The organism is Ruegeria sp. AI2 (genome assembly GCF_056541275.1).
This window is the reverse complement of sequence record NZ_JBQFYB010000020.1, coordinates 1-44,957: the sequence shown is the minus strand read 5'-3', so window position 1 is coordinate 44,957 and position 44,957 is coordinate 1. Positions and strand designations below refer to the sequence as shown.

36 protein-coding genes are annotated in these 44,957 nt (G+C 60.1%); 18 read left to right on the top strand and 18 right to left on the bottom strand.

Annotated features, from left to right (window positions below; translation table 11 throughout):
* Positions 1–124: 124 nt before the first annotated feature.
* The 6 genes from ACR0LL_RS19830 to ACR0LL_RS19805 all read right to left on the bottom strand — a co-directional run bounded on the left by ACR0LL_RS19830 (position 125) and on the right by ACR0LL_RS19805 (position 5,469).
* The gene (locus tag ACR0LL_RS19830; protein ID WP_480588922.1) at positions 125–1,528 is read right to left on the bottom strand and encodes an NAD(P)/FAD-dependent oxidoreductase; all 1,404 of its coding nucleotides are present in this window, start codon (positions 1,526–1,528) and stop codon (positions 125–127) included.
* 37 nt (positions 1,529–1,565) lie between these two features.
* A complete protein-coding gene (locus tag ACR0LL_RS19825; protein WP_480488946.1) occupies positions 1,566–1,952 on the bottom strand; it encodes a nuclear transport factor 2 family protein in 387 nt (128 codons plus the stop codon).
* Between the two features lie 26 nt (positions 1,953–1,978).
* Positions 1,979–2,473 (bottom strand): universal stress protein, encoded by a 495-nt coding sequence (locus ACR0LL_RS19820; protein ID WP_209507926.1) that lies wholly within the window; start codon positions 2,471–2,473, stop codon positions 1,979–1,981.
* 17 nt (positions 2,474–2,490) lie between these two features.
* Positions 2,491–3,831, bottom strand: coding sequence for a TRAP transporter large permease (locus ACR0LL_RS19815; RefSeq protein ID WP_267366013.1), 1,341 nt, complete (start codon positions 3,829–3,831; stop codon positions 2,491–2,493).
* Positions 3,832–3,848: 17 nt separating this feature from the next.
* The gene (locus ACR0LL_RS19810; RefSeq protein ID WP_480477503.1) at positions 3,849–4,385 is read right to left on the bottom strand and encodes a TRAP transporter small permease; all 537 of its coding nucleotides are present in this window, start codon (positions 4,383–4,385) and stop codon (positions 3,849–3,851) included.
* Between the two features lie 67 nt (positions 4,386–4,452).
* The gene (locus ACR0LL_RS19805; RefSeq protein ID WP_267366014.1) at positions 4,453–5,469 is read right to left on the bottom strand and encodes a TRAP transporter substrate-binding protein; all 1,017 of its coding nucleotides are present in this window, start codon (positions 5,467–5,469) and stop codon (positions 4,453–4,455) included.
* A 157-nt stretch (positions 5,470–5,626) separates the two neighbouring features.
* On the opposite strand from ACR0LL_RS19805, the gene ACR0LL_RS19800 reads away from it, so the two are divergent.
* The 4 genes from ACR0LL_RS19800 (at position 5,627) to ACR0LL_RS19785 (ending at position 12,269) form a co-directional block, all read left to right on the top strand.
* Complete coding sequence (locus ACR0LL_RS19800) at positions 5,627–6,553, top strand: LysR family transcriptional regulator (protein ID WP_480588920.1); 927 nt, start codon at positions 5,627–5,629, stop codon at positions 6,551–6,553.
* 286 nt (positions 6,554–6,839) lie between these two features.
* Positions 6,840–8,879, top strand: coding sequence for an oxidoreductase (locus ACR0LL_RS19795; protein ID WP_480588918.1), 2,040 nt, complete (start codon positions 6,840–6,842; stop codon positions 8,877–8,879).
* A gap of 58 nt (positions 8,880–8,937) precedes the next feature.
* The gene (locus tag ACR0LL_RS19790; protein WP_480588916.1) at positions 8,938–10,956 is read left to right on the top strand and encodes a CocE/NonD family hydrolase; all 2,019 of its coding nucleotides are present in this window, start codon (positions 8,938–8,940) and stop codon (positions 10,954–10,956) included.
* Positions 10,957–11,126: 170 nt separating this feature from the next.
* Positions 11,127–12,269: an amidohydrolase gene (locus ACR0LL_RS19785; protein ID WP_480588914.1), complete on the top strand. Its 1,143-nt coding sequence runs from the start codon at positions 11,127–11,129 to the stop codon at positions 12,267–12,269.
* A gap of 88 nt (positions 12,270–12,357) precedes the next feature.
* On the opposite strand, the gene ubiV is transcribed toward ACR0LL_RS19785, so the two are convergent.
* Genes ubiV through ubiT form a run of 3 tightly spaced genes read right to left on the bottom strand, consistent with a single transcriptional unit; the run spans position 12,358 to position 14,802 of the window.
* Entirely contained in the window at positions 12,358–13,278 is a 921-nt protein-coding gene (ubiV, locus tag ACR0LL_RS19780; RefSeq protein WP_480588912.1) for a ubiquinone anaerobic biosynthesis protein UbiV, read from the bottom strand.
* A 4-nt stretch (positions 13,279–13,282) separates the two neighbouring features.
* Positions 13,283–14,260, bottom strand: coding sequence for a ubiquinone anaerobic biosynthesis protein UbiU (gene ubiU / locus ACR0LL_RS19775; RefSeq protein WP_480588926.1), 978 nt, complete (start codon positions 14,258–14,260; stop codon positions 13,283–13,285).
* Positions 14,260–14,802 (bottom strand): ubiquinone anaerobic biosynthesis accessory factor UbiT, encoded by a 543-nt coding sequence (ubiT, locus tag ACR0LL_RS19770; RefSeq protein ID WP_480588910.1) that lies wholly within the window; start codon positions 14,800–14,802, stop codon positions 14,260–14,262. The genes ubiU and ubiT overlap by 1 nt, the downstream gene beginning before the upstream one ends.
* Before the next feature lie 136 nt (positions 14,803–14,938).
* Here ubiT and ACR0LL_RS19765 point away from each other — a divergent pair, with 136 nt between their 5' ends.
* Positions 14,939–16,447, top strand: a complete 1,509-nt coding sequence (locus tag ACR0LL_RS19765) for a UbiD family decarboxylase (RefSeq protein WP_480588924.1) — start codon at positions 14,939–14,941, stop codon at positions 16,445–16,447.
* Complete coding sequence (locus ACR0LL_RS19760; protein WP_480588908.1) at positions 16,444–17,025, top strand: UbiX family flavin prenyltransferase; 582 nt, start codon at positions 16,444–16,446, stop codon at positions 17,023–17,025. The genes ACR0LL_RS19765 and ACR0LL_RS19760 overlap by 4 nt, the downstream gene beginning before the upstream one ends.
* Before the next feature lie 117 nt (positions 17,026–17,142).
* On the opposite strand, the gene ACR0LL_RS19755 is transcribed toward ACR0LL_RS19760, so the two are convergent.
* From ACR0LL_RS19755 to ACR0LL_RS19720, 8 genes are all read right to left on the bottom strand, one after another.
* Positions 17,143–19,560, bottom strand: coding sequence for a GcvT family protein (locus tag ACR0LL_RS19755; RefSeq protein ID WP_480588905.1), 2,418 nt, complete (start codon positions 19,558–19,560; stop codon positions 17,143–17,145).
* Between the two features lie 28 nt (positions 19,561–19,588).
* Complete coding sequence (locus tag ACR0LL_RS19750) at positions 19,589–20,839, bottom strand: aminotransferase class V-fold PLP-dependent enzyme (protein ID WP_480588901.1); 1,251 nt, start codon at positions 20,837–20,839, stop codon at positions 19,589–19,591.
* Between the two features lie 310 nt (positions 20,840–21,149).
* Positions 21,150–21,890, bottom strand: coding sequence for a maleate cis-trans isomerase family protein (locus ACR0LL_RS19745; RefSeq protein ID WP_480588898.1), 741 nt, complete (start codon positions 21,888–21,890; stop codon positions 21,150–21,152).
* On the bottom strand, positions 21,887–22,954 hold the full coding sequence (locus tag ACR0LL_RS19740) for a pyridoxal phosphate-dependent aminotransferase (protein WP_480588895.1): 1,068 nt from the start codon (positions 22,952–22,954) through the stop codon (positions 21,887–21,889). The genes ACR0LL_RS19745 and ACR0LL_RS19740 overlap by 4 nt, the downstream gene beginning before the upstream one ends.
* Positions 22,951–24,603, bottom strand: coding sequence for a hydantoinase B/oxoprolinase family protein (locus ACR0LL_RS19735; protein WP_480588893.1), 1,653 nt, complete (start codon positions 24,601–24,603; stop codon positions 22,951–22,953). The genes ACR0LL_RS19740 and ACR0LL_RS19735 overlap by 4 nt, the downstream gene beginning before the upstream one ends.
* Entirely contained in the window at positions 24,603–26,696 is a 2,094-nt protein-coding gene (locus ACR0LL_RS19730; protein WP_480588890.1) for a hydantoinase/oxoprolinase family protein, read from the bottom strand. The genes ACR0LL_RS19735 and ACR0LL_RS19730 overlap by 1 nt, the downstream gene beginning before the upstream one ends.
* Before the next feature lie 243 nt (positions 26,697–26,939).
* Complete coding sequence (locus ACR0LL_RS19725; RefSeq protein WP_480588887.1) at positions 26,940–28,040, bottom strand: Gfo/Idh/MocA family protein; 1,101 nt, start codon at positions 28,038–28,040, stop codon at positions 26,940–26,942.
* A 12-nt stretch (positions 28,041–28,052) separates the two neighbouring features.
* Positions 28,053–28,763: a GntR family transcriptional regulator gene (locus ACR0LL_RS19720; protein WP_480588884.1), complete on the bottom strand. Its 711-nt coding sequence runs from the start codon at positions 28,761–28,763 to the stop codon at positions 28,053–28,055.
* A gap of 105 nt (positions 28,764–28,868) precedes the next feature.
* Here ACR0LL_RS19720 and ACR0LL_RS19715 point away from each other — a divergent pair, with 105 nt between their 5' ends.
* From ACR0LL_RS19715 to ACR0LL_RS19690, 6 genes are read left to right on the top strand one after another with little or no spacing between them, the layout of a single operon-like run.
* Positions 28,869–30,023 carry an LLM class flavin-dependent oxidoreductase gene (locus tag ACR0LL_RS19715; protein WP_480588882.1) on the top strand — a complete coding sequence of 385 codons (1,155 nt, stop codon included), beginning with the start codon at positions 28,869–28,871 and terminating at the stop codon, positions 30,021–30,023.
* Positions 30,023–30,913 carry an aldo/keto reductase gene (locus ACR0LL_RS19710; protein ID WP_480588879.1) on the top strand — a complete coding sequence of 297 codons (891 nt, stop codon included), beginning with the start codon at positions 30,023–30,025 and terminating at the stop codon, positions 30,911–30,913. The genes ACR0LL_RS19715 and ACR0LL_RS19710 overlap by 1 nt, the downstream gene beginning before the upstream one ends.
* Positions 30,913–31,428: a flavin reductase family protein gene (locus tag ACR0LL_RS19705; RefSeq protein ID WP_480588876.1), complete on the top strand. Its 516-nt coding sequence runs from the start codon at positions 30,913–30,915 to the stop codon at positions 31,426–31,428. The genes ACR0LL_RS19710 and ACR0LL_RS19705 overlap by 1 nt, the downstream gene beginning before the upstream one ends.
* 53 nt (positions 31,429–31,481) lie before the next feature.
* The gene (locus tag ACR0LL_RS19700; protein ID WP_480588873.1) at positions 31,482–32,069 is read left to right on the top strand and encodes a TRAP transporter small permease; all 588 of its coding nucleotides are present in this window, start codon (positions 31,482–31,484) and stop codon (positions 32,067–32,069) included.
* Positions 32,070–33,359: a TRAP transporter large permease gene (locus ACR0LL_RS19695; RefSeq protein WP_209599366.1), complete on the top strand. Its 1,290-nt coding sequence runs from the start codon at positions 32,070–32,072 to the stop codon at positions 33,357–33,359.
* A gap of 24 nt (positions 33,360–33,383) precedes the next feature.
* Complete coding sequence (locus tag ACR0LL_RS19690; protein WP_267365607.1) at positions 33,384–34,445, top strand: TRAP transporter substrate-binding protein; 1,062 nt, start codon at positions 33,384–33,386, stop codon at positions 34,443–34,445.
* Between the two features lie 30 nt (positions 34,446–34,475).
* On the opposite strand, the gene ACR0LL_RS19685 is transcribed toward ACR0LL_RS19690, so the two are convergent.
* Entirely contained in the window at positions 34,476–34,946 is a 471-nt protein-coding gene (locus tag ACR0LL_RS19685; protein ID WP_267365609.1) for a tetratricopeptide repeat protein, read from the bottom strand.
* A 33-nt stretch (positions 34,947–34,979) separates the two neighbouring features.
* Here ACR0LL_RS19685 and ACR0LL_RS19680 point away from each other — a divergent pair, with 33 nt between their 5' ends.
* From ACR0LL_RS19680 to ACR0LL_RS19655, 6 genes are all read left to right on the top strand, one after another.
* Complete coding sequence (locus ACR0LL_RS19680) at positions 34,980–36,233, top strand: cytochrome-c peroxidase (protein ID WP_480588869.1); 1,254 nt, start codon at positions 34,980–34,982, stop codon at positions 36,231–36,233.
* Positions 36,234–36,367: 134 nt separating this feature from the next.
* On the top strand, positions 36,368–37,474 hold the full coding sequence (locus ACR0LL_RS19675) for a saccharopine dehydrogenase family protein (protein ID WP_480588867.1): 1,107 nt from the start codon (positions 36,368–36,370) through the stop codon (positions 37,472–37,474).
* Between the two features lie 3 nt (positions 37,475–37,477).
* The gene (gene amaB / locus ACR0LL_RS19670) at positions 37,478–38,989 is read left to right on the top strand and encodes an L-piperidine-6-carboxylate dehydrogenase (RefSeq protein ID WP_480588864.1); all 1,512 of its coding nucleotides are present in this window, start codon (positions 37,478–37,480) and stop codon (positions 38,987–38,989) included.
* A 273-nt stretch (positions 38,990–39,262) separates the two neighbouring features.
* Positions 39,263–40,159: a cyanophycinase gene (locus tag ACR0LL_RS19665; RefSeq protein ID WP_480588861.1), complete on the top strand. Its 897-nt coding sequence runs from the start codon at positions 39,263–39,265 to the stop codon at positions 40,157–40,159.
* A gap of 15 nt (positions 40,160–40,174) precedes the next feature.
* Positions 40,175–42,976: a cyanophycin synthetase gene (gene cphA, locus ACR0LL_RS19660; RefSeq protein ID WP_480588858.1), complete on the top strand. Its 2,802-nt coding sequence runs from the start codon at positions 40,175–40,177 to the stop codon at positions 42,974–42,976.
* 14 nt (positions 42,977–42,990) lie between these two features.
* Positions 42,991–44,736 (top strand): Mur ligase family protein, encoded by a 1,746-nt coding sequence (locus tag ACR0LL_RS19655; protein ID WP_480588855.1) that lies wholly within the window; start codon positions 42,991–42,993, stop codon positions 44,734–44,736.
* Positions 44,737–44,957: the final 221 nt, after the last annotated feature.

The window sequence follows — 44,957 nt, the reverse complement described above, 5'->3', positions numbered from 1 at the left end:
CAGAGCCAATGATCCCAAACGCATGTTCAATACCATGCATCTGCAAAACCTTAACAAAGGCCTCTTCCGTCGTCATCTTCATAGGGGTGTTTCCTTATCTTCAGAACGCTAAAGCGTTGGTAAATTACAGTATTTCGTCTCGGAGGTAATAGCCGACATAGGCTATGCGCTGGCCGAGGCGGCGGAAGGGTGTCAGGATGCCATGGCTAGGCAGCGGGGACGTGAAGATCGGCAGGGCAAAGGCCTTGTCTTTCTTGCCCGCGATCAGCTGTGCCATACGACGCCCGGCCTGAGCCGAGTACATCACGCCGTTGCCACCATATCCCATCGCGTAGAACACGCGCTGTTCCGGGTCCGGCTGGAAGATACGCGGCATCATATCGTGGCTGACATCGACCCAGCCCCACCACGAGTAGTCGAGGTTGATATCCGTCAGCGCCGGGAACTTTCGGGCGAGGCCCTTTTTCAGAAGCTCCAGGTGTTTTTCGTTCTCGGCGTCTCGTCCTGTTACCGCGCTGCGGCTGCCGATCTGCATCCGGTTGTCGGGCAATAAACGATAGTAGTGGCGCAAGGTGCGGGTGTCCGTCAGGGGTGATTTGGTCTGAATGCCACACTCATCCAGTTCGGCCTGGGTCAGCGGCCGTGTCACCATCGAGTTTGACAGGATAGGCATCAGGCGGTGCTTTGTGCGCGTGTTCAGACCCGGTGGGGTATAGCCCGCGGTTGCCAGGGCCACCGTTTTGGCGCGGACGATGCCGCCCGGTGTGCGCAGGTGATGCACACCGTTCTTCGTCTGCCATCCCATGACCGGGCTGCCGGTGTGAATTTTCACCCCCAGACGGCGCGCCATGTTGACGTAGCCGAACGCCAGTTTACCCGCATGGATGCAGGTCCCGTCAGGTTCCCACATGGCACCTGCGGCCTCCATATCGCGCACGTGCTTTTCGTGCAGTTCTTCCCGGGAAAGGATGCGCGAACCATAGCCGAACACGTCGTTGAGCAGCTTGCTCTCTTTCTTGAGGGACGGCATGACCTTGTCGCGATGCGCGATGTAGTAGTGGCCACCCGGTTGGGGGTCGCAATCGATATCGTCGGACGCAATCAGATCGTTGAACAGCTGAAACGCTTCTGTGACCTCGGCATGCATGCGCTTGGCCACGTCCGTTCCCCACCGTTCGATCCATTGCGACCGCTTGAGCCGCCCGGATGAAATCTGGGCCTGCCCGCCGTTGCGGGTGGAGCAGCCCCAGGAGATGGTATTTGCTTCTAAAACAACGGCTTGAATGCCATATTCCTTGGCAAGATGGATGGCGGTGGACAGGCCGGTATACCCCGATCCGATCACCACCACATCTGCATCCATATCGCTGGACACAGGTCCATCATCGGCCGGAGGTGTTCCGGCCGTTCCAATCCAATATGTGGGCGCGTGGTCGCGATTGTGACCCGGACCCGCATCAATGATCGGGTCATATTTGGGGTCATAGCTGGCCTTGGGCCAGTGACGCGGGATGCTGTTATCCACCATTCTTGTTTTTCTCCGAGGCTGCGCGCAGGGCGGCGGATCAGGCTTTGAACATTGGGCGCGTTTTTCGAAGCGCCTGTTTTACAACGATTTTACCGTCACGAACGGTGAACAGATCCGCACCTTCCGCTTCGATCCGCATACCGTTTGCGTCGGTTCCCGAGAAGGTCCACTCGGACACCGCACGATCACCGTGGACAAAATGGCTGTGATGATCCCAATGGGCGTCTTTCATGCCTGCCCAGACGCCCGAAAACGCAGCGGCGATGGCAGCGGCACCTTCAACCTTGTTGCCGTATTTTTCGTCACCGGCCACGGTGTAGAACACGCAGTCGTCGGCGAAGTGGGTCATCACGCCGTCGATGTCGTGGCGGTTAAACGCGTCAAACGTATCCGCCAGGTCCTGCGCGGTCAGGGTTTTGTTCATTTTGTACTTCCTTGTCAGTGGGGTTGTTACATTTCGTCCGGGTTCGGAACGATCAGTGTCGGGATCCTCGAGCGCCGCAAAACGCGTTTTGCGACCGTGCCCAGAAAGGTGTGCGAAAAGCCGTGATCATGCGCGCCCAGCACGATCAGATCACAGCCCAGTTCGACCGAGCGGCGCAGGATCACTTCGGCCGGATGGCCATCAGTCACCTCGACCGAGGTAACCTGATCGCGAATTTTCCCGTCGTCGCCGTCGAACTGCGCCCAGAACTTGGCTTGCCGTTCGGCCAGAACCTTGCGCACCATCTCGTGACGACGCTCAATCGCGGTCTTGCGGGTCTCTTCGTTCATGATGAATATTTCCATCGTGATCTTGGCATCCTCCGACAGGGGTTCATTCACATGCAGCACGTGAATCTCCGCCCCGGTGGCCTGCGCGATGCTGGCGGCATGGCGCATGGCGTGACCCGAGTTTTCGGACAGGTCGGTGGCAAACAGGATGTTGGTGACCATCTGTTTCATGTCGTCATCCTTTCAGATCAGTAGCCAAACAGCCGTGGGAGCCACAGCGACAGTTCAGGGAAGAAGGCGATAACGAAGATCGCCACCGTGTTTGCAGCCGCAAATGGCAGCGCGCGCAGCGAGATCTGTTCGATCGAGATGTTCGAGATACCGGATGCGATGAACAGGTTCTCGCCCAGCGGCGGGGTCTGGAACCCGATGCCCAGCGTACAGACCATCACCACGCCAAAATGGATCGGGTCAATACCCACCGAATAGGCCACCGGCAGCATCACCGGAACAAGGATCAGGATGGTGGCCAGTGTTTCCATGAACATGCCGACGAACAGCAGGAAGAAGATGATCAGCGCCCAGATCACATAGAGGTTGTCGGTAAAGCTGAGCATCCCTTCTGCGATGATTGCCGGGATCTGGTTTTCCACCAGTAGACGACCAAACACCGTTGCTGTGAACAGGATCAACAGAACGCGGCCGGTCAGCCATGTGGTGGCTTCAAGCGACTGGAACAGCGACTGCCAGGTCAGTTCGCGATAGATGACAACACCCACGAACAGGGTGTAGAAGATCGCGACGATTGCAGCCTCGGTCGGGGTGAAAAAGCCGGTATAGATACCGCCCAGGATCACCAGCGGAGCCATCAGCGACCAGAACCCGCGATACATCTCGCACCCGACATTGCGGATCGACCAGCCCTCGGCGACGCCTTTGTAGCCGCGCTTTTTCGACATGAAATAGTTAAGGATTAGCAGGCTTGTGGCGATCAGGAAGGCGGGTACGAACCCGGCAATGAACAGTTTCGAAATCGAAACCGACTGGAAGGTGCCGAATTTCTCGACCGCTTCGGGCGGCGGGGCCATACCGAGCGCGGCAATGCCGAAGATCACCATCGGGATGGAGGGAGGAATGATAATCCCGAGGCCGCCAGAGGACGCAGTGATCGCCGAGGCATAGCCGCGCTCATAGCCGCGGTCGATCATCGCCGGGATCATCAGCATCCCAACAGCCGCGGTTGTTGCCGGGCCCGAGCCCGAGATGGCACCAAAGAACAGACAGGCCATGACCGTTGCGGCAGAAATACCACCGGTGAAGGGACCGGCCAGACTTTCGGCAACGTTGATCAGGCGTTTTGAGATACCGGCAGCCTCCATCAGGGCCCCGGCAAGGATAAAGGCTGGCAGCGCCATCAGCGGGAACGAGCCCACGGATGTAAAGGCGATCTGCACGAATTTGATCGGGTTGTCGCCCAGATAGAGAAACGAGATCAGCGACGCGACACCCAGCGCCACCGTGATCGGCGCGCCAATGAGCAGCAAGAACAGAAATGATCCAAACAGGACCGTGACGATTTCGGATTCCATGGTTACCCCTCCCGGTCTCAGTGGTCTTTGGCCGCTTCGGCAGCGGCCTTGATCTCGTCCAGATCGATCTGGTCGGGATCGTGAATGTCCTCGCCTTTGACAAGGCGGCGGTAATTCACCTGAATGATGCGGAAGGTCATCAGCGCAAATGCGATGGGCAGCACCATGTAGATATACTTCATCTCGATGCCCAGTGTCTGGGATTTCCAGAACTTGTTCATCTTGTTGAAAACAAAGTCTGTCGCCAGATAGAGGAAGTAGACATTGAAGAAGAGCCAGAAGAGGTCGGCAAAGGCTTCGACATATTTGATCGACCCGTCAGGCAGGAATTTGAACTGGAACGTCACGCGGTTATGCGCCCCTTTCAGGGCGGCGTAACTTGCACCGAAATAGACGAACCATACGAACATGTAGACCGAGAGTTCTTCGATCCAGCTGACCGAAAAGCCGAAGACTTCGCGCGCGATGATCTGCACGAACAAAAGGCAGACAAAGCCGGATAAGAGTATCCGGCAGATGACACTTTCTATGTTGTCCAGAAATTTCCAGAACATGTGGTTTCACTCCTCCCTGAGATGAGAAGAGCGCCGTGGCGCTCTTCCCGGTATCGCTCTGCGGCGATTATTGCTGCACCGGCTCGCGGCCGATGGCTTCAAGCACGGTGTTCAGTTTTTCGACGCCACCGATGGAGTCGTAGAACTGGGGCCATACGGCACCTGTTGCCAGTTCGATGAACTCGGCTTCGTCGTTTTCGGGATCGATGATCTCCATGCCTTTGGCGGTCAGTTCTTCCTTGATGGCGGCCTCGGAATCCCGCAGGAATTGTGCGGATGCCAGGGTGGCTTCCTGTCCTGCTTCAAGGAGGATTGCCTGATCTTCTGCGGACAGGTCCTGGAAGACCGCTTCTGAAACGATCAGCGGTTCAATCGAGAAGATGTAGCGCAGGTTGGTGACGTGGTCCTGAACCTCGTAGAACTTCATCGCGTTGATGGTCAGGTAAGGGTTGTCCTGCCCGTCGACCACCTTGGTTTGCAGACCGGTGAAGGTTTCCGACCAGGCCATCGGCGTCGGGTTGATGCCCCATGCCTTGTAGGTTTCGATCATGATCTCGTTCTTAGGAACGCGGATGACCAGATCCTGAAGGTCAGCAACCGATTTGACCGGTTTTTTCGAGTTGGTCAGGCGGCGGAAACCGGTATAGGTCCAGCCGATGATGCGCACGCCGGCATCACGGATGGTGTTTTCGACCAGTTCCTGACCGATTGGGCCCTGGGTCAGCTTTTCGGCATCTTCCAGGCTGAGGATCACGTAAGGCAGCGTGAAAACACCGACCGAAGGCGAGAACGGCGTGATGTTGTTGATCGCCAGCAGAGACATATCCAGCGTTCCGATCGCCGCCTCGTTCACGGTGTCCTGTTCGGACCCCAGCTGACCGTTCAGAAACAGCGTTGCGGTGTGGGCACCGCCCGATTTCTCTTCCAGCGCCTTGACGAAGGCGATGCCCAGAGCTTCCTGTGCGCTTCCTGCGCTATCGCCCACCGCGATCTTGAAGTTCTTCGCATCAGCCGTGCCCGCAACCATCAGTGCAGCAACGGAAACGGCGGCGCTGATGGTGCCAAGCTTTTTGATAAATGACATGGATGTCCTCCCATTTGTCGTGTTTCGAGGTGCGCGATGGCCTGGGGAGAAGGTGGCCAGTCCGATTCTGCCTCGGCCACAAGAGGCTATCTTGCCAACATGGTTTCGTCGTTGTTAATATTTGCGTGAAAGGTTTCACAAATGTCGAACTTTTAATATGAGACAGAACCCACTGGCCACCCGCATCGGGGACACGGACATCCGCCTTCTTCGGGTTTTCAAAACCGTTGCGGAAAGCGGAGGGTTTTCAGCGGCGGAAAATGAGCTCAACATCGGGAAATCAACAATCTCGAAACACATATCGGATCTGGAGCTGCGGCTGGACTTAAAGCTGTGCAACCGTGGCCCGGCGGGTTTTTCCCTGACTGAAGACGGCGAAAAAGTGCTGGCCGCGACAGAAGACCTGCTGATTTCGGTTTCTCAGTTCAGAACCGAAGTCAACGAGATCAAGCAGCAACTGGCAGGAAGTATCCGCGTGGCGCTGTTCGATCAGTGTACCACGAACCCAGAAGCGCGCCTTGCCCGCGCCATTCACAGGTTCAACGAAGCCGCCCCTGCCATCCAGATCGAGTTGTCGATCGAACCGCCCAACGTCATTGAGACCATGGTTATCAGCGGGCAGCTGGATGTCGGGATCATCGCCCTGCACCGCCCCTCGGCAAGCCTGCATTATGCGCCACTTTATGGGGAAAACATGTTTCTGTATTGCGGGCAGGACAATCCGTTGTTCAGCCAGTCCGCTGACACGCTGAGTTTGCGGGACATTCAGATGTTCAACTATGCGGGTCTGAACGTGAATTCGCCCAACCTGATCTATGGCCAGCAACTGGGGTTTCGGCGCGCTGCCAAAGTGCAAAACGAACAGGCCCTTGCAATTCTTATTCTGTCAGGCAGCTATCTGGGCTTTCTTCCGGACCATCTGGCGCAGGAATTTGTTGATAAGGGGCTAATGAGGCAGGTGATGCCGCAGGAAATCAAATACAGAACGCGCTTTGCGGCGGTGACACGAAAACAGCCGGATCCGACACGCGCGGCCAAGCTGTTTCTGGAAACCCTGCTGAGCGTTCATTCCGAGACGCCTTGAACCCGGCCTCGCCGCCTGTTTGCGCGTGGCACCCCGCAAGAGGATTTGTTCACCGAAGGCATGCGCCAACCGGGTGCGCGCGGCCACGCTTGTCCTGTCCACTTGGGCGTAAGGCATGAGGAAAATGGGTCCAAAACGTCTGATTGAAAACAAGTTTGACTTGGCAATTCCAGTTTGATTTCAATCAGCAAAGACCATCACCTCTTGCCCCCAGATAACCGGAGAGCCGCATGTCATCCGACCCTGTAGCCGCCTTGCGCACTCAAACCGATCACGAGGCGCTATCATGAGCCGCGATGCCTTGCTGCAACCTTATCAGCTAAAGCACCTGACGCTGAAGAACCGGATCATGACGACCAGTCACGAACCCGCCTATCCCGAAGATGGGATGCCGACGGAACGCTATCGTGCTTATCACGAGGTGCGGGCCAAAGCGGGGGTTGCGATGACCATGACGGCGGGGTCGGCCGTTGTCAGCCGCGACAGCCCGCCTGCGTTCAACAATATCCTGGCCTACAAGGACGAGGTTGTCCGCTGGATGGCGGAGCTGACGGAAGCCTGCCATGCCCATGGCTGTGCGGTGATGATCCAGCTGACCCATCTTGGGCGGCGCACGGGCTGGAACAAGGGTGACTGGCTGCCATCCCTTTCGCCGTCGCACGACCGGGAACCGGCGCACCGGGCCTTTGCCAAGAAGATGGAAGATTTCGACATCGCGCGGATTGTGACCGATTACGCCGATGCTGCCGAACGGATGCAGGCAGCCGGGCTGGATGGAATTGAATTGCAGGCCTATGGCCATCTGATCGATCAGTTCTGGTCGCCGATGACCAATCGGATGGACGCGCCTTTTGGGGGCAATCTGGACAACCGGTTGCGCTTTGGCTTCATGGTTCTGGATGCAATCCGCGACCGCGTCGGGCGCGATTTCATCATAGGGGTCCGTTACACCGCCGACGAGGTGGAAAAGGGCGGCATCACCGAAGCGGAAGGGCTGGAGATTGCCCGAAGGCTGCGTGACAGTGGTCAGGTCGATTTCCTGAACATTATTCGCGGGCGTATTCACACTGACCCGGCCATGACGGACGTGATCCCGGTTCAGGGCATGAAAAGCGCGCCCCATCTGGATTTCGCCGGGCGCGTGAGGGTCGAGGTTGGGATGCCGACCTTTCACGCCGCGCGCATTCCCGATGTGGCAACGGCGCGGCATGCGGTGGCCTCGGGCCTGCTGGACATGGTCGGCATGACCCGCGCACATATGGCCGATCCGATGATCGTTGCCAAAATCCGGACCGGACGGGAAGATGACATCCGGCCTTGCGTTGGCGCCACCTATTGTCTTGACCGCATTTATCAGGCGGGTGAGGCGCTGTGCATCCACAACCCGGCCACCGGGCGCGAGCTGTCTATGCCGCATGTGATCCCCGCCGCTGAATCGCGCCGCCGCGCGGTGATTGTGGGCGCAGGCCCCGGCGGACTTGAGGCGGCGCGGGTTGCGGCCGAGCGCGGGCATGACGTCACGGTTCTTGACGCCGCCCCCGAACCCGGCGGTCAGGTGCGGCTGACCGCGCAATCCCGACGTCGGGCCGAGATGATCGGGATCATCGACTGGCGCATGGCCCAATGCGCGGCGCGCGACGTTACGTTTCGGTTCAACACCTTTGCGGACGCCGATGCTGTAACCGCGCTTGCGCCGGACATGGTGGTGATCGCAACCGGCGGGTTGCCCGAGGTGACGGTGCTGGAGGCGGGTAACGATCTGGCAGTTACTGCCTGGGATATCCTGACCGGTGATGTGCGCCCCGGCGACAATGTTCTTATCTATGACGATGCGGGGGATCACCCGGCCCTGATGGCGGCTGAGGCTATCGCACAAGCGGGCGGGCGGGTAGAAATCATGACCCGCGACCGCAGTTTTGCCCCCGAAATCATGGGAATGAACCTGGTACCCTACATGCGGGCCCTGCAAAAGACCGGAGCCGTGTTCACAGTCGCCCGGACGCTGAAATCACTGGTGCGATCAGGCAATCAGCTGGAGGCAGCCATTGGAACGGATTACTCGGACCTGACAGAAAAGCGCCTGTATGATCAGGTGGTTGTCAATCAGGGTATTTTACCACTGGATGATTTGTACTTCGATCTGAAACCGCTGTCGCGCAACCTGGGCGCCGTGGACTATGAAGCGCTGGTCGGCGGGTCCGGCCCCGTGTTTCCGCAATCCGTCCCAGAGGCGGGGTTTGATCTGTACCGGATCGGCGATGCCGTTTCATCACGCAACACGCATGCCGCCATTTATGATGCGCTGCGCTTGGGGCTTCGGTGGTGAGATCAATGAAGCACACCACAAGCAGCCTTTCACCTGACAGTCAGTCAAAGGACCGGACATGAGCAACACAGAGGTCATCGAAACCGTTTGGATTCCCATGTCGGACGGCGCAAAACTTGCGGCCCGGCTTTGGCTGCCCGGATCGGCGCGAACAACGCCCGTTCCCTGTGTTCTGGAATACATCCCCTATCGCCGCCGGGATCGCACCCGGATGCGGGATGAAAGCATGCATCCGCATTTCGCCGCGGCAGGCTATGCGTCGATCCGGGTGGATATCCGCGGTTATGGCGACAGCGACGGGATTCCCGAAGATGAGTATTCGCATCAGGAGATTCAGGATGGGCACGACATCATCCAGTGGATTGCAGATCAGGACTGGTGCGACGGAAATGTCGGAATGTTCGGCAAAAGCTGGGGGGCGTATAACGCCTTTCAGGTGGCCGCGATCCGCCCACCAGCGCTGAAGGCGATTGCGCCGGTGATGGGAACGGATGACCGCTGGCGCGAGGATATTCACTTTTACGGCGGCTGTCTGGCCAATGACAATTTCTGGTGGGGCTCGATCATGCAGCTGTACAATGCCATGCCGCCCGACCCCGAGATTGTGGGCGCGGATCGCTGGATCGACTTGTGGCGCGCACGGTTGGAGGGGGTCGAATTCTGGCCCGCCAAGTGGCTGGAACATCAGACCCATGACGACATGTGGCGGCGCGGCTCGATCTGCGAAAACTATGCGGATGTCGATGTGCCGGTGTATTTCTTTGGCGGATGGATGGACCTGTATCGCGACACGCCGTTCCGCATCGCGGAACACCTGAGCGGGCCGGTCAAGATCCTGATGGGCCCCTGGGCGCATCTGTATCCGCAAGAAGGGGTGCCGGGCCCCCGGGTCGATTTCGTCGGCGAGGTAATCCGGTTCTGGGACCATTGGCTGAAGGGGATCGACACCGGCCTGATGAACGAGCCGCCCTTGCGGTTTTTCCTGCAAGACAGTGCCGCCCCGTCCGGGACACATGTGCACCGCGAGGGGCGGTGGATCGAAGAGCCGAGCTGGCCGTCGCCAAATGTCAAGGACCAGCCCTTGTGGCTGAATGACGGAACGCTGGACGCCTTCGCCGGGTCGGGCGGAGAGATGTCGGTTTGTTCGCCACAGTATTTCGGGGCCGCAGCGGGCGACATGTGTTCCTTTGCAATACCCGGAGATATGGCAGCAGATTGCCGGATCGAGGCCGCAGGGGCGCTGCAATTCAAAGCAAAGCCCTTGGAAAAGCCCATAGACATTCTGGGCCAGCCCTCGGTAGACCTGACAGTTTCTGCCGATCGGGCGCAGGGTTTTGTTGCGGCCCTGCTGGTGGATGAGGCCCCGGACGGCGCGCAGACATTGATTGCACGCGGGTTCTGCAACCTGACGCACCGGATCAGCGACACTGAACCGACGCCGATTACACCCGGCGAAGACATGCACGTGACTGTCCCGCTTTATGGAACCGGTTATCGGGTATTGGCGGGTCATCGCATCGTTCTGCAAATCGCGTCTGCCTATTGGCCGGTCTTGTGGCCAGCGCCGGAACCTGTGACGCTGACGATCCGACCCGGCACGTCGCGGCTGATCCTGCCCGTGCGCAACCAGCGTGATGGCGCGCCAGCCCCACGCCCGCTGCCCGAACCTCAGCGTCCTGACGTCGCCCCGCGGAAGACGAACGTCCGCTCCGGCTCGATGGAGCGTTCGGTCCACACCGATCTGACCAATGGCGCGGTGACACACAGGTATTTCCTTGACGGGGGTGTCTTTGGGCCGGTGGGCGATATTCGCCTTGACGATATCGGCACGGTGCTGAGCGATATGTCGGATCGACGCTACACCATCCAGCCGGGTGATCCGTTGTCGGCAATGGCCACAATGGAGCAAACAGCCGGTTTCGACCGCGAAGGGTGGTCAGCCAAGATCTGGACCTGTTCCGAACAAAGGGCGACAGCGACCGAATTTCACCTGACCGCGCGCCTAAAGGCGTGGTCGGGTGACGATCTGATCTTTGAGGACGAACAGTCTTATGTCATCCCCCGCAACGGGATGTAGGCGCAGAATGGTTTACAGACCTGCCCGTCTTGAGGTGTGTGGGTTCACAGGATCGAAACTGTTCAGGGCGCTCATCCGGGGACAACTTGCATCAATCGGAACCGATCTTTAAGCGAGATTGCAAAATCCTGTAGCAAGGGCGCAAGAAAGCAGGATGAAGGAGTGTTGCCATGACGAGTTTTTCCGAAAACCTGCGCGCCCTGCGGCATGAGTTTCACCGTAACCCCGAGCTTGGCTTTCAGGAGGACTGGACCAAGGCCCGGATCGCCGATCACCTGAGAAGCCTTGGCATCGAGGTGCATGAAGGAGTCGGCGTTGTTGGTGTTCTGCGCGCGGGCCATGGCAACCGGTCCATCGGTCTGCGCGCGGATTTCGACGCGCTGCCCATTACCGAAGCCAACAGCTTTGCCTACAAGTCTCGGAACCCGGGCGTGATGCATGCCTGCGGCCATGACGGCCATACGACGATGCTGCTGGGCGCGGCCGAGCTTTTGGCCAGGGATCAGGGCTTTGACGGCACCATTGTCTTCCTGTTCCAGCCCAATGAGGAGCACGGGCTGGGCGCGCGGGCGATGATTGACGAAGGCGTCCTGCGGGATTTTCCGATTGACGAAATCTATGGCGCGCACAATCTGCCGGACGAACCCGTTGGACGGGTTTCAACCCGCGCCGGTGTCATTTGTTGCAGCGAAAGCCTATTCGAGATCACCATCACCGGTCAGGGCGGCCATGCCTCGATGCCCCATGTCGGGCGCGAGACAATCACGCCCGCAGCAGAGCTTGTTCTGGCCTTGCAAACCATCGTTTCGCGAAAGCTTGCCCCATTGTCTGGCGCGGTCGTTTCCGTGACCGAGTTCATCACCGATGGGCAGCGCAACGTCCTGCCGGGTCGAACAGTGTTGAAAGGGGACGCACGGGCGATGTCCCCCGATGACCGCGCGCGGATTGAAAACCATATGCGGCAGATCGCGGCGGGCGTGGCGGAAAGCCATGGTGTCGCGGTGACGGTGGAATTCCGGACCGAATTCATCGAGGCAATCAACGATGCCGACGCCGCAACCCACGTGGTTTCAGCAGCAAAAACGCTGGGTCTGGAGGTTGACGGCGACCGGACCGCCATGTCGTTTTCCGAGGATTTCGCGGAATTTGCGGCTGCGGTTCCGGGGTGTTTTCTGCTGATCGGCAATGGAACCGAGGGGTCGAATGGCCGCCCCCTGCACGCGGACGATTATGATTTCAACGATGCGCTGCTGCCATTGGGGGCAAACCTGTGGGCCGAACTGGTGCGGCAACGTCTGCCAGTGACCACCTGACTGCGCAGAACGATCCGTGGATGTTTCGGATCGCTTCCTCTGGTCGCTTCAAACATTCGCCCACGGATGCCGGACTTTTCCAGAATGATCAGCGTGCAGCTTCGGTGGACACGCGTGCCGAACCCGACCATTCAGCACCGGATGCGCCGGTCAGGAACCCATCGCTTAGCCTTATACCGGGATCGTCCGTGCGCAGGGCATGTTCCAGATCGCCCTGGTCAAGTTGCCCATCCAGCCGCTGTCGGTAGAGCGCGCAGAGCCTTGGGAACCCCTGAGATTGCGGCGACAGGCGCAGGGCCGAGACGCCCGCGCTTTGCAGCAACTCGATCTGATGATCCGTGCAGGCATAGCTGTCTGACAGGGTCTGCACGCCGTTCATGGCCATGAACGGCTGTCCATCCCCGGTCAGCACGTCCAGCCCGTCTGGATCGTTTTCGCAGGCAAACTGGCAGTTGTCTTTGCTGCGCCCATGCAGGCGCGCGTGGTAACACCGGCCGGAGATGGCCAGCGGCATGCGACCGTGGCCCCAAACCTCGACCGCGACACCCAAACTGGCGGCGGCCTGTGCCAGAACCCTGACCGAGGCGATTGGCAGTTCCGGCGGCAGGCATATGCGACGCGCCCCGCGTGACGCCAGCCATGCCAATGTGCCTTCGTTATAGACATTGATCAGCGGTCCGACATCGAAATCGGTGTTTTCGGGCAGATGCGCCAGCGCGGTCAGATCGTTGATCTCGACCGTGACCCCCAGATCCGCCAGATCGGCGGTCAGCTTGCGTTCACGCCTGAGCGTCACCAGTGCAAGACTGGTCAGCGCAACCTGTTTGCCAGCCTCAACCAGCCGGGCAATCGCGTCGGGGATCCGGTCCTGATAGAATGGCAGGCGCTTGGAGCAAACCAGCTCACCCAGCACGATGCGGTCGACGGGGGTTTGGGCCAGATCCTCATAAAAGGATGTCCAGTTCTCGGCAGGCCAGAAAAACTGGTTGGGGCCAACGGTCAGTTCCATCGCGCTATCTCCAGGTTTTTTTGTAGGCGCCGGTTGTCATGGCCTGCCCTTCGGACAAACGGGCCAGCATCCCCTCGGGCAGAGGGCGTCCGGCCTCAAGCGCGTCGACAGCGGCGCGGAAATTCCGAACCACCTGCGCGACGTAGGATTTCGAACGCTGGCGCCCTTCGATCTTCAGCGCGGTAACACCGGCCTTCTGCAATTGCGGGATCAGCCGTTCCGCGTTCAGGCTGACGGGGTCTTCGAACAGGTGGCCCGTCTTTTCACCTGCGGAAAAGCACCCTTTGCACAATGTCGGATAAGGTGCAGGCTGGTTTCGTTCGACCCGGTGGATCAGGTAGCCACCCAGGCGGGTGTTCAACGCGCCCTTGTCGTTCTGGTATTCAACATGGCTGGCGGGCGAACAGACGCCATTCATGTTCGGAGACAGCCCTGTGGCATAAGAGGACAGCGAACAGCGGCCTTCGGCCATCACACAGAGCCCGCCGAACACAAAAACCTCGGTCTCGACTTCTGTTTCGGCGTTGATGGCGGCGATTTCGGGAACCGACAGCACGCGCGGCAGGACCACGCGTTTGACGCCGAAGGTTTCGGAATAGAAGTTGATCACATCGGCATTTGCGGCTGCGGCCTGCACGGACAGGTGCCTGCGCAGCCCCGGATGATTGCACGCGGCATAATCCAGCAACCCAATATCGGCGAGGATCACGGCATCCACGCCGCAGGTTTCCGCATCGGCCACGGCGCGGTGCCAGATTGCTTCGTTGCCGGCGCGGGGAAACGTGTTGATCGCAACCAGCACCCTGGCCCCGTGGTCATGGGCAAAGGCAACGCCCGCGCGCATTTCGGCCCGGTCAAAGTTCAGACCGGGAAAGTTGCGCGCATTGGTTTCATCATTGAAGCCGCAATAGACCGTATGCGCCCCGGCCTTGACGGCTGCGCGCAAAGCGGCGGGCGTTCCTGCCGGGCAGACGATTTCCATTACCATAGTACAGCGTCTTCCGGTCGGGTCAGGTACAGGCCGGTTCGACGTTCCACCAACGCGATGAGCTGCTTGAGCGGGCGCGCAAGCGGGCCGGAGAGGGCTGTGGCCTCGTGCGCGAGGTCCAGTTCCGCGTCGTCGATTGCATTGCGCAGCGCCAGCGCCGCAGCCGTATCGCCCTCGATCACCAGATCACGTGAGAAGAACAGCGCATCGCCGTCAAACGCGCCGTGAACCAGCCCAAGAAGGGCCGCCAGAGGGCCGGAAATACGCGCAACCCCTGTCCCGCCGCGCCGGGTCAGTGTCACCTTTGGGGCACCGCCATTCGGATCAAGCAGCAGGACAACAGGCAAATCCGTCGGATCAAGAACGAAAACTGATCTTCCGTATGCGCCAAGCCGTTGAAACATTTCCGGGTTTTTCTTTGCCAACTGGCGCGTGAAGACCGTCAGCGACAGTGACAAGGGGGCAAGCGGCGCTATCCGAAGCATCGCCGCCAAAGCCGCCGGGCAGCGCGGTATCGTGTTCTCAGGAACGGGCAACGAGACCTCCTGCTGTCTCAACATTGTGACCTTGGATGCCTTCCTAGGGCGATCGCGGCAGAGGTGACTTGACGGTTGTCAATTCGACCCCTCGCTTTCGTTGCTAGAGGGTGGACACCACCGTCGGAGCAGCCCCATTCGCACCCTGCCGCAATATCCCAGCCTTCGGCATTTTCTGAAATGGTGCGAGGACACCGGACAGTTCAGGCGCATCCCTGATCCGGTTTCCGTACGCCACCAGATGACCGCTGTTCACCGCGCCGTACTTGAGGCGGGCGGACCGGTTCTGCAATTTGACCACCCGACAGACGTGTCCACTGATCGGCTCGATACCCCGGTCGTCGTCAACCTGTTCGGAACGGCAGAGCGGGTTGCCGCCGGGCTGGGTGTCACACCCGACGGGCTGGACGATCTGGGCGCCTTTCTGGCCGCGCTGCGGGCCCCGACGCCGCCGGACGGGGTGCGGGACGCGCTGGCCAGATGGCCGATGCTGAAGGCGGCCCTGTCGACCCGGCCGAAACTGGTCAGAACTGCCCCGGTTCAAAGCGTCTGCCACAGCGGGGCTGATGTGGACCTGACAGCGCTGCCGGTCCAGACGCACTGGCCCGGTGATGCCGGGCCGCTGATCACATGGCCCGTGGTCCTTACCCGGCCCTACGGCAGCGATCCCAGCGCGGCGCAAGGCTATAACGCGGGGGTTTACCGCATTCAGGTGCTGGACCGGAACCGTGTCATCATGCGCTGGCTGCCCCATCGCGGCGGCGCGGCGCATCACCGAAGCTGGGCGAGGTGCGCCGAAAAGATGCCCGTCGCCATTGTGCTGGGCGCAAACCCCGCGACTTTGTTGTCGGCGGCCTTGCCCTTGCCAGAGGCGGTATCCGAGCTGACATTTGCCGGTGCCCTGAACCAGAAGCGCCCACATCTGATCCCGGCCAGAACCATCCCCCTGCTGGTCCCTGCTGATGCCGAGATTGTTCTGGAAGGTTGGGTTTCACCAAGCGAAACCGCCCCCGAGGGGCCTTTTGGGGATCACACCGGCTATTACAACCCGGCTGAACCCTTTCCGGTGATGCAGGTCAGCGCTGTCACCCATCGGGACACGCCGCTGTATCTTTCGACCTATACCGGGCGGCCACCGGACGAGCCGTCGATCATTGGCGAGGTGTTCAACCGCCTGGCCCTGCCGACCATCCGTGCGCAGATCCCCGAAATCCACGATCTTTGGCTGCCGCCCGCCGCCTGTTCCTATCGTATGGCAATCGTTGCCATCGACAAACGATATCCGGGGCAGGCCCGGCGCGTGATGATGGCCCTGTGGGGAATGCTGCCGCAATTCAGCTATACGAAAATGATCATCGCGGTCGATGCCGATATCGACCCGCGAAACTGGGAGGATATTGCCTGGGCGCTTGCCACACGCATGGACCCGGGCCGGGATGTGATGGTGCTGGACAGGACACCTATGGATTATCTGGATTTTGCATCGCCCGAACCCGGTCTGGCCGGAAAAGTCGGCATCGACGCCACGACGAAACTGGGCAGTGAAACGCAGCGGGAATGGGGGACGGTGATGCACACTGCGGATGCCAATCACGCCTTTGCGGAAGACCTTGTAAACCGATTGATGCCGGAGCTGAGAGCATGACAAACGCCCGTGTTGTTTTGGGGGTATCCGGTGCGTCGGGCGCGGCGTTGGGCCTTGCCGTGGCCCGGTGTCTGGCGTCATCGGATATCGAGACCGATCTTGTGGTCAGCGCAGCCGGGATGCGGACCCTTGCGCAGGAATGCGGCCCGGACGCTTTGCCAAACCTGCGGCAACTGGTGACGCGGCATCACCCGAGCGCCGATATCGGTGCCAGCATTGCGTCCGGGTCGGTTCCGGTATCCGGCATGATCGTTGCGCCCTGTTCCATGCGAACGCTTGCCGCAATTGCGCATGGGCTGGACGATAGCCTGCTGACGCGCGCCGCCAGTGTTCAGCTCAAGGAACGCAGGCCGTTGGTTTTACTGACACGCGAAGCACCGTTGACGCTGGCCCATTTGCGCAACATGACGGCGGCGGCAGAAATGGGGGCCGTCATCCTGCCGCCGGTTCCAGCGTTTTATCTGAAGCCCGACACCCTGATGGATATCGTGTCCCAGATCGCTGCACGCGCGGTGGACTGCCTGCGCATTTGTGACCCGGTGGCGCAAGAGTGGCGCCCGCAATGCACTGGTGGGTGAGTTCGGACGCCTCCAGCGGGAGTATTTGGAAAAAGATGAAGTCGCCTGAAGTGCCGAGACGAGACATCTTTTGGAGCGTCTTATTGGCCTTGCCTGCCTGTAGACGGGTTTTGAGCGTTAACACCGCAGTCTGGCGCCTGTCGGGTCAAACGGCGCCTCGGCCAGTATGCGCGCCTTGTGCGGTTTGCCGATGACCTGAATGACCACCTCATCGCCCGGCTGTGCCCTGTTTGGGTTGCGGAACCCCAGCGCCAGGGATTTCCCGACCGAATAGCCGAACGCCCCCGACGTGACACGACCCACGGGCGCGCCGTCGGGGGTAAAGATCGGCTCACCCCCGGTTGCGTCGGCATCTTCGGTCACATCCAGTTCGAAGACGGACAGCACCTCGCGCGCGGGGTTGTCCTTGACGGACAGATAGGCGTCTTTGTGCAGGAAATCCTTATCCAGCTTGATCAGACCTGCCAGCCCGACCTCTTGCGGCCAGTATTCCTGAGAATACTCTCGACCCCACGAGCCATAGCCCTTTTCGATCCGCAGCGCCCCCAGCGCGCGCCCGCCCACCGGACCGCCACCACAGTCTTTGGCGGCCTTAAGCAGGGCGGTGTAGAGCGCCACCTGATCCCCCTCGGCGCAGTGCAATTCCCAGCCCAGATCGCCGGTAAAGCTGACCCGGATGGCCACGCATTCGACGCCGGCGACCGTGATTTTCTGTGATCGCATGAAGCGGAACGCCTCGTTCGACAGATCGGCATTGGTCAGGCGTGCCAGCGCTTCGCGTGACCTGGGGCCTGCGATGTTGAACCCTGCGATGCGGTCGGTGGCGACCTCAAGCGTGGTGCCCTCGGGCATTTCCACCATTTGAAAGAAGCGCTGATGATAGCGTTCGGCCATGCCCGACCCGATCATCATGTATTCATCCTCGGCCAGCTTGGTGATGGTGAAATCGCCCGCCACGCCACCGCGAACCGAGATCAGCGGCGTCAGGCAGCTGCGCCCCACTTCGGTGGGCACCCGATTGGCCACCAGACGGTCCAGCCAGTCATGGGCACCGGGGCCCTTGATCACGTAATTGGCGAAGTTCGAAATGTCGATCACGCCCACGCTGTCGCGCAGCATCTGCACCTCTCGGCCCACGGGCTTCCACCAGTTCTGGCGGGTAAAGCCGGTGGTCTCTTCCACCTCGGGCTCATCGGCGAACCAGAGCGGATGTTCCCAGCCGCAATTAAGGCCAAAGACGCAGCCCATCTGCTTCTGCATCTCATAGGCGGGGCGCACACGGGCCGGACGGCCTGCGCTGCGTTCCTCGTTGGGGAAATGGATCTTGAAGCGGTGGGTGTAGGCATCCTGTACACGGGCCTTGGTGAATGCCTTGTCGGCCCAGTCGCCAAACCGAGCCAGATCCCAGGCGAACATGTCATATTGCGGCTCGCCCTCGATCATCCATTGCGCCGCCAGCAGACCCAACCCCCCGGATTGCGAGAAACCGGGGATCAGGCCGCCGCAGAGGAAATAGTTCTTCAGCTCGGGCACCGGCCCCCAAAGCATGTTGGCGTCGGGCGACCAGATCATCGGCCCGTTGATCACGCGTTTCACCCCGGCGGTCGCCGCAACCGGCACGCGTTCGGTGGCGCGGATCACGTTTTCGATGATCCGGTCCAGATCGTCGGGGAACAGATCATGGGCAAAATCCAGCGGCGTGCCGTCTTCGGCCCAGAATTTCATATCTTTCTCATAAGCTCCGATCAGAAGGCCGTTGCCCTCTTGCCGGAAGTAATATTCGCCGTCGCGGTCAGCGATCGAGGGCAGACGGCGCCCCAGGCTGGCGACCTCGTCGATGCTTTCGGTCACGAAATACTGATGCTCGGTCGGTTGCAGCGGCAGGGTCAGACCCGCCAGCGCCGCCACCTCGCGCCCCCAGAGACCGGCGGCGTTGACAACCCACTGGGTGTGAATGTCGCCTTTGGGTGTGCGCACGATCCAGTTGCCGTCGGGTTGTTGTTCGGTTCCCGTCACCGGGCAGAAGCGTTCGATGGTGGCCCCCATGGCGCGGGCCCCGGCGGCATAGGCGTGCGGCACGCCCGACGGGTCGACATTGCCGCCTTCGGGTTCATACATGATGCAGCGGATGTCATCGAACTGCGCCAGCGGGTGCAGTTCCTTGGCTTCTTCACGGCTGACTTCGTAGAAGTTCAGACCGTAAAACCGGGCTTTCGCCTCTTGCAGGCGCAGCTGGTGCTCACGCTCTTCGGTCTGGGCCAGATAGAGCGAGCCGGGCTGGAATACGCCGCAGCTTTGGCCGGTTTCCTGTTCCAGCTGTTTATACAGATTCATCGTATAGTGCTGGATGCGGGTGATGTTGTTGTTGTCGTGCAGCCCGTGGATATTCGCCGCTGCGTGCCAGGTCGAGCCGGAGGTCAACTCGTTCCGTTCCAGCAGGACAACGTCGGTCCAGCCAAGCTTGGCCAGATGGTACAGGATCGAACAGCCGGCAAGGCCCCCTCCGATCACGACAGCTTGTGCATGGGTTTTCATGAGTGCTTGTCCCTTGGTCCGCCGCAGCTCAGGCGGCGATTTCTTTCATGACAGCCAGAAATCTGGCGACTTCGCCGATCGAGTTGTAGTGGCACATCGAGACCCGGACGCAGGCGTCATAACCCAGCGGCGTCAATATGTTGCCAGAGTAATGGTCGGCCTTGCGCAAATGGGTGCGAATACCCTCATCGTTCAGCCGTTTGACGACATCCGCCGAGGCCACGCCCTGCACGCGCAGCGACACCAGCCCTTCGCGTGCGGGGTTGTCGGCACCGCCCAGAATGGTGACCTTCTCCATCTCGGCCAGACCGCTCAGGTTGCCGGTGCCATGGATCATCGCGTCGGTCAGTGCCTTTTCCTGCACGTGGATGGCTTCGCCCGCTGCCAGAAATCTGGCACGCCGGTCGGTGGCGTCGCTGACCTGACTGCCAAGCCATTCGAAGTAAGACACAACGTCGGACATGGTCGCATAGGCCCCTGTATCGCGCGTGCCCATTTCCCAGTTATCTGCCGGACCGTCCAACAGGGCATTGTGTTCAAGCCGCGTCAGCCGGTCGGAAATCCACGCAATGCCGTAGCCATGGCGCGAAAACACCTTGTAGGGCGAGATCACGTAGCCGTCGACGTCATACGCGCTGAGGTCGATCTGGCCATGGGCGGCGTGCTGGATGCCATCGACAATGATGAAACAGTCTGGCGCCACGGCGCGGATCGCCTGCGAAACAGCGGCCACATCGACGCCCATGCCTGTCACCGGTGAGGTGTGCAGGATTGTCGCCACTATGGTGTCGGGGGTGACGGCCGCAGCATAGGCGTCGGCTGTCACGGTGCCGGTATCGTCATCGTGGGGCACCAGCACATGGGTCTGCCCGGCGATGCGAGCCCAGCGATCACAGGCCGAGCGTGTGGCGGGGTGTTCCAGTGTCGACCCCAGCACAATCCCCGGACCGGTTCCCAGACAGGCGTTCATGATCAGCCGGAACAGAAGTTCGGTGCCGCTTTCACCGACAAAGAACTGACCACCGGGTGCATTCATGAAATCCCGCATATCGGCCTTGGCCGCGTTGATCGTGGCAACCAGCGCATGAGACCCCGAATTGTCGCGCCCTTGATTGTCGGGGATTGCGGCGTGACGTGCCGAGCTGTCCAGCACGGATTTCAGTGTCAAAGCCCCGCCGGCGTTTTCGAAAAATATCCGCTCGCCTTGTTCGGGGCAGTGATCGATCTGGGCAAAACGGTCGCGGATCTGGTTCAGCAGATTTTCCGAAATTTGGTTCATGAAAAGCGGCACCTTTGTATTTTTTGAACGTATGATGTTTCAGACAAGCCTAAGATGGTTTCCCCGCGGGGCAGGCCAAATTTCCCGTGACTGTGCAGCTGGTTCAACATGTGCTTCAATCCCGATCGGCCCTTATTCCGACTATGGCGTAGAGGGCGCGGTATCTTGTTCTTTTGCGACGTAAATACAGTCACGTCTGCGACACGGCGCGTTGGGTGGGCTGGAATACCCGCCCCATATGCCGGTGCGCATCCGCCTTTGATGCGGGCAGCCGACCGGGGCGGGTTCCATGCTTTTGTCTGACCCAAGGCTATAGCAGATCAAACAACCGCCCCGGAACAGTCCCGTGCCTTGGCAGGTCAAGCGCCCGCATCAGGGCAAACATCATGGCCTGATTGGACGTCACAACAGGTTTATCAAGGGCCGCTTCGATCCGGTCTATGGCCTCGACTGCGCGCATGTCGGTGCAGCTGAGTATGATGGCCTCGGCCTTTGGGTGGTCGGCCTGCATGGCAAGGTCGAAAACCTCGTCCGGGGTCAGTTCGCCCTGCCCGTAATTGCCCAGCTCGCGGCCGATATCGGCGCAATTCACCGTTGTGATCCGGTTCTGCGTCAGAAAATCCATGGCCTGCGTGTTGATCTCGCCCAGATAGGGCGAAGAAAAACCGACCCGGGACAGGTCGAGCGCATGGATCGCAGCAACAAGCGCCCCAGCGGCGGTAATACACACGGCCCCCGACGCGGCCCTGATGTCCTGCGCCAGCTGGTGGTCAAAGGACGGGCCATGGGTCAGCGTGGCCGAGGTACAGCCATAGAGCACCACATCGGGCCGAACGCCCGATATCATCTTGAGGTCGTGGCTGATATCCGAGGCCCCCAGACCCGCCATCTGATCCGATCCGGGGATCTCATCCACGTCATAGCCACCCATTCGCTGAAAATGCACCGTCGTGTCCGGGCAGCGCATCAGCATCATGTCAGCTTCGAGATTGGTGTTGGTAAAGGGCACAAGCACCCCGATTTTGGCCCGTGTCCGGGTTTCAAAGGTCATGACGTCACCTCTTTCAGAACAGTCAGGCAGCGCTCCATCACTGCCGTGTCGCAGATCGTGGCGCGCAGGCAATCCGCGAGGCCATAGCCGCCCATTCCGCGCATGAGTAAACCCGCTTTGCGCAACGCGGCATCCGCTTTTTGCGCCGTCGCGGCATCGGCAAAGCGGATCAGGACAAAATTGGTGCGGCTGCGCGGAACAGATAATCCCAGCGCCCGGCACCCATCGGCAAAGCCATCCCGGATGGCGGCGGTTCTGGCAACCGTGTCGCGCATGTGGGGCTGATCCTGCATCGCTGCCGTTGCCATGGCCTGAGAGAGGGTCGATACGTTGTTGGGGTTGAGCAGCTTTCGCAGCTCAATCGCGACCTCTGACGGGAAAAGACCCCATCCCACGCGCGCGCCCGCCAGACCGTAAGCCTTTGAAAAGGTGCGTATGACCACGGTATCCCCACGTGCAACGAGGGCAAAGATTTCAGCCGGGTCGTGATCGCGATCGGCGAATTCGGCATAGGCCTGATCGACCACCAGCAGCACGTTCCCGGGCAGGGTGTTGCGCAGGCGGATGATCTCGGCATTCGGGATCAGGGTGCCGGTCGGGTTGCCGGGGTTGCAGACAAAGACGATCCGGGTTTCAGGCGTGACAGCGGCCAGAATGTCATCGACCGAGACGGTCAGATCAACCTCGCGCGCTTTCACATAGTCTGCCCGCACCTGCGCCGTGGCTGAGGCCACATAGGCATAGCCGTAATCCGTGCCCAATACATGGTCGCCCGGCCCTGAATAGGCGCGGATCAGGCAGCCGATCAACTCCATCGATCCGGCACCGCACAGGATGTTGTCGGCTGGCACTGCATGCACCTGAGCGATGGCGGCGCGCAGGTCCGACCAGTCGGGATCGGGATAAAGCGGCATCCGGTGCAATGCCGCCTGCCCCGCCGCAATTGCGGCAGGGCTGACCGGGAAAGCGCTTTCATTCTGGGCCAGAGATACAGTGTCCGGCGCGCCCAGATCGGCCAGCGCATAGGCCGCCATGGCACGAATGTGATCAACTGCGCGGATCATGAGGCACCCCCATAGGCTTTGGCCCCTCCTTCTGTGACCAGCCCGCGCCTGAGGTCCAGCGCCAGCGCCTCTGGGTTGCGCGCGGCCGGATCGCCAAAGCCGCCGCCGCCGGGGGTATCGAAGATCAGGTAATCGCCGCTTTCCACGCGCAGCTCGCCCTTGCCCGGAATATCACCGCCGCCATCGCGGAATCGGATACGTCCCGGTGCGCCGGGCAGGCCGCCCATGCGGCCCAGAGCCGGAAATTTCAGACGTTCGACCGACAGGAAGACGATGAAGGGGGCATCGTTGGCAGACGTCATCTCGATCCGCTGACCCAATCCTCCCCTGTACTGACCCGCGCCGCCCGAGTCGGGCAACAATTCGCGTCGCCACATGATCACCGGGGCGACACTTTCGGTTATCTCGACCTGCGAGCCGAACACCCCCGAAGGGTAGGCTGTCGCGGACAGGCCATCCGCGTGGGGTCGCGCCCCGGTGCCGCCATTGTGAACGGGTTCGATGGCAAATTCGCGCCCGCCATTCGACGCCACTTCGGGAGCGTGGCGCATTGGCAGGTCGAACATGCACGAGGCCCCTTCGGCAGGCACCTGTTCGGGCAGCGCCTGATGCAGGCAGCCCAGAACCAGATCCGGTGTGACCTGCCCCAGCGTATGCCGCATGGCCACTGGCACCGGATGCTGGGCGTTCAGGATGCAACCCTTGGGGCCTTCCACCGTGAATGGTTCCAACGAGCCTGCGTTGTTCGGGATATCCGGCCCGACGATGCAACGCAGGGCAAAGACCGTATAGGCGGTCGCATAGTTCAAAGGCACGTTGATGCCCTTTTTCGAACACCCGGACGTGCCCGTGAAATCGACATGCATCCCGTCTTTGGTCACGGTGAGCGTCGCGTGCAGCTCCAGCTCGGCCTCATAGCCGTCCATGTGCAGCACGTTTTTGTAAACGCCTTCGGGCACCTCGGCGATGGCCTGCAACGCGCCTTTGCGCGAGGTGTCGATGATATAGGTGCCAAGCCTGTCCAGATCTTCGATCCCGAACTCCTCCATCATCGCGACAAGGCGGTTCACCCCGGCCTCACAACAGGCGATCAGGGCGTAGATGTCGCCCTCATTGGCCACTGGCTCGCGCGAGTTGGCGCGGATGATATCCATCAGCAGCGCATTGGGCGTTCCGGCCTCGACCAGTTTGCAAGGCGGGATCAGCAGGCCTTCGTCATAGATGTCCGAGCCTTCAGGTCCCATACCCAGACCGCCCAGATCCACCAGATGCGAGGTGCAGGAGGTAAAGCCCACCACCTTGCCGTCCTTGAACGCGGGCATCATCAACAGGAAGTCGTTCAGATGCCCCGAGGCCAGCCAAGGGTCGTTTGTCATGTAGATGTCGCCGGGGCGCATGTCCTGCACCGCGAAACGGGCGCGCAGGTGCAGCACGGCCTCGGCCATGGTGTTGATATGGCCCGGTGTTCCGGTCACGGCCTGCGCCAGCATCCGGCCATTCACGTCGAATATCCCGGCGGAAATGTCACCGCATTCGCGCACGATGGGCGAAAAAGCCGCGCGGATCAGGGTCTGGCCCTGTTCTTCGACCACAGCCAGCAGGCGGTTCCACATCACTTGCAGGCGGGCGGGGGACAGATCAGCGGTCATCATGCGCCTCCTTTCTGGTCCTGTATCAGGACAAGGTTGCCGATTGCGTCCATCTGGGCCGAGAAATCGGCGGAAACGAATGTGGTTGTTTGTGGTTCATGGATCAGCGCGGGGCCTGCCACATGGTCACCGGGGCGCATATCGGCGCGGGCGAGAAAGGCGGCCTGTTTTACCGTGCCATCCAGATCACAGGTGATGGGGCGCGTCTGCGTGACCTGAAATGCGGTTTTGCCCGGCGTTTCCAACACCGTGGGCACCGCTTTGTCCGGGGTGGCAACGCGAACGGCCCAGTTGAGGATCTCGATCTTCATCCCCGGCACGGGGCGTGAGAATTGTTTGCGGTATTCCTTTTCGAATGCGGCAGTCAGCGGGGCGATATCCCGGCGTGTCAGGGCGCGGTCCGGCAAGGTAATCTCGATCTCATGCCCTTGCCCGCTATAGCGCATAAAGGCGGTGCGCAGGGTTTCGGTGGGTGCATCCCCTGCCCCTTGGGCGACGACCTCTTTTGCTTCGGCAATCATCGTATCAAACAGGGCGTTCACCCCGTCCATGTCCATGCTGTCGAGCAGGGAATAGCGCGAGCGGACGATTTCGAAAGATACCGGGGCAAACAGGAACCCAACCGCCGAACCGACACCGGGATTGGGCGGGATCACGATACGCGACACCCCGGCGGACCGGGCGACGCGGGTGGCATGCAGCGGCCCGTTGCCACCAAAGGCAATCATGGTGCGCGGGCCAAGGTCCTTGCCGCTTTCGACCGCATGCATCCGCCCGGCGCTGGCCATGCTTTCGACAACGATGCGGCTGACCCCATCTGCCGCACCTGTTGCATCCAGCCCCAGTTTGTCCCCGATCACACGTCTCAGGGCGGCCTTTGCCCCATCGGGGTCAAGCTGGATATGCCCCTCGGCAAAGGTGTCGGGCACGATATAGCCCAGAGTGATGTCGCTGTCGGTCACGGTCGGATCGATGCCGCCGCGCATGAAAGCGACCGGCCCGGGCTCCGAGCCTGCCGATTTTGGCCCGACCGTCAGACGCCCGAGACGGTCAACACCCGCGATCGAACCGCCACCAGCACCGATTTCAATCATCTCGATCACCGGAATGCGCACCGGCATTCCCGACCCCTTGATGAACCGCGCCGCGCGGGCGATTTCGAATGAGCGCGAGGTCTGGGGGCGCGCCTTGTCGATCAGGCAGAGCTTGGCGGTGGTGCCGCCCACATCGAAAGACAGGACCTGATCCAACCCGGCACGCGCCGCGATGCGAGCGGCTAGAATGGCCCCTCCGGCGGGGCCGGATTCCACCAGACGAATGGGGAAACGCGTGGCGGTGCCGATCGTGCACATACCGCCGCCTGCCGTCATCATCAGGATCGGACAGGTTACGCCCTCGGCCGTGAACTGATCCACAAACCGGGTCAGATAGTTTTCCATCAACGGTTGAATATAGGCGTTGGCCACAGTGGTGCAGAGCCGGTCAAATTCACGCGCTTCGGGGCTGACATCGGACGAGATCGAGACGGTCAAGCCGGGGCGGTGTCGCGCCAGAAGATCGCGCAAGCGCCGTTCGTGGGTCGGGTTGGCGTAAGAGTGCATCAGGCAGATGGCCACCGCCTCGGCCCCGCTGGCGTCAATCTCGGCCAGCAACCGGTCTACTTTCCCTTCATCCAGTTCAATCAGCACCTTGCCTTCTGCCGACATGCGTTCGCCTATGGTCAACGAGCGTTCGCGCGGCACCAGCATGTCTGGCTTTTCAAGGTTGATGTCGTATTGGGAATACCGACGCTCGTACCCGATATCGAGAATATCGCGGAACCCTTCGGTGCAGACCGTGGTCACGACCGCCCCGCGCCGTTCGATCAGCGCGTTGGTTGCCAGAGTGGTTCCGTGAATGAATCCGGTGACATCCTTCAGCGATCGGCCAGTCTGCGCCATGACGCGCCGCGCGCCTTCCAGTGCGCCTTCTGCCGGGTTCTGGTGGGTGGTCAGGGTTTTGGTGGAGGCCAGTATCGTCTCATCACCCGAGACGAGGACCGTGTCGGTAAAAGTGCCGCCAATATCGATGGCGAGGCGCAGAGCGGTTGTCATGAGGTATTCCGTTGTCGTCTGAAAGCGGGCAGGCAGAACGGCCCCGCAGGGCGGTTACCGGCGCGTCGTGACCAGATCACAGCCGGTCGCACGGCGATCAAGGCGGGTGGGAATACACTGACAGGTCATACAGTTTTGTCCCCTACTGCGCCCCGCTTCACTAGCTGATTTACGACAGATTGGCCCGCAAGCGACACATTTGTCGCCGCGGACCTGTCTACCCTGAACCTGCCCGGGGTCAGTTTAAAGGTGCTTTAGGTGAACCGTTTCGCCGGTTTGCAGGGCCTGCTGCGCCGCCAGTCCCATTCTTACAGCCCACAGACCGTCTTGCACTGTTACATCCGGTTTGGCCTTGTGCCCGCGCACCAGATCCAGAAACCCCTTGTGCTGATAATAGGTCGAGCCGTTGTGATCACCGGCAGCCAGCAAGCGGGGATCGACAGGGATATCCTGCGATATTGGCCCCTTGGGGTCCCGCGGGCTGACGATGACCTGCGGCACGGGCGGGGTTCCCAGCTGGTTGGGCCAGAACCGTCCCGGCCCCGGCACCAGAGCCTCGACCTTGGCGTTGGGCCCGATGGCCGAAATCTCTTCCTGATAACGGGCGCCTTCGGCGAACATGCACAGCTCGAGCATCGCGCGCGTGCCATTGGCGAAATCGACCAGAACATAGCCGTGATCCAGTATGTCAGGCGTTTCGCCCTCGTAGGTTTCTTCCAGATGGTTCACCGCCTGTCCGCCGCTTGCGGCGATCCGCACCGGGTCGGATTGCAGGATCAGCCGCATCAGATCGAAGAAGTGGCAACATTTCTCGACAAAGGTGCCGCCGGTGTTGCGGTTGAACCGGTTCCAGTCGCCGACTTTCGGCAGAAACGGAAAGCGATGTTCCCGGATCGACAGCATCCTGACCCCGCCTGTGTCCCCGATCTTGTCGATCAGGGTCGCGATGGGCGGCATATAACGGTATTCCATCGCAACCCAGATCGGGTGTGGATAATCGCGCTGAACCTTCTCTAGCCTTGCGGCGTCCTGGGGGTTGGTGAACAGGGGCTTTTCCACCAATAGCGGCAAGGGGCGCGTTTGCGCGACTTCGCAGATCTGATCGACATGCAGATGGTTTGGGCTGGCGATGACAAGGCAGTCCAGGTCTTCGATATCCAACACCTCTTGCACCGACTGTACCATAACCGCACCCGGCGCAATCGCCTGCGCGGCTTTTGCCATCCCGGGATCGGGCTCGAATATCGCCGCGACACGCGTGCCGACCAGCAAGGCGATATTGTGCAGGTGTTCCTGCCCCATCATGCCACATCCGATCAGCCCGTAATTGATGGTCCGGGTCATGCGCGTTTCCTTTTACTTCAGACGTTGGACATAGGTGGCCCGGTCCGGGTCGAACCAGGTCTTTGAAAATTCGACAGGTTCGGCCTTGTCCGACCAGCTGAACCGTTCGATATAACCCACCGTTTCACCGGCGGCTTTGGTGAACGCCGCGGGCGTCCAATCGGGCAACTGGCCAATCGACACGCGATCTTCGGCCCGTGATATCCAGAAACCCAGCTGGTGCTGATAATAGCGGTAGAGCGAGTCCGACAGCAGGCTTCGCTTGATCAGGCCGGCTGATTCGTCCAGCCAGATCTCCTCGACCGCGATGATTGTGTCATTCAGATAGCGCATCCGACGTACGCGCGATCCGATGTCCGAGGTGCCAAAATCCGGCAGATCGGAAGGTTTCTTCAGATGATCGACCGACAGGATATCCGCACGCGGCAACCCGCCCCCTTGGGGCAGTTCCAGCCGGAACATCGCGTAGACACTGTTCTGGGTTCCGGTCTCGCGGATGTAATTTCCTGACCCCTGAATACGCTCCAACATGCCTTTTTTCTCAAGCTCGGCGAGCGATTTTCGCAGCGTGCCGACCGACACGTTCAGCTTGGCCGCCATGTCGCGTTCCGGGGGCAGACGCTCACCATCGATCAAACGACCCGCAGCGATATCGCGGATCAGCAGCTCGGCAATCTGAACATAGATAGGCAGGGCATTGGGGTTTCGGGTGTTCGGGGGCATTTCAGGCGCTTCATTCGGTCGCAGGAAAAATTGATACACTATTGATCTACATCAATGTGATTGCTACGCAAGAGGAAAGTAAAAGATGCACGGAGCGTGAATCAAATGACCATCGTCCCCATCACATCCCCTGATCTGGATGCGGCCGAGGTTTCGTGGTTCGCAGCACTTTGTTCGGACGATTATCAGTTTCTGGGTGTGCCCGATGGTGATCTGCGCTCCAGCTGGGAGCATTGCTCGGCCATCGTGAAAGAGGCCGAGGCACAGGGGTTTCGCAACATCCTGTGCCCGTCATCATATCAGGTTGGGCAGGACACGCTGAGCTTTGTCGCCGGTTGTGCGCCGATCACGCAAAAGATCAACCTGTTGGCTGCCGTGCGCTGCGGCGAGATGCAGCCGATCATGCTGGCCCGCACGATCGCAACGCTGGATCACATGCTGAAGGGGCGGCTGACCGTCAACATCATTTCATCCGATTTTCCCGGCGAAAAGGCCGACAGTGCCTATCGCTATCAACGCTCGCGCGAAGTGGTCGAGATCCTGAAACAGGCCTGGACGCAGGAGGAGATCAACCATGCGGGCGAGGTCTACAACTTTACAGGTCTGACAACGGACCCGGCGCGGCCCTATCAGACTGGCGGGCCGCTGCTGTATTTCGGCGGTTATTCGCCCGCGGCGCTGGAGCTGTGCGGTGAGCATTGCGATGTGTACCTGATGTGGCCGGAAACCAAGGATCAACTGGCCGAGCGGATGAAAGCTGTTCATGCAGTGGCCGAAAACTATGACCGTACGCTCGACTATGGCCTGCGGGTTCACATGATCGTTCGCGATACCGAAGCCGAGGCGCAGGAATACGCGGATTACATCGTCTCGAAACTGGATGACGACTATGGCCGCGCGATCCGCGAGCGGGCGTTGGATGCGACCTCGCTGGGTGTGGCGCATCAGACCAGGAACCGTGATCTGGCGGATGAGTATGGCTATGTGGAACCCGGTCTGTGGACAGGTGTCGGCCGCGCCCGTTCGGGCTGTGGTGCGGCACTGGTGGGATCAACCGATCAGGTCATGTCAAAGATCGAAGACTACCGGAAGATGGGCATTCGCGCCTTCATCTTCTCGGGTTATCCGCACATGGATGAGGCCAAGCATTTCGGTGCTCGTGTGATGCCGCATCTGAAAACATGCTCGCTGCCCGAAGCGTACGGGCGTGTGCCCAAGACACCCCCGGCCACGCCGCTGGGCAATGGAGTGCGCCGCTGATGCAACGTGTGAAACTATCCCCGACGCTGGAAATGAGCCGCCTTGTCTATGGCATGTGGCGGCTGGGTGACGATAGCGACACCTCGGCAGGGCATGTCGAGGCCAAGATTCAAGCCTGTCTTGATCAGGGCATCACCACCTTCGATCAGGCCGACATATATGGCGGATACGCGGCGGAAGCCGTTCTGGGCAACGCCTTGCGCGCCAATCCCGGCCTGCGCCAGAAGATGGAGATCGTCACCAAATGTGACATCGTCGCGCCCGTGGGGCGGCATTCAGATGCGAAGGTCAAATACTATGACACCTCGCGCGCGCATATCCTGAAGTCCATCGACACGTCCCTGTCGGAGATGGCCATCGACCACATCGATCTGTTGCTGATCCACCGCCCTGATCCGTTCATGGACCACCACGAAACCGGGGCAGCACTGGATGAGGCTGTCGCCAGCGGCAAGGTGGGCGCGGTTGGTGTTTCGAACTTCCGTCCGTGGGACTGGACCCTGCTGCAATCGGCGATGAAAACCCGGCTGGTCACCAACCAGATCGAGATCTCACTGGGAGAGATCACCCCTTTCACCAACGGAGATCTGGCGTTTCACCAACAGCACGGGCACCACCTTATGGCGTGGTCGCCGCTGGGGGGTGGGCTGTTGATGGCCGGAAACCCGCCCGTTGGGGTTGTCGCTGATGAAATCGCAGAAGAGTTCGGTGTAGACCGGGCCGCTGTGGCCGTGGCCTTCCTGCTGGCTCATCCGGCGGGCATTCTGCCGGTTCTGGGCACCAACAACCTGAACCGTATCAAACGCATCTCGGACGCGCTGAAAGTCACAATTGATCGCGAAACCTGGTTCCGCCTGTACGAGGCGGCGCTGGGGCATGAGGTAGCATGATGAACGCAATCTCAAGAAACATGACCCGCACTTTTGTGCCACACAAGGACGACACCCGGACCCTGCGGGATGCTTTTGGGCGGTTCGCAACCGGCGTTACCATTGTGACATGCGACAGCGGTGACGGCCCGATCTGCATCACGGCCAATAGCTTTTCGTCGCTGTCGCTGGACCCGCCACTGATCATGTGGGCCGGTGACCGCAACTCGCGCCGGTTCCCCTATTTTCGCGCGGCACGGCATTTCACGGTGCATGTGTTATCGTCTGCGCAGGCCGAGCTGTGTTTTGGCTGCTCGAAAGATGCACATGCCCTGCGCGACATCCGGCATGAGCGCTGTGCAAACGGCACCCCGCTGCTGTCGGATTGCCTGGCACGATTTGAATGCGAACAACATGCCTATCACGACGCGGGCGATCACGTGATCGTGGTGGGCAAAGTCCTGAAGGCCAGCATGAGCGACGGCGACGCGCTGACGTTCTACGCCGGGAAAATGGGCCAATTCGCGCAGCACTAAGCGCGATCTGACGACCGCGGGACACACCTGCGGCTGAACAAGGGAGGATCCGCATGGGCGGACTGGCATCGGTGCTTGCGCCGATTGCATTTGTGAACGAAACCGTGCTGCGTCTGGGCCGCGCGGTTGGCGTTGTTGCGATTGCATTCATGGTCATCGCAATCCTTATTCAGGTGTTCTTCCGATACGTTCTGGGCAACGCCCTGCCCTGGCCGGATGAGGCCGCGCGGTTCTGCATGTTGTGGATGACCGGGTTGATGGCACCGACGGCCTTTCGGCGCGGCGGCTTTGTAGCTATCGACATGCTGCAACGGTTTTTGCCGCGTATGCTCGGCCTGTCGCTCAATCTGTTCCTCCTGCTGGTCTCGCTGGCCGTGCTTTTGGTTGCGGTCAATATCGGCTGGTCCGAGGTCACCGGCTTTGGCGGCAGGTTCGCCACCGCCGCCCTGTACCTGCCGACATCGCTTGGGTTTGACGAGTGGTATCGCATTCCGCGCAGCTGGATGATGGCTTCGCTGCTGGTGGGCATCATTCTGCTGATCTCGGTCAATATCGAGCTTATCCTGCGTTCCATGGTCACCTTGCTTGGCGGCGCGCATCTTTTGCCGGACATTCCCGACGCAGCGGTGGGGGCCGAATAGATGCTGATCTGGTTCCTGCCCACTTTCCTGATTTTCCTGCTGATTGGCTTGCCGGTCTTTTTCGCGCTTCTGGCGGCGCCCGGCATCCTGCTGTGGCTGAACGGACAGACGAACGACATCACCCTGCTTTATCGCAATGTCTACAACGGCATGGACAGCTTTCCGCTGATGGCCATCCCGTTCTTCATGCTGGCCGGTGAAATGATGAACCGTGGCGGCATTACCATCCGCCTTGTCGAATTCAGCCAGGCCCTGATGGGCCATCTGCGCGGGGGGCTGGCGCATGTAAATGTGCTGAGCTCGATCCTATTCGCGGGCCTTTCGGGGTCTGCGGTGGCTGACACATCCGCCCTGGGGTCGATGCTGATCCCGGCGATGGAAAAACAGGGCTACACCCGCAAATTCGCCGCAGCGATCACAGCCGCGAGTTCGGTGATCGGGCCGATCATCCCACCCTCGGGCATTATGATTATCTATGCCTATGTCATGGGCGAAAGCGTGGCCGCCTTGTTTCTTGCAGGCATCGTGCCCGGGATCATGGTCGGTGTCGGCCTGATGGTGATGATCAAGTTCATGGCCGACAAGTACGACTTTCCCGTCGCCAGCCGGAAATACACATGGGATGAGCGGCGCAAAGCCAGCCTCAAGGCGTTCTTCCCGCTGATGACGCCTGTGATCATTCTGGGCGGTATTCTGGGGGGCATCTTTACCCCGACCGAAGCCGCCGCAGTCGCTGTGGGCTACGCCTTTATCATCGGGTTTTTCGTTCTGCGCACACTGACCCTGAGGGAAATTCCCGACGTTCTGAGCAATGCAGGTATGACGTCGGCCGTGGTGCTGCTGCTGGTTGGCGCAGCAATGGCGTTCAAGACCGTGGTCAGCCTGAGCCATGCCCCGGAACAATTGGCCTCGTTGATCCTCAGCCTGTCGGAAAATCCGCTGATCCTGTTGTTCCTGATCAACCTGTTGTTGTTCATCGTTGGCATGTTTCTGGACGCAGGCCCTGCGATCATCATCCTTGGGCCTATCCTTGGCCCGATTTTCACCAGTCTCGGTGTAGACCCGATCCATTTCGCCATCATCATGAGCGTCAATCTGACCGTCGGCCTTGCCACGCCCCCCATGGGGCTGGTGCTGTTCGTGGCCGCCGCCGTGTCGCGGGAGCGGGTCGAGACGATCGCCAAGGCGATCCTGCCGTTCTTGGCGGTCGAAATCATCGTGATCTTTCTGATCACCTACATCCCCGCACTATCCATGACGATCCCGAGGATAACGGGATTTGCAAATTGACTGAGTATCACAGGGAGGAAACGCATGCTCGGAAACTTCATAAAAACAGCGGCGATTGCCACATCGCTTGTGGCCGCGTCTGTGGTCGCGGCGACGGCTGCGGACTATACGCTGCGCGCCACTGCCAATTCGAACGAAAATGACGAGGATTACGACGGTCTGATCGTTTTCAAGAACTATGTCGAGGCGGCGTCGAACGGCGCCATCGAGGTTGAGTTGTTCATCGGCACCCAGCTGTGTTCGAACGGTGCTGAATGCCTGCAGGGCGTGGCGGATGGCACCATCGATATCTATATCTCTACCTCGGGCGGGGCGTCGGGCATCTTCCCCTATGTGCAGGTTCTGGACCTGCCCTATCTGATGGCCGATGACCGGATCGCCGAGCATGTTCTGTCGGGCGATTTCACCCGCACCATGCGCGACATGGCGCTTGAGGATTCCGGAGGCGCGATCCGCCTGATGACCATCGGCAACACCGGAGGCTGGCGCAACTTCGCCAACACAAAACACCGCGTCGCCGAGCCTGCCGACATGGAAGGTCTGAAAATCCGCACCGTTGTCGCCGACCTGCCGCAGGAACTGGTCAAGGCACTGGGCGCGTCACCTACACCGATCCCGTGGCCGGAACTCTTCACCAGCTTCCAGACCGGCGTTGTCGAGGGGTCAAAGAACGGCATCACCGACATCATGGGCATGAAGTTCCCGGATGCCGGCCTGCAATATGTCACGTTGGACGGGCACGCCTATATGGGTGCGCTGTGGTGGATGAACAACGCCAAATTCCAGGCGATGCCGGAAGATATGCGTCGGGTCGTTGTCGATGGGTTCTACGCCCTGCAACAGGCCACCTTTGCATCGCCCAAGCGCAAGTCGATCCAGGCGTATGAGGACTTCGTCGCAGGTGGCGGCGACCTGTATGTCCCGACGCCCGAACAGAAGGCGGCGTTCAAAGCTGCGGCTTCGCCCGTCTATGACTGGTTCCAGACCAATGTTGCCCGTGGTGATGAAATCTTTGCCGCGCTGACCGAAGCGGTCGCGGCGGCTGAGGCGGACGTGAACGCCTCGCGCAATGCGGACCTGAACTAAACGGATGGGTCGGGCCTTGTGGCCCGGCCCTTATCGAAACGGGTACATCCACCCTTTGTAGTCGTTGACCAGAACATGCGCCTTCTCGATCTGCTCCGGCGACATTTTCTTGATCACTTCCTCAAGGCTGATCGCCGCATCGGGATCGCCGCCAATGGCGCTGAGCGTGTACCACATATAGGCCCGCACCAGATCGGGCGCGGGCATTCCCAGACCCAGTTCATAGTACCAGCCAACCCCCGACTGCGCCCCCGGATGCCCCTTCATCGAGGCACGCAGATACCATTCAAACGCTCTTTCGTGGTCCTGCTCGACCCCAAGACCCAGCCCGTACATCACACCTATCAGTTCCTCGGCCTCGGCATTGCCCGACCGGGCGGCGGGCAGCAGTTCCGCGCGCGCGGCTTCAAACTCTCCGGCCTCCATCATATCACGTGCCTGTTCCAGCTCAGCCAGAGCCGGGGTCGCAAGAAAACAAAGGGTAAAGAGAAACTGGCGCATTGGGCGATTGTCCTCGTTTGGGCGGGGGCCGCGGTGGCGCAGGACCTGCCGCGCCCGCTGACGGATGATGACTTTATCCCATTTGATATGGAACAGGCCGCTATCGGTCATCAACTGTTTTACGATCCGATCCTGTCAGGCAATCTGAACATTTCATGCGCCCATTGCCATCACCCCGATTTCGGCACCTCTGACGGGTTGTCTCTGGGGATCGGTGAAGGCGGACAGGGTCTTGGCCCGGACCGCACGCCGGGTACCGGCGCGGACAGGATCCGCAAACGCATTCCCCGAAATGCGCCGGGGTTGTGGAACCTCGGGGCAAAGGACATCCATACCGTTTTCCACGATGGCCGCCTGAGCATCTCGGATATCTATGGCAACGGGTTCAATTCGCCTGCACAGGAATGGCTGCCCGGCGGATTGAACTCGCTTCTGGCAGCGCAGGCTTTATTTCCGCTGACCGCGCAATTCGAGATGGCCGGTAATGTCGCTGAAAACCAGGTGACCGGCGCGGTTCACGACAGGATTGACAAGGGCTGGCCGATCCTTGCCAAACGCGTGCGGACTGATCCGCGCTATGGCCCAGCCATAGTCGCGGCTTTTGACGATATCGAGACCACCGAAGACATCACGATCACCCAGATTGCCAACGCGCTGGCGGCCTTCATGGCCATTGAATGGCGCAGCACCGACAGCCCATACGACCAGTACTTGGCTGGGGACAAGGATGCGCTGTCAGACATCCAGAAAGACGGGATGAACCTGTTTTATGGCAATGCGCGATGCGCGACATGCCATGAGGGTCCGTTGATGTCGGACCAAGAGTTTCACGCGCTGGGTTTGCCCCCTTTCGGGCCGGGTCGGACCCGGCAATGGGATCCATATGCGCGGGACGTTGGGCGGATGGCGGAAAGCAACCGTGTGGAAGACGCCTATCGCTTTCGCACGCCGATGCTGCGCAATGTCGCCCTGACTGCGCCTTATGGACATAACGGCGCTTTTGCGGATCTCGAAAGCATGATCCGTCACCATCTTGACCCACAGACCAGCCTTGCCAAATGGAAACCCGACATGGCTGCGTTGCCCAAGGTCCCCTGGTTGCAAGAGGTGGATTTCGTGGTGTGGGACGACCGGTTCGAGATGGAACGCCAGCGCAGCAGGATCGACATTGTGCCAGTGACGCTTTCGGATGCGGAAATCGCCGCTCTGGTCGCTTTTCTGCATTCCTTGACGGGCACTGGCGTTGGCTCTCCTCCTTTCGGGGTGCCGGCCGATTTCAACCCCTGATGGCGGTCACGCCATAATGACAATTATTCCGGCATAATGTCGGATAAGTCGATCACTTCGTCAAATTGCGGCCTATGAAATGTCTGGCCAGCCTTGCACCATAATATCAGGAACAGAAATTTACGGAGACGTTGATGTCCTGGAATATTTGCGTAATCGGGGCTGGCAAGATCGGTCAGATGATCGCGACGCTGCTGAGGGCCTCGCCAAACTATACAGTGACTGTGGCTGACCATGACCTGAAAGCGCTGGGTGAAATCACAAGGCTTGGGATTGGAACAAAGCAGATTGATGCCCGGGATGCGGACAATCTGGCAAAGGAGCTGACCGGGTTTAACGCCGTGGTTTCAGCGGCACCGTTCTTTCTTACCCCAAACATTGCCAAGGCCGCCAAAGAGGCGGGCGCGCATTATTTTGACCTAACCGAAGACGTCGCGGCCACCGAGGCCGTACGCCAGCTGGCCGAAGGCAGTGAGACGGCTTTCATGCCGCAATGTGGTCTGGCACCTGGTTTTGTGGGTATCTCCGGAGCCGCGCTTGCAGCGGAGTTTGATGAGCTGGACAGCCTGCATATGCGGGTGGGCGCGCTGCCGCTTTATCCGACCAATGCGCTGAAATACAATCTGACCTGGTCGACCGATGGGTTGATCAACGAGTACTGCAATCCCTGCGACGCCATCGTGAACGGCAAACTGGTCAAGACCGCGCCGCTGGAAGATTACGAGATTCTGGGTCATGATGGCGTGGAATACGAATGCTTCAACACCTCGGGCGGGTTGGGCACGCTGCCGGAAACGCTGGAAGGCAAGGCGCGGGCCGTGTCTTATCGCACGATCCGGTATCCCGGCCATTGTGAAATCCTGAAACTGCTGCTGCACGATCTGGGGCTGGAACGCCGCCGCGATCTGCTGAAAGGTCTCTTCGAGACCGCCCTGCCCCGCACCGATCAGGACGTTGTGCTGGTCTATTGCACGGCCAAGGGCTTGATCAACGGTGTTCTGCGCGAGAAATCTTTGATCAACAAGAGCTTTTCCCGCACCATCAACGGACAGGTCTGGAGTGCCATTCAGGTCACCACAGCTGCGGGTATTCTGGGCGTTGTTGACCTGATGCGCACCGGCACGCTGCCTTCGAAAGGGTTCGTCCGGCAGGAACAGGTCAAACTGAACGACTTCCTGAATACAGAATTTGGCCAGCTGTATCGTGCTGGTGACGTGACCCGGCAAAACAAGGCGGCCTGAGATATGAAAGACATCGTAATGACAGCCCAAACCACGCTTGCAAATCTGGATCTGACGGATGCTGCATTGAAGGGCGGCACTCTGAAGGTGACGTCGCCGATTGACGGTAGCCTGCTGGCCGATGTGCATGAAACGCCGGCCACCGAAATGGACGCGATCATTGCCCGCGCCAAAAACGCGTTCAAGGCGTGGCGCGTTGTGCCGGCCCCGCGTCGGGGCGAGCTGATCCGCCTGCTGGGCGAAGAGCTGCGTGCGGCCAAGGACGATCTGGGCGCGCTTGTCAGCTGGGAGGCCGGCAAGATCACCTCCGAAGGTTTGGGCGAAGTGCAGGAGATGATCGACATCTGCGACTTTGCCGTTGGTCTGTCGCGTCAGCTTTATGGTCTGACCATCGCGTCGGAACGCCCAGGTCATCGGATGATGGAAACCTGGCATCCGGCGGGCCCGGTCGGGGTGATCTCGGCCTTCAATTTCCCGGTTGCGGTCTGGTCGTGGAATGCCGCTTTGGCACTGGTCTGTGGCGATCCGGTGATCTGGAAACCGTCCGAGAAGACCCCGCTGACGGCGATGGCCTGCCAGAAGATCTTTGAACGCGCGCTGGTGCGGTTTGGCGATGCCCCCGAAGGGTTGCTTCAGGTCCTGATCGGTGGCGCGGAGTTGGGCGAGGCGCTGGTGGCCAGCGAAGATGTTCCGATCATCTCGGCCACGGGGTCCACACGAATGGGTCGTGCGGTTGCGCCCATTGTTGCGGCACGCTTTGGCAAGTGCATTCTGGAACTGGGTGGCAACAACGCGATGATCGTAGGCCCTTCGGCGGATCTGGAAATGGCCGTGCGCGCCATTGTCTTCTCGGCCGTTGGAACCGCCGGTCAGCGTTGCACCACGCTGCGCCGTCTGATCGTGCACAACTCGATCCGTGAGGAACTGGTGGGCCGCCTGAAAAAGGCTTATGCCGGTCTGGCCATCGGCAATCCGCTGTCTGAGGGCACGTTGATCGGGCCACTGGTGGATGAGGCATCGGGTGCCGCCATGACATCCGCACTGGAGGCCGCAAGGGCCGAAGGCGGCACCGTGTTTGGCGGTGAACGCGTGACCGAAGGGCTTCCTGCGGGTGTCTATATGCAGCCCGCAATTGTCGAAATGCCCGGCCAAAGCGCGGTCGTGAAAACCGAAACTTTCGCGCCGATCCTTTATGTCATGGGCTACGACGACTTTGACGAAGCGATCCAGCTTCAAAACGATGTGCCGCAAGGGCTGTCATCCTGTGTGTTCACGCTGAACATGCGCGAGGCCGAGCAGTTTCTGACTGCGGCGGGGTCGGATTGCGGTATTGCCAACGTCAACATAGGCCCCTCGGGCGCCGAGATCGGTGGCGCATTCGGTGGCGAAAAGGAAACCGGCGGCGGACGCGAAAGCGGCTCGGACGCGTGGAAATCCTATATGCGTCGCCAGACCAACACAGTGAACTACTCGGCAGAACTCCCGCTAGCGCAGGGTGTCAAATTCGACATCTGAACCAGCGCGCAAACTGACGAGCAATCTGATCCCCCCGGAGCTTTGATGTTTCGGGGGGATCGCTTTTGTCGTGCAGGGTTTTGCAGTGGCAGGCTGAAGCACGCACAAAACCGGTGGTTCTTGACGAAATCCCTGCCGTGCGGCATGTGATGTCGCTGGGGGGGAACGGCATGTCCGATAAGGTCAGATGGTCCGACACGGCATGTATGAACAGGTTAAGCGACCGAGTGGCCCCGATGGCTGGCTGCTTTTATACCGGAAGGTAAGTAAGATATGTGCCCTGCACCCGTTGATGCAGAGACCCCGCGCGGGTTCATCATCCCGATCGGCGGCGGCGAAGACCGCGTCAAGGAAATGCAGATTCACCGCAAGTTCGTTGAGCTGTCTGGTGGTCCTGATGCCGATATTGTCGTGATCCCGACGGCCTCGATGTTGGAAGAGACCGGACCGGATTACAATCGCATCTTTTCCGAGCTGGGTGCGGGCAAGGTCGAATTTCTGCCCATCTCGCGGCGTGCCGATTGCGACAATCCTGATTTTGCCGAGATGCTGGACCGCGCTACAGGGATATTCATGACCGGCGGCAACCAGCTGCGGCTGTCGGCGATTCTGGGTGGCACGCTTGTGGCGCAGAAAATTCGCCGCCGGAATGCGGCCGGTGTGCCGGTTGCCGGCACTTCGGCCGGGGCGTCGATCATGTCCGAACACATGGTGGCCGGGGGCAGCAGCAACTCGGCTCCGGCTGAGGGCAATATCACGCTGGCTCCGGGCATGGGTTTGACCAACGCCGTCATCATCGACCAGCACTTCACACAGCGCAATCGGCTGGGACGTTTGCTAACCGCTTCATCTTTCAACCCTTTTTTGATAGGACTGGGTATCGACGAAGACACGGCAGCCTTCATCGGACCCGATAATGTCCTTGAAGTCGTGGGCAGCGGATCGGTTACCGTCGTGGACGCCAGTCATCTGACCCATTCATCGATGTGGGACGCGCGCCGCGGCGAAGCACTGAGCCTGCTTGGACTTCGGCTTGACGTTCTGGGCGAAGGGTGCCGTTATGATCTGACGGCTCGCCAGGCTTTTCCGCCGGATGAGCATTTGGCGTTCTGCACATTGCCGGACATGTCCGGTCAAGAGGCCGCCAGCGGGGGGATAACAAAAAGCTAACCAACGGGGAGCCTCATGAAAATAATCTCGACCAATGTCTTTGTCGGCCCGAATGTCTGGGCAAGTTTTCCGGTCATTCGCCACGTCATCGATCTGGGTGTTCTGGAAGAGTGGCCCTCGGCAAAAATTGGTTCCGAGTTTATTGACGCCTTGATCAAGGCGCTTCCCGGTCTGGCGGAACACGGCTGTTCCTATCGCGAACCCGGCGGCTTCATCCGCCGCCTGCGCGAGGATGAAGGCACCTGGCTGGGACATGTGCTGGAACATTGCGCCATCGAAGTGCAGAACGTGGCCGGATCCGACGTTACCTTTGGCCGTACGCGCGGCACAGGTGAGCCGGGCCAGTACAATATGGTCTATGAATACCGCCAGCGCGACGTCGGTCTGGATGCGGGCAATCTGGCGATGCGGTTGCTGATGCATCTGCTGCCGCAATCCCTGAAAGATCAGGTGGACTACGAATTCGACCCGGACTTTAATTGGGATGAAGAACTGCGCAGCTTTGTTCTGCGGGCGCAACGCAAGGAATTTGGCCCATCGACCGGATCGCTGGTCAAGGCGGCGCAGGAACGCGATATTCCTTGGATCAGGCTGAATTCCGGCTCGCTTGTGCAATTTGGACACGGCAAGTTTCAGAAACGCATTCAGGCGACAATTACGTCCGAGACCAAGCATATCTCGGTCGAGATATCCTGTGACAAGGAAGACACCCATAATCTGCTGAACGATCTTGGCCTGCCGGTTCCGCAGCAGCGCATGGTCTATTCGGCCCGCGAGGCCGTACGCGCGGCAGCCCGGATCGGGTTTCCGGTGGTGGTCAAACCGTTGGACGCCAACCATGGGCGCGGCGTTTCGATCAATCTGAATTCCGATGCCGAGGTCGAGGCGGGTTTTGCCGAGGCCAAGGAGCATTCGCGCAGCCGCGCCATTCTGGTCGAGAGCTTCATCACCGGCTTTGATCACCGGATGCTGGTCGTGAACGACAAACTGGTTGCGGTGGCCAAACGCGTCCCCGGCCATGTAATAGGCGACGGAACCCATACGATTGCCGAACTGGTCGACATCGTGAACCAGGACCCGCGCCGGGGCATCGGGCACGAAAAAGTGCTGACCAGGCTCGAGCTGGACAATCAGGCTAACCGCCTGATGGAGAATGCGGGCGTGACGGAAGACACTGTCCTGCCCGAGGGTGAGGTTTTCTATCTGCGCTCAACCGCGAACCTGTCAACCGGTGGCACCGCCATCGATCTGACCGACGTGGTGCATCCCGACAACCGCGACATGGCCGAACGCGCCATCATGGCGGTCGGGCTGGATGTGGGCGGTGTCGATTTCCTGATCGACGATATTACCAAATCCTACAAGGATATCGGTGGCGCGATTGTCGAAGTAAATGCGGCCCCCGGTTTCCGGATGCATGTGGCCCCGTCCGAAGGTCAGCCGCGCGATGTGGCGGGCAAGGTCATCGACATGCTGTTCCCTGCCAATGAACAGACCCGCATCCCGATTGCAGCAATCACCGGCACCAACGGCAAGACGACAACGTCGCGGATGCTGGGTCATATCATGAAAACCAGTGGCAAGATCGTTGGCATGACCTCGACCGACGGCGTCTATGTGGATGGCAAGCTGAGCGTCAAGGGGGACATGACCGGCCCGAAATCGGCACAGATCGTCCTGCGTGATCCGATGGTCGATTTTGCAGTTATGGAAACCGCGCGGGGCGGGCTGGTTCGCTCGGGTCTGGGCTATCAACGCTCGAACGTGGCGGCCTGTCTGAACGTCTCGGCAGATCATCTGGGCCTGGGCGGGATCAATACGGTCGAGGAGCTGGCCGTCGTCAAACGGGTGGTGGTGGAAAGCGCAACCGATACGGCCGTTCTGAACGCTGACGACATCAATTGTCTGAAGATGGCCGATTACGCCGGGGCGGATCAGATCTTCTATGTCACGACCAACCCCGGTCACAGTCTGGTCAAGGAACATATCAAGACAGGGGGCAAGGCCATCGTGCTGGAAAAAGGCATGAATGGCGACATGCTGACCATCTATGACAAAGGGCTTCACATCCCGGTTCTGTGGTCGCATCTGATCCCCGCCACGCTTGAAGGCAAGGCGATCTTCAACGTGCAAAACGCCATGGTCGCAGCTGCAATGGCCTATAGCTTTGGGGTCGATCTGGACAATATCCGGCATGGACTGCGCACTTTCGACACAAGTTATTTCCAGGCACCGGGGCGGATGAATGTCTATGATGAACATCCCTTCAAGGTGATCCTTGATTACGGCCACAACCCTGCCGCGCTGAAGGCGATGGCCGCTTTGGCCGATCAGTTGGAGGTCAAGGGTCGCAGGCTGTGCGTTGTTGCGATGCCCGGTGATCGGCGCGATGAAGACATCGTTGATGGGGCCGCAGCGCTGGCCGGGCATTTTGACCACTTCATCTGCAAGGCCGATGACCGCCGCCGGGGTCGCGGGCATGACGAGGTGCCGCAAATGATGCGGCAGGCCCTGATCGATTGCGGGACGCCGGATGAGGCAATCTCGATCATCCCGGATGAGGTTGAGGCCGTGACCACAGCGCTGGAGATGGCGGCACCGGGCGATCTGCTGGTGATCTTCGGAGATGACACCACACGCTGCTGGAAACAGATCATCTACTTCAATTCCGATGGAGAAACCTCTGAAACCGAAGCGACACCCAAGACCAGTTCCGCCGACACCACGTTCGAGGACATGTTCGACAGCGATCAGAACCTGATCCGGGACGAACGCGGTGTAAGACTGGCGCGTGAAATCAGCGAAGACGCGGATTGAGCGGAGGTACCGGAATGGACCGGATCGAAGAGCTTGAAACCGCGCTGACCATCGAAAGCGCGACCGCTGATCATATTCAGGTGGATGACGCGCGGCGACTGACCGGCCCCGGCCTGTTGTGGGATCACCCCGGCGCGGTGATGGATGTGTTTTTCACTGTTATCGACCCCGCGCAGGTCATTGCAGTGTGGGAAAAACACGCCCGGCGCGTTCTGGATGCGCTTGGCTGGCAGGATCAGGCGCTGACCCACCGTACCTTTACCGGAGGCGTCAATCTGGCAATCTCGGCACCGATGGATCAGCTTTATTCCGCGATCTTTGCGGCTCAGACCGCCTGGCATTTCTGCGCGGCAGAGTTGCTGGAGACCACGCCGGGCGATTTTGATCAGATGATCCGGGACGTCAAAGGCGTCATGGCGAAGGAGGCCAATCCTGCGCTGATCGCCCTGATCGCGGCAGCCGACGCGCATGGTGTGGATATCCTTTGCGACGATGATGAGATTTCCATCGGGCATGGAACCGGCAGCCAAACCTGGCCTGTCGACGCGTTGCCCGCCCCGGATGACGTGGTCTGGCCCGCCTTTCACAACATCCCCGTCGCCTTCATCACCGGAACCAACGGCAAGACCACCACGACCCGGTTGCTGGAGGCGATCGCCCGCGCCTCGGGCAAGGTCGCAGGGCTGACCTCGACCGAGTTTGTGCGGGTGGGCGACGATATTCTGGATCGCGGCGACTATTCCGGCCCCGGCGGAGGGCGGATGTTGCTGCGCGACAAGCGGCTTGAAATCGGATGCCTTGAAGTGGCCCGTGGGGGTATCCTGCGCCGCGGCCTGCCGACGCGTGCCGCTATGGCCGCCACTGTCACCAACGTGGCGAACGATCATCTGGGGCAATACGGCGTCAACACGGTGCCCGAGCTGGCTCAGGCGAAATTCGCCGTGCACCGGACACTGACCAAGGGCGGCGTTCTGGCCCTGAATGCCGATGATCCTTTTGTCCGTGCCGAAGCCGAAAACACGGCGGCGAATATCTGGTGGTTTTCACTGGATGCCGGGAATGATCTGATCCGTCGGGCGCGCGACGCGGGAACATGCTGCGCTTATGTCTCGCAGGGCAATATCGTCTTTTTCGACGGCCGGTCCGAGCATACGGTCATTGCCGTGTCCGACGTGCCCCTGACCATGGGCGGGGTCGCGAAATACAACATCCTGAACGCTCTGGCGGCTATGTGCCTTGCGCTGGCTTTGAAACTGCCGCTTGAAGCGGTTCGGCATGGGTTGGCCGGGTTCAAACCGGATGCCAAGGACAATCCGGGTCGCTGCAACGAATTCCAGCACAACGGCGCTCAGGTTTTCGTGGATTTCGCGCATAATCCGCATTCGATTTCTGCCGTGTGCGATGCGCTGTCGGCCCTGCCGGCAAAACGGCGGTTCATCATGCTCAGCCATGCCGGAGACCGCTCGGACCAGGACATTCGCGACGTCACCGCAACCGCCTTGAATTTCCAACCCGACGTGGTCGTTGCTGCTGAACTGGAAGGGTATCTACGGGGCCGCGCTTTGGGAGAGATACCGGACCTGATTGAAAAGTCGGCTCTGGAACAAGGGTATGACAAGACCCAGATCCAAAGGGCCGCATCCCCGTCCGAGGCCGCCGCGATGATCCTGAAACAGGTGGAACCGGGCGATCTGGCCCTGCTGCTGGTTCTGTCGGAACGCGACGCCGTGCTTGAGATGCTGGACCAGCAGGTGACGTAGTGGGGTGACGGAGCAGTAAGGCAGCGAGCCGCCATCTCCGGCTGCGGTCATCTGAGCAGCAAATTGCGCAACACCCTTGCATTGAAACCCAGCCTGACAATACTCGCCCAACACAGGCAACAGACGGTTAAGGTTAGGTGTTATGGAGATTGAGCAGACGGGGTTGTCGGGTGTGTTGGTTATTCGCCCGCAGCGGCATGGGGATTTGCGCGGGTTTTTTT

Excerpts from the sequence above, each read along its gene's own strand:
- ACR0LL_RS19825 (WP_480488946.1), bottom strand. The coding sequence starts at position 1,952 with ATGAACAAAACCCTGACCGCGCAGGACCTGGCGGATACGTTTGACGCG.
- ubiU (WP_480588926.1), bottom strand. The coding sequence starts at position 14,260 with ATGGAAATCGTCTGCCCGGCAGGAACGCCCGCCGCTTTGCGCGCAGCC.
- ACR0LL_RS19820 (WP_209507926.1), bottom strand. The coding sequence starts at position 2,473 with ATGAAACAGATGGTCACCAACATCCTGTTTGCCACCGACCTGTCCGAA.
- ACR0LL_RS19735 (WP_480588893.1), bottom strand. The coding sequence starts at position 24,603 with ATGACCGCTGATCTGTCCCCCGCCCGCCTGCAAGTGATGTGGAACCGC.
- ACR0LL_RS19695 (WP_209599366.1), top strand. The coding sequence starts at position 32,070 with ATGCTGATCTGGTTCCTGCCCACTTTCCTGATTTTCCTGCTGATTGGC.
- cphA (WP_480588858.1), top strand. The coding sequence starts at position 40,175 with ATGAAAATAATCTCGACCAATGTCTTTGTCGGCCCGAATGTCTGGGCA.
- ACR0LL_RS19795 (WP_480588918.1), top strand. The coding sequence starts at position 6,840 with ATGAGCCGCGATGCCTTGCTGCAACCTTATCAGCTAAAGCACCTGACG.
- ACR0LL_RS19730 (WP_480588890.1), bottom strand. The coding sequence starts at position 26,696 with ATGACAACCGCTCTGCGCCTCGCCATCGATATTGGCGGCACTTTTACC.
- ACR0LL_RS19790 (WP_480588916.1), top strand. The coding sequence starts at position 8,938 with ATGAGCAACACAGAGGTCATCGAAACCGTTTGGATTCCCATGTCGGAC.
- ACR0LL_RS19685 (WP_267365609.1), bottom strand. The coding sequence starts at position 34,946 with ATGCGCCAGTTTCTCTTTACCCTTTGTTTTCTTGCGACCCCGGCTCTG.
- amaB (WP_480588864.1), top strand. The coding sequence starts at position 37,478 with ATGAAAGACATCGTAATGACAGCCCAAACCACGCTTGCAAATCTGGAT.
- ACR0LL_RS19715 (WP_480588882.1), top strand. The coding sequence starts at position 28,869 with ATGACCATCGTCCCCATCACATCCCCTGATCTGGATGCGGCCGAGGTT.
- ACR0LL_RS19690 (WP_267365607.1), top strand. The coding sequence starts at position 33,384 with ATGCTCGGAAACTTCATAAAAACAGCGGCGATTGCCACATCGCTTGTG.
- ACR0LL_RS19745 (WP_480588898.1), bottom strand. The coding sequence starts at position 21,890 with ATGACCTTTGAAACCCGGACACGGGCCAAAATCGGGGTGCTTGTGCCC.
- ubiV (WP_480588912.1), bottom strand. The coding sequence starts at position 13,278 with ATGGAACTGACCGTTGGCCCCAACCAGTTTTTCTGGCCTGCCGAGAAC.
- ACR0LL_RS19815 (WP_267366013.1), bottom strand. The coding sequence starts at position 3,831 with ATGGAATCCGAAATCGTCACGGTCCTGTTTGGATCATTTCTGTTCTTG.
- ACR0LL_RS19750 (WP_480588901.1), bottom strand. The coding sequence starts at position 20,839 with ATGAACCAAATTTCGGAAAATCTGCTGAACCAGATCCGCGACCGTTTT.
- ACR0LL_RS19805 (WP_267366014.1), bottom strand. The coding sequence starts at position 5,469 with ATGTCATTTATCAAAAAGCTTGGCACCATCAGCGCCGCCGTTTCCGTT.
- ACR0LL_RS19710 (WP_480588879.1), top strand. The coding sequence starts at position 30,023 with ATGCAACGTGTGAAACTATCCCCGACGCTGGAAATGAGCCGCCTTGTC.
- ACR0LL_RS19830 (WP_480588922.1), bottom strand. The coding sequence starts at position 1,528 with ATGGTGGATAACAGCATCCCGCGTCACTGGCCCAAGGCCAGCTATGAC.
- ACR0LL_RS19665 (WP_480588861.1), top strand. The coding sequence starts at position 39,263 with ATGTGCCCTGCACCCGTTGATGCAGAGACCCCGCGCGGGTTCATCATC.
- ACR0LL_RS19705 (WP_480588876.1), top strand. The coding sequence starts at position 30,913 with ATGAACGCAATCTCAAGAAACATGACCCGCACTTTTGTGCCACACAAG.
- ACR0LL_RS19725 (WP_480588887.1), bottom strand. The coding sequence starts at position 28,040 with ATGACCCGGACCATCAATTACGGGCTGATCGGATGTGGCATGATGGGG.
- ACR0LL_RS19720 (WP_480588884.1), bottom strand. The coding sequence starts at position 28,763 with ATGCCCCCGAACACCCGAAACCCCAATGCCCTGCCTATCTATGTTCAG.
- ACR0LL_RS19655 (WP_480588855.1), top strand. The coding sequence starts at position 42,991 with ATGGACCGGATCGAAGAGCTTGAAACCGCGCTGACCATCGAAAGCGCG.
- ACR0LL_RS19810 (WP_480477503.1), bottom strand. The coding sequence starts at position 4,385 with ATGTTCTGGAAATTTCTGGACAACATAGAAAGTGTCATCTGCCGGATA.
- ACR0LL_RS19740 (WP_480588895.1), bottom strand. The coding sequence starts at position 22,954 with ATGATCCGCGCAGTTGATCACATTCGTGCCATGGCGGCCTATGCGCTG.
- ACR0LL_RS19755 (WP_480588905.1), bottom strand. The coding sequence starts at position 19,560 with ATGAAAACCCATGCACAAGCTGTCGTGATCGGAGGGGGCCTTGCCGGC.
- ACR0LL_RS19700 (WP_480588873.1), top strand. The coding sequence starts at position 31,482 with ATGGGCGGACTGGCATCGGTGCTTGCGCCGATTGCATTTGTGAACGAA.
- ACR0LL_RS19760 (WP_480588908.1), top strand. The coding sequence starts at position 16,444 with ATGACAAACGCCCGTGTTGTTTTGGGGGTATCCGGTGCGTCGGGCGCG.
- ACR0LL_RS19785 (WP_480588914.1), top strand. The coding sequence starts at position 11,127 with ATGACGAGTTTTTCCGAAAACCTGCGCGCCCTGCGGCATGAGTTTCAC.
- ACR0LL_RS19800 (WP_480588920.1), top strand. The coding sequence starts at position 5,627 with ATGAGACAGAACCCACTGGCCACCCGCATCGGGGACACGGACATCCGC.
- ACR0LL_RS19675 (WP_480588867.1), top strand. The coding sequence starts at position 36,368 with ATGTCCTGGAATATTTGCGTAATCGGGGCTGGCAAGATCGGTCAGATG.